The sequence below is a fragment of the Algoriphagus aquimarinus genome, assembly GCF_900112005.1.
In the GTDB taxonomy this organism is placed as follows: domain Bacteria; phylum Bacteroidota; class Bacteroidia; order Cytophagales; family Cyclobacteriaceae; genus Algoriphagus; species Algoriphagus aquimarinus.
On sequence record NZ_FOKK01000010.1, the window covers coordinates 1 to 57,671 of the forward strand.

Here is a 57,671-nt window from a genome sequence, read left to right on the forward strand (position 1 = left end):
GCGTCAGTTGAACTTCAACCATTTTCGCAAAGTGTTTACAGGCAATTACTAGATTATAGACGACTATTTACTGAACTCAATCACACCTTGACTAAACCAGATATATTTTGAATACGGATCAACTCTCTTATGTAAAGGTGATAAGTTGTTCACTCGGAAAGGTAAAAATCCCCCTTGCCCCCTTTGAAAAGGGGGAGTCGCGTCAGTTGAACTTCAACCATTTTCGCAAAGTGTTTACAAGCAATTTCTATATTATAGACGACTATTTACTGAACTCCGTCACACCATGACTGATACCAATACCTTTTGAAAACGGCTCAACTCTCTTTTGTAAAGGTGAAGAGTCGTTCACTCGGAAAGGTAAAAATCCCCCTTGCCCCCTTTGAAAAGGGGGAGTCGCGTCAGTTGAACTTCAACCATTTTCGCAAAGTGTTTACAGGCAATTTCTAGATTATAGACGACTACTTACTGAACTCAATCACACCATGACTGATTCAGATATATTTTGAATACGGATCAACTCTCTTTTGTAAAGGTGATGAGTTGTTCACTCGGAAAGGTAGAAAATCCCCCTTGCCCCCTTTGAAAAGGGGGAGTTGCGTCAGTTGAACTGCGACCAATCCCAATCACTATCGGGACTGAAACCTAATTCGCTTCTTCGATTTTTACTTTCACTTTTTTCACCCGCTCGTTCTTCAATTTTGGCATCAGCTTTTGAACCAGATTACTTTTCACAGCTACATAAGAGGCAAAATCCATGATGGTGATCAATCCGATTTCTGCGCTTGTTAATCCGCCTTTTTTGGTAAGCATCCCTACGATATCTCCCTTGCTGACTTTATCTTTCTTGCCCGCACTCACATAGAGGCAAGTCCATTCCTGAGGAACTGGCGGCACTAGCTTTTCGCCTACCTTAATTTCTTCGATGAATTCTTCCACGTAATCTGGTCTTGACTCATCGTTTGCCAAGATCATATAGGACTGCCCTTCGGCATGCATCCTAGCTGTCCTACCATTTCTATGAATAAAAGCATCTTCCTTTGGAGGCAATTGGTAATGAACAATATGCTTGATCTCTGGAATATCCAAACCGCGTGAAGCTAGATCTGTAGCGATCAACAAATTGGTGACCTTGCTTCGGAATCTGATCAGGTTTTTCTCCCGATCTATTTGCTCCAAACCTCCATGAAGGACAGAGTGGAAATAATTATAGTCATTGAGCAAAATGCTCAGTCGATCGACAGCATCGCGGTGATTACAGAAAACGATACAGGATTCGTCCTGAAACCCTGCCACCAAACGCATCAGCATTTCTCCTTTTTCCTTACTAGAGCTATGGACCACTTTGAGTTCCAACTTGGACTCGACCACATCCTTCAGGAAATTAACCGTGCGATGATCTATAAATGGTAGAAAATCAGGCAATCTTTTCAATACAGTTGCCGAAGTAAGCAAGTGTCTTTGCTCACCGTTAAGCGCGCCAAAAATAACCTTCAACTGCTCATGAAAGCCCATTTGAAGAGACTTGTCAAATTCATCCAAAACCACCGTGTGGATAGTTTTCGGATCAAAAGAACCTCTTTCTATATGATCAGCCAATCTTCCTGGCGTACCGATGATCACGGCTGGTGCTTCACCCAAACTGTTTGATTCCAATTTGGAAGAGTGACCTCCGTAAACTGTACTCACTCTGAAGGGAGTTTTCATGCCTTTGAAAACCTGCTCGATCTGTATAGCCAATTCTCTGGAAGGCACAATAATCAGCGCCTGCACTTCCCTCACATTTTCCTTGAGGGAATTTAAAAGTGGAATCAGAAAGGCTACAGTTTTACCTGAGCCTGTAGGTGATAAAAGTACGAGATGGGGATTTTTGGCAGCTCTGGAGATAAATTCGGTCTGCATTTCGTTGAGGCTATCAATCGAAAGGCTTTTGAGATACTGGGCGGTGAATTCTGTTTGTTTTTCTGACACGCGCAAAAGTACCAATTTACTGCGACCTAAGTAGCCAAAATCATTGCTTAGCCCTAAACTTCCTTGCCTTTCACCACTAAAAACCAATCTCCTTCCAACGCCAAATAGCCATAGTCGTAGCAATAATGATAGATATTACCCTTTTTGGTTTCGTAGAGATGCGTGAAATACTTCAGCTGAAATCCATCACGAAGCAAACGCTCTCTGGTTGTTTTCGCCATTTCCTCACCTGGGGGAATGATTTCTTCCAAGATATTCCTGTTCTTTTTCAGGCTGTGATTGACCCGACGGATGTAATTCGTCGATAGTGCATTTTGCTGATTGTTGAAACTATTGCGGCATTGATCATCGCAGAACTTCTTGTCGATTCTGCCTTGAATCGCATTCCCACAATTCAAACAGTGTTTTTTCTCTAGTGCCATATGCTAAAAAGTTTGATCTAATTTAACCGATTAGTTTGAAAAATAATCAATCAAACTAACCGGTTACAATTTCTCTATCTTCTTATCTCTCAAATTTCAATGAATTCAGATTGAAGGTACCCCAGATCGAAATAGACCCATCCGTCACATACACGAAATATAAGTCCCCAAAGTAATCAGTGGGTGGAATAGTAAAGGAAGCATTAAACCATCCTTCTTGTGGACCTGATTTAGGTCTGGAATCCTTCCTTAGGGAGCCTGTTTCTGCCAGCAACTCACCATCTGGAGATCCAGCTCTTACCTGAAGTTTCCCTACCGTATTTCCGGGCATGATAGAAAGCGTGATATTCTTGATCTGATTGAGGTCAATATCTCTAAACAAAAGCCAGGATCCTGATGCAGTGAATTGCACGTAATGCTCATCTTCCGGATTTGCTCGCGCTACATTCTCAATACCATCTGCACTGTATGCAGAAACTGTGGTATTTCTCAATTTCAGCTGACTCGTAGTCTTAATCGCAGGAATGCCATTGGCTCCCTTGTCTTCATAAGCAGCTTGAACCATGTAAAAACCTTCTGGGTCTTCCGTGTTTTCAAACTGGTATTTCCCAGAAGCTGCTAATCCGGAGACTGCATTTGGATTGGCGATGCTCAGCACAAAATCAACCATCTGCCCTACTCTTTTCTCATCCAAATGCGTGTGTCCAGGCATGATTTGCTCACCCCAAACGCCCGAGCCACCATTCCTGACTTTATCGATCAGGTAGGATTTCGCATTCTTGTCATTCTTGTATTTTTCAGAAACCGAAGTATAATCTGGCCCCACAGATTCATTGCTGATTCCATGACAAGCCTTGCAACCCGCCTCATTGATGTAAGTCTCCCCTATGCTCAGCACCTCTTCCTGATGCCCCATCTCTATCAGATCGTACCCGCCTTCTAGGTAGTCTATTGTCAAATTGACCTGAGCTGGATCGATTTCCCCATCCTCTTTATCAGCTGCGGTCACACTGTAGTTGATCGCTTCTTTCCCGAAATAGAAACTTCGATTTCCTTCCCATGCTATAGAAACAGACGGCGCTTCATTACCCACTTTTACTTCCAAAAATGACGTTGCTGCCTCGCCTTGCAAGTCAGTAGCTGTCAATTTTACTTTATAAATCCCCGGTTTGTCAAAGGCATGCGATGGATTTTCTTCGGTAGAAGTCGCTCCATTTTCTCCAAATTCCCATAGAAAACTAACCTGATCATCTGTATCTAGATCTTGTGTTCCTGCTGAAGAGAAATTCACCGTCAAGGGTGCAGCACCCAGAGTTTTGTCAGCTGAGAGTTTCACTTCGGGCTTTCTATTTCCTTCGGAAAAAACGATTCTATACAAACCAGAATCATCGTTATTCGCACGCCAAAACGTACCATATTCCAATACATACAGGGAACCATCTTTCCCAAACTGCATATCCATCGGCTTCTCAAAATGAGTTTCTGGCATAAAGCGCTCCATGGTATCGTACTCGAAATTCTCCGTCAGACTAACCGTGAAAATCCAGTTTCGCATCCAGTCGTAGATAAACAACTTCTCATTGTAATAGCCTGGAAATCTAACTTCGGAAGCATCGTAATCCTCTCTATAATAAACCTGCCCAGCCATGGCATTTCTCCCTCCCTGACCGAGCATAGGAAACTCTTCCGACTCAGCATAAGGGTAATAAATCAAAGCAGGTTTGGCTGCTGGCAAAATCTCCATCCCCGTATTATTGGGAGAAGTATTCTGAGGTGCTTTAGGATCAAACTGAAACAAACTTTCTTTGGTAGCAAAATCGTATTTCCAATAGGCATTATTATTTCCTACAAAATATGGCCAGCCATAGTATCCCGGTCCTGTCGCCACGTTGATTTCATCATAGCCTCTTGGACCACGACCTTCTTTATCTTCCGAACCATCTGGCCCCACTTCACCCCAATACAAATTACCGTTATGACTATCTATAGAATACCTAAATGGGTTTCGATTGCCTTTTACATAGATTTCAGGACGGGTTTTCGGAGTGCCTACTGGAAATAAATTCCCTTCAGGAATAGAATATCCACCTTCTGGATTTGGTTTGATACGAAGAATCGATCCCCGCAAATCATTGGTATTACCCGAACTTCTCTGCGCATCCACATTTTTAGGTTGATCCTGACGCTCATCGATAGGATTAAAATTGCTCGATTCAAAAGGCGTAGAATCATCCCCTATGCCCAAGTACAAATTTCCCTGAGCATCAAATTCCAATGCACCAGCAGAATGACAACATCCACGAAAAAGATCCACATCCAGGATTTTCACCTCAGAAGCTAGATCTAGCTTATTGTCAACAAAATCAAATCTTGAAATCCTATTTTTGACAGGCTCAGAAGCTGGAGCGTAATAGAGATACAACCAGTTATTCTTCGAAAAATCCGGATCCTTAGCCATTCCCATTAAACCATCTTCCCGCTCAGGAAACACATCCACCTCTCCAACAACGATTGTCTGTCCTGATTCTTCCTGATAAAGTTTCAGCAAACCATGTCGCTCGATGATCAGAACATCTCCATTGTCCAAGACCTCGATCTCCATAGGCTCATTGAAATTCCCCGCAAGAGGGATTTTCGTGAATCTCGATTCATCAGGTTTTTCGGTAGCAAAGGGATCTTTCTGCTTGTTCTCACAACTCCAAAAACTCAAACTACAAACTGCAAATACTAGCAGGTACTTTCTCATAGGGCTCACTTAATTTCATTCAAGCCCTGAAGGTAAAGAAATCTGAAAAACACTAGCCAAGAATATGATCAAAGGTCATGATTGTAGTTGTAGGCTGGATAGCTGAGGCTTATGGAGTGGAAAATTATCAGATGTAGCTAGAAGTTTGATAACTAAATTCCATGAAGAATATACCAATTAAAGTAGGGGCGAAAGATTTTTCGCCCCTACGTAATGACGCAGATCCGAAATCAAACATCCGAAACCAAAAACCTTTTCACTCGCTCTTGAGCGTATCAGCAGGATTCACCAATGCCGCCTTAATTGCCTGAGTACTCACTGTCAGCAGCGCAATTACCAACGTCAATCCACCCGTCCATAAAAACACCGTCCAGTTAATACTTGTTCTATAGGCGAATGTCTCCAGCCAGTCGCTCATAAAATACCAAGTTGCGGGGATACCAATGATCACTGAGATGACAACCAACTTGGTGAATTCTGAAGAGATCAAACCTACCACGCTGACTACGGATGCTCCCATTACTTTTCGCACGGATATTTCCTTTTTCCTTCGCTCTGCGATGAAAGTCGCCAAGCCAAAAAGTCCCATACAAGATATCATCACGGCTAAACCTGTAAAGAGAGAAGTGAGCTTGGCTGTACGCTCCTGCGAACTGAATTTCCGCGCATGTTCCTCGTCCACAAATTTGTAATCAAAAGGAGAATCAGGATTGAACTTATTGAAAACAGTCTCCACACTAGCCAGAGAATTCGCATAATCTCCTCCTTCGGCAAGTCGTATATGGACAAAATTCAAATTGCGCTTTGGCCCCATGACCATGATGGGAATAACCTCATCAAATGGTGACTCCATTATAAAATCCTTGACCACGCCCACAATAGTAAACTCATAAGAATCGTCCTTTATCACCTGACCAATTGGATCGTCAAAACCCATAACTACCACAGCTTTCTCATTCACCAGTGCGGAAAGACTATCTCCAGCATAGGTATAAATATCAATATCTCTACCGGCGATCAATTCCATTCCGGCAGTTTTTACCAGATTCGCATCGCTTCCCATTCGGCTAATCATCGGTTTGTACTCGGGGTCTTTGCCCTGCCATTCCATACCATCTGTGTCACTGTAGATATCCGTCAAGGGAGAAAAAGTAAAACTCACTTGCTCTACTTCCGGAAGTGCTATCAGTTCATTGCGAAGCGCCGCTTTATTCTCTCGCATATTCTCCGTCACTGTGTGAAAAATCAGGTTATCCTTATCGATCCCCAGATCTCTATTCTGCACAAAAGACATCTGATCTTGCACAATCCAAACGCTTGAAATCAAAGTGACCACCACCGCAAATTGAAATACAACCAATACTTCACGGGGCTTCAAACCAAAGCTCTTTTTTGCATTCATCTTGGACTTGAAGACAACTGCTGGTTTATAGGAACTTAATAAAAACGCTGGATAACTCCCCGCCAATATCCCTGTCACAAATACATAAATCACAGAAATCCCCCAAAAGAATGGTTGTGAGAATGGATTTGCCAAATCCTGTCCGACCAAATCTTTGAACCATGAAAAGGACAGGGAAACAATAACAATGGCTAAAGTATATGCGGTAAGCGCAATCAATATAGACTAAGCCAAAAATTGACCAATGAGCATTCCTTTGCCAGCTCCGGAGATCTTTCTTATTCCCACCTCTTTTGATCGTTTATCACTTTGGGCAGTGCTCAGGTTCACAAAGTTGATAGCTGCTATCAGCAAAACAATGATAGAAACTATCCCAAACATCCGGATCATTTCTATTTTTCCACCTACAGATTTCCCGTTTTCAAACTTGGAATAGAGATGTAGATCTCCAATCGGAAAGAGAAAATCGGACACCTCTTTCATCTCTGAATTTTTGGCAGTGAAATCATTAAACTTCTGATTGAATGCAGCGAGGTCAGTCCCCTCATTTAGCATTGTAAAAGTGCGATAAGAATTGTTTCCCCAGTAATCATCCACCCAGTCCATTGCTTCCAGCTTCTTGAATGGCAAAAATGCAGTAAAAGGGAAATCTGTGTTTTTCGCCAAATCCTTAATGACAGCTTTCACCTCAAAATCCATTTGCTTGTCTACTGTGACTGATTTCCCCATCGCTGAAGATTCACCAAATAGTTTTTTTGCCACGGATTCTGTCAAAATAATATTATTCGGTTCTGTTAAAGCTGCAACAGGATCACCTTCCAGCGCTTCGAAACTAAACATCTCAAAAAAACCAGGATCAGTAAAAGTGGCTTCTTCATAAAAACTATTCTCGCCTACCGTCAAAAGTTGCTGATCCCACTCAGTAATTCTGGCTACCTCTGCCACTTCAGGAAACTGCTCCTTCATGGCAGGCGCATACGGCGCTGGAGTATAGTCCCAGGTAAAAATCTCCCCTTGCATTTCGGTATTTCTCCAATTGGCATAGACACGGTCTGAATTCTCGTGAAAGCGATCTACAGATAGCTCGAATTGCACCCAGATCAGAATCAATATCGAGGCAGCCATCCCGATTCCCAAACCAGCTATGTTGATAAATGCATACCCCTTACTTCTAGTGATATTTCTCCAGGCGATTTTAAGGTAGTTTTTCCACATTTTTTTTCTAGACTTATATGATTCTTACTAATTTCTCAACTTCTACATTCATCATTCGACGTTCTACATTCATTATTATTTGTAGTTCGCCACCTTCCTATTTTAAGGTTTGCGTTATTGCGAGTAAGGAACGAACGAAGCAATCTCATCGTGATATTAAGAAACAGATTACCGCACTCTCCCGAAAGCTTCCGGGACAAGTTCGCATTCTATAGCTATAGCATGACCCCATATACAATTCCACTTTTATGCCATCCAAAAACCCTCGGAACGGGTGTACCAGGTAGGATAAGCACTTTTAATAGAAAATCTATCGAACAATTTTGTTCGCTTGCGGTCGATAATGATTGAGGCTTAGAAAAATACGAAGATTGATTTTCTGGTTTTTGGTAACTTGTTTTGGTTTGGTTTGTGTCTCACAGACTAAGTGAAAAACAAAAAATTAACCACCCAACCTGCGCATCACCACTGCATCAATTATTTCAAAAAGCTGCTTGGGATGACGAGTTCGCCAGCTCATATCATCAAGCTTACCTCCCATGACCAAGTATCGGTCTATACCAAACCTGCTCATTTCAGACAAGACATGATCACGCAAGTTTAGCATGACAATCCAGCCGTCTTCTAATTCATCTTGCCATTCGTCGTAGTAATCATCAGCTTCCAGATCACCGTGGAAGTTGAGCACATTCTCACAAATCAGAATGTATTTGTTGATGCCCTCTCCGATCATCAATTCAATGATATTCCGCTTCAAAGTCATAATATCATTGTTCAGCAGGTCATTCCACTCACCCATCAATTCGATTACAGCAAAACCATGCTGATAGTCTGCATAGATTACTTTCAGAAAAAGCGTCTCCGATTCCATGCTATCCCACTGCGGGTGAATAAGAAAATTGTAGATGGAATCCGTAAAATGAACTTCGCTGTTTTGATATTCAAAAAACGGAGATAGAGGATCTTCTGCAGCGATGTAAAGATTTCTCCAGTTAAAGTATGGCTCAAGCGTATGCATGGTAGGTAAACAGATCTGGCTAAGGTAAAGTTGCGGCGGATATATACCATTTGAAACTTCCTTTATGGCTCAATCCATGCTAAACGAGATTATGTAGCTACGTCATTGCGAGGAGGCCCTTAGGCCGACGCGGCAATCTATTTAAGGTTAGCACTTCCAATATAGAGATTGCCACGCCTCGTTCCTCGTCTCGCAATGACGTTTCCAGGCGAGTAAAATTCCACTCAATTTTTCTAACTTTAGAAGACACCAAAATTTTTAAACTATGAACCTCCTTATTCTCCCATGGCTTGCACTTTTATTTTCCCTAGACAGCCCAAACTTCGAATCCCAACTCATAGACTCCAATGTCTCCATAGGCTATGGCCTGGTCGTTGGTGATGTGGATGGAGACGGAAAGCCAGATTTGATTATGGCAGATAAAAAACAATTTGTATGGTACCGAAACGGGGATTGGAAGCGCTTTGTATTGGCAGAAAACTTGACCGAACGGGATAATGTCTGCATAGCAGCGCGGGATATCGATGGAGATGAAAAAGTGGAGATAGCCGTAGGTGCGCAGTGGAACCCAGGAGAAACCAGCGATGAAACTCAATCCGGTTCGGTGCATTACCTCATTCGACCAGCCGATCCTACTCAACTTTGGACAGCAGTGCAACTTCCGCATGAGCCAACGGTGCATCGCATGTACTGGGTGAAAACAGGGAGCGATACCTATCAACTCATCGTGCTTCCACTTCACGGTCGGGGAAATAAAGCAGGCGAGGGAGCCGGAGTGAAGGTGATTGGCTATGAGAAACCTGCAGACCCAAACAATCCTTGGAAAACGAACCTCATCGATGAATCCATGCATCTGACGCATAATATGATTTCCAAAGACCTAGGCGTGGGTGAAGGCGAGACGATTTTTATAGGAGGAAAAGAAGGAGTAAAAAGCTTTTCAGTTCGGGATGGTAACTGGTTTGCCGGACCTACACAGGAGTCACCTCCTGGCCATCAATCCTTTGGAGAATTGGCACTGGCAATGATCCCCGGCCGAGGAATACTTCTGGCTGGAGTGGAGCCCATGCATGGCAATCAAGTGACAGCATTCGCAGCAACCCAGGAATCTTCCCAGCCACAGCGGATCGTCTTGGATAAAAGCCTTAATGAAGGTCATGGAATTGTGACGGGGGATTTCTTGGGAAACGGCACTGTTCAAATCGTGGCTGGATGGCGCACGCCAAATGAAGCCGGAGATATAGGAATCAAACTATACGAGCCCGTAAACGAGAACTACACCGAATTCAAAGCCCACTGGATCGATCAAAACGGCATGGCAACCGAAAGCCTAACTGCCGCCGATCTCAACGGCGATGGAAAACTCGATCTAATCGCCGCCGGCCGATCCACCAACAATCTGAAGATTTATTGGAATCGAAGGGAGTAAGGTGGTGTTAACCTTCCTTATTTAAACATAAATCTTTTAATGCTCTCAGAGAGCCTAAAAGCATTAGGAATTAAAAAAACTGCTTTTCGTTTTCGGGGTAAATGATATCTTTAGGGAGTTCTTTTTTACTAACTCTTTTTCATGACTGTTTCCGAATACCTACACAGCATCAACACCCGATACAAATTAGGCCACGCCACTGAGCATACCTTTCGCGGTGATTTGCAAAACCTGATTGAATCCCTCGTTCCCAACATATCCGCCACCAACGAACCCAAGCGTCAAGCCTGCGGAGCTCCGGATTACATTCTGACGAATAAAAAAGAGATTCCCGTAGGTTTCATTGAGGCAAAAGACATAGGAGATTCAGATCTGAAAGGCGTCAAAAAGAACGGAAACAAAGAGCAATTCGACCGATACAAAGGCTCGCTGGACAATTTGATCTTTACCGATTACCTGGATTTCTACTATTACAAAAACGGGGAACTCGTTACTTCCATTTGCATCGGTGTGGTGGATGGTGGAAAAATCCTTCCGCTACCCCATAATTTCCCTGCTTTCGAACTCCTCATCAAGGAGTTTACCACGCATATCAGCCAAAGTATCAAAAGCCCAAAGAAACTTGCTGAGATGATGGCGGGCAAGGCAAGAATGCTGGCCAATGTGATCGAAAACTCTCTCAATTCAGATGTGGAAAATCAGGAGAATTCCACCTTGAAAGAACAGATGAATGCCTTCAAGGAAATCCTGATCCATGACATTACACCAAAGGAATTTTCGGATGTCTATGCCCAGACGATCTCCTACGGGATGTTTGCCGCGCGGCTTTATGACGAGACCTTGGATTCCTTTTCCAGACAGGAAGCTGCCGAACTGATCCCTAAGTCTAATCCTTTCCTTCGAAAGCTCTTCCAATACATCGCAGGTTATGACCTCGACGATAGAATCACCTGGATCGTGGATGCCCTGGCAGATATCTTCCGGGCGGCAGATGTGAACGCTATCCTGAGCAACTTCGGCAAAGCCACCCAGACCGAGGATCCCATCATCCACTTTTACGAGACCTTCCTGAGTACCTATGATCCTAAGCTGCGCAAAGCCCGAGGGGTTTGGTACACGCCGCATCCTGTGGTGAACTTTATCATCCGTGCCGTGGATGATATTCTGATCGAGGAGTTCGACTTGCCGATGGGACTGGCGGATACCTCCAAAACGACCATCAAAGTACCTATCCCTACGCACGACAAACGATTCTCAGGTGGAATGCGGGAAATGGAGCAGGAAGTGCATCGGGTGCAATTTCTTGATCCGGCTACGGGCACAGGCACCTTCGTGGCAGAGGCGATCAATCATATCTATTCCAAATTCAAAGGACAGCAAGGTGTATGGAATTCCTATGTGGAAAATCACCTGCTGCCCCGCATCAATGGCTTCGAACTCCTGATGGCATCCTATGCAATGGCGCATCTGAAGCTAGATCTTGTGCTCAAGCAAACCGGCTACACGGGCACCAAAGGCCAACGCTTTCGCATCTATCTGACCAATTCCCTAGAGGAATACCACAAGGATACAGGAACCCTCTTCGCCAACTGGCTGAGTGCCGAGGCAAACGAAGCCAATCAGATCAAGCGTGATGCACCTGTCATGATCGTGGCAGGAAATCCACCTTACAGTGTAAGTAGCACGAATAAAGGAGAGTGGATCGAGAGTTTAGTAGCCGATTATAAAAAGAATCTGAACGAAAGAAATATTCAGCCACTATCGGATGATTACATCAAATTCATTCGCTACGGGCAGCATTTTATTGAGAAAAATGGATCAGGAATCTTAGCTTATGTGTCCAACAATAGCTTTTTGGATGGACTGATTCATCGCCAAATGAGAAAGGAATTACTAGAAACCTTCGATAAAATCTATATTATTGATCTGCATGGAAGTGTAAAAAGAAATGAAAAAGCAAAAGATGGATCAAAAGATGAAAATGTATTTGATATTCAACAGGGTGTAAGCATAAATATTTTTGTAAAGAAAGAAAGTGTAAAGAAAGATTTTTTAGCGCAGGTGTTTCATTTTGATTTGTTTGGAAAGAGAGAGTTTAAATATGAGCAATTATCTAAAAATAAATTAAATTCATTTAATTGGAATATATTGAAACCAGAAAAAAGTAATTATTTTTTTACTGAAAAAGACTTGTCGCAATCATCATCATATATAAGGGGGCTTTCTGTTATTGAGTTGTTTAAAGTTTATAATACTGGAACAGAGACAGGTAGGGATTCTCTTTTTATTGATTTTGAGAAAGAAAAATTAACTGAAAATATTCAAGGCGTTTTCCCTCAAGAAAGGAAACAGAATTTATTGCAAGAATTTAATATTGTTAATACAACAAGTTTTAAATTTCTTGATAGAGTTAATCAATCCAGTTTTAATTCAAATAATATTTCAAAAATATTTTATCGTCCATTTGATGAAAGAAATGTTTATTATGATCAAAATCTATTAAGGCGTCCAAGTTTTGATGCTATGAGTAATTTGACTAATAAAAACTTGTGTTTAATCACTTGCAGACAACAAAGTTCTTTTGATTTTCAACATGTATTTATTTCTAATACAATTGTTGATAGGAACTCTATATCACTTCAGACTAAGGAATCTGCATACGGTTTCCCTCTCTATCTCTACCCAGATTCCGATTCCCAGCTTTCCTTAGAATCCAACACCAGCCGAACTCCCAATCTAGATCCAAAGATCGTAGCAGAAATCGCGAAGGGTTTGGGCTTGACCTTTGAATCAGAAAAGACCGATACGGAAGGGAGTTTTGCTCCAATAGATTTGCTGGATTACATCTATGCGGTCTTGCACTCACCGAGCTATCGGGAGACCTACAAGGAGTTTTTGAAGATAGATTTCCCTCGGGTTCCTTATCCTACCGATGTGGAAGAGTTCTGGAGACTAGTCGCCCTAGGCGGAGAACTCCGATCCCTGCACCTGATGGAAAGCCCAAGTCTAAGCGAATACATCACCGAGTACCCCATCGGCGGTGAAAATGAAGTGGAGAAGCCACATTTCGTCATTGCGAGGGAGGAACGACCGAAGCAATCTGTTTCAGACGAAGAGACTGCTTCGACCGCTGAAGCGGATCTCGCAGTGACGGGAAGAGTCTACATCAACTCCGAGCAATACTTTGATAACGTACCCGAACTCGCCTGGAACTTCTACATCGGCGGCTACCAACCCGCCCAAAAATGGCTCAAAGACCGTAAAGGCCGCACCCTAGATTTTCAAGACATCCTGCACTACCAGAAAATCATCAAAGCGCTTGCGGAGACTGAGAGGGTTATGAGGGAGATAGATGAAATTGGAATTGTTTAAATAAAGATTTATGGAATCAATTAAGAAAAGGGTAGTGCACTTACAGGAAAATGCAAAGGCTCAATTTGAAAAGCTAAAAAAGAATGATAGTAGTTTTAATATAGGTGCCTTTTCAGATCTAAATTTTCATGATGAATCTATGGAGATTTATTATGGTACTATTTCTGTATTAGAGAATATTTACGGAAAAAATTCTTCACATATTAAGGAATTACTTTTAATTAATAATAAAATACTATCCATTAAATATAAATCTATTGAGGCTAGAGATGCCCAATTGTTAACATCTATAATTGGGATATTATCAAATTTAAAGTATGAGATTGAAAATGATCTTTTAGTAAGTATTGAAAAATCAATTTCTAAGGAGATTTTTACTGATTTTATTTCATTTTCTAAAGAGCAATATTCGAGTGGGGATTTAAAGATATGTTCAGTCCTAATTTGCGCTGCTCTTGAAGATTCCTTAAAAAAGATAGCAGATATTAATGGGTTAAACGTTACAAAAAAGTCAATGGCTGAAATAATCAATGCCTTGAAAAGTAAAGGTATAATTCAAAAAAATATTGCTTCATTACTTGAACCTTATACTAGATTAAGAAATAAAGTTTTTCATGCTGATTGGGAAAGTTTTGATAAATCAGAAATTGGTAGCTTGATAGCATTTACTGAAGAATTTGTAAAAGATCATTTTAAATAAAAAAATATGAAAGAGTTTAAAAACAAAAAAACGCAGCAATTATTTGATTTTTGGATAAGCCAACATCCAGAGTCTTATCATCCATTTGATATGGAAAGGATGTATAATTTTATTTTTTCAATGTTTATGGACGATGAATACTTAGGCGAAGATGAATTATATATAGCACTCAAAGAGAATAAAAATTGGCATGACGAATATGCTCAAAAAATCTCTACAAAACTCAGTTATAAAATTGATGATATAATGGGTTTTTTAAGGTTTCTGCGGGAAAATAAAAAATTAAATTAGATAGATTTTTTTACTCTTTAGGTTCAACCCCCTTCGGGGTTGCCATACAATCTCTTAATGTCGCATGTCCACGGGTTGCACCCGCGGTTATTGAAAGGTTGGACCACTCCGTGGTCGGGCGTGTAAATTTAGAACTAAAAGCATGACCCCGAACGGGGTCAAACCATTAATAGCCATGGGTGCAACCCATGGAAAAAAGAATAATCAACCCCCCAGCTAAGATTAAGGATGCATGACTAAGCGTAGATTGTATCTACGCTTTATTATATTTTTTGGAATTCCTCGGATATGAGTTCAACCCCTGCAGGGTAGCCATTACCCATCATCATTTCACGATTCCACGGGTTGCACCCGCGGTTATTGAAAAGTTGGACCACTCCGTGGTCGGGCGTGTAAATTTAGAACTAAAGGCATGACCCCGAACGGGGTCAAACCATTAATAGCCATGGGTGCAACCCATGGTAAACGAATACTACCTTTGAATCCCACGACCCCGAAGGTGGTCGAACATCTATTAGCTAATTCCAACTTATCTGCTCAGATCACCGATTTATCTCCTCAGCTCATCGATTTATCAGTTCAGTAGACATAATTATCAGTTCAGAACACATATTTATCACCTCAGAGCACATAATTATCTGTTCAGATCACATAATTTTCACCTCAGAACACATACTTATCAGCTTAAAGCCGCTCTGGATCTGCTAGGAACATATAATGATCACCTCGGAATGTTTAGCGAGCGGCTAATAGGCGATATTGAGCAGCTCTGATCAGATTTTGTGCTGCTTCTGGAGAAGCAGCACAACTAGGCTGCATGGAAACTATACTCTTTGCGCTTCCTTTTTTACCTTTTTGCAGTTCACCCATAAAAAAAACCGGGAATTTCTTCCCGGCTTTAGGTGAGTGGAGCAACTTTTTAAACTCCTGCTGGATCTCCGCCACTGCGTTTGCTGCGCTTTTCATAGCGCACTCTTAAGTCTGCATACACCGGCTTGGAACTTGGCACGTTGGCTTTTACGGCACCTTGCACGGATCGATAATACATGTTGGCCTGCTCCATCACTTCTGAGCCTGCTTCCATCAGGGTATCGTCCAAGTTGCTTGTAAGCTGGTTTATGGCGTTATACACCGATCCCAATTCGTTAATTGCTTTCCAATCTTTTTGCATTTCTGCCACATCGGAATAAGGAGGTAAAAACTCTGGGTTGGTGACCACATACTCCATTACCTTTTCTGCAAAGGGCCTTGAGGCTTCACCCATCTTAGTGAGTGCTCTTCGTTCATCTACAGTCAGGGAAATTAAAAGTGGCCCTAACTTTTCTTGCAACACCTTCACTGCGTCGTTGATTGCTTTGAGGTCTGCTGGAGGGATGGTAATTGATACTCGATTTTCCATAATAAAAATTGTTTAGGTATGTAAAAATTTAACTTAGTTCAAGATAACTAAGTTAGCTCACATACACCAAAATAAAACCGAAGAATTTTCTTCTTGATCACTTAGGGTCAGGTAGATAGCGCCTGTAAGATGTTGACTACACTTATCCTATGACCCTCCTATTCTACTCCGTGGCCTGTATCCCCACAGGCCACTTAATTCCCAAATCATTGCGGTCTGTGCGAACCTGCCTACCGGCAAAATAGGCACAGACCGAGGCCATTGAAATGATACAAATTCGCCTCTTTTAGCACAAAGGTCTGCCTTACCCTTCATCCCAAACAATCAATTTTTTATACCTTTTGAATTATCTTACCCCTTATAACAGCAACAATTCACCCATGAAAGTCAATACCCTTCTTTTCTTCCTCAGCTTCACTTTTGTACTCATATTCAGCGCTTCGGCTCAGGATCAAGCTTTTGAGCAATACACCGTCCGTAATTTCTCTTTTGAAGGTCATGCAGCCAAAGTGGTCTTCCCAAACCAAGCCAGCGAAAATGGCTATTGGGTATGGAGAGCGAGATTCTGGGGGCACGAACCGCAATTGGACAAGGCATTGCTGGAAAAAGGCTTTCATGTAGTCTATGTAGATGTGGCGGATCTCTATGGAAATGAAGGAGCAGTGAAGATTTGGGATGCGTTCTATGCCTATTGCAGAAAGGAATTTAAGCTCCACGAGAGAGTGGTTTTGGAAGGAATGAGCCGAGGCGGTTTGATTATTTACAATTGGGCAGCCAAGAATACTGACAAGGTTTTCACCATCTATGCCGATGCACCTGTTTGTGATATTAAGAGTTGGCCGGGAGGATTATATACGGGCAAAGGCAGTCCCGCTGACTGGGAAAAGTGCCTGAAAGCCTATGGACTAGACGCTACTACTGTGCTCGATTTCAAAGGAATTCCGATTTACAATAGCATTGCGATAGCCAAGGCTGGCATCCCCGTGATCCATGTGTATGGAGAAGCGGACGATGTGGTTCCTGCGTCAGAAAACACGGATTTATTGGCCGCTGAGTTTAGAAAAGCCGGTGGAACCATCAAGCTTATTGGCAAGCCTGGAGTCGGTCATCATCCTCATAGTTTGGAAGACCCTACTCCTATTTTGGACTTCATCATGGAGAGCATCGCCAACTCGAAATAAGCTACTTGCTTATCATCCTTGATATAACACCTTCGGGAAAATAAGGACACGAGGGATAAGATTATTTGGTACATTAACTATATAATTATCGACAAGTATACCAGTAACCCGACTTCCCACCTCCTACTTCTAACTTCCCAACCATGAAACCCACCTACCTTCTAACCCTCCTCGCCCTTGCATTTTGTTTTTCGACTACTGCCCAAACCTGCCTGACTGAAGCTAGTATCAAAGCACTGGATGCGCAATGGGAAGAGAAAAATCTAAATCCTGAGCCTGAGTTTTTTAAAAACATACTTAGCGACAATTTTACTTGGATTCACAATCATGTATCATCTGTGGACAATAAAGAATCCGTGGTCAAACGAGCAGAGAGACAAGTGGCAAATGATGGAAGCAACACCCGGTCAAGAATTCAAAGCGAGGTAAAAGTGGCGATCACGGGGAAAACAGCCATAGTCACAGGTTACACCATTGTAGATCGAGGTCCTACCCCAATTAAATACCATTTCATGCGTACCTATGTGGAAGTAGATGGCAAATGCCTTTTGGTAGGAAATCACACCATGGCTATCCCTGAGGAGGAATAGCCGATATTGAGAAGGAATGAATCTTATTTCTTTGAGTCGAATTCCTCCACTCGCTTTTTATGATACTCACTTCCACTAATCGCATAGGCCTTTTTCACATAAGTTAAAGCAGATTCGAAATCAGTCTGAGTGACAAAATAATCCGCCATAGAATCATACACATTGGCAGACTTGGGGAAATACCGGATTCCCTGCTCGAAGAACATTTTCGCCTTTTCCATCTGCCCCATATCCATACTCATGTAGCCTGACATGGTTACCAGATCCTCCGGATAGGGAGCTACTTCATAGCCAAAGCGAGCCTCCAGCTTCTTCGCTCTATACTCCGTCAATTCCATCAGCTCTTTGGCGGGAGTTTCTGGTATGTTAAACAATTCTACTCTTTCCATCTGAAACCATTCGAAAAGCGAAATCAATCCACTTCGAAGAGAAGGAAGCGGAATCGTGCCGTGAAGATCCTTTGGAAAAAGCTCCCAGTCAAAATCCAACCCACTTGCTGAACTAGTTCTGCAAAGCTCCGCAAACGCCCTATTGCTCCGGGCAAACAAAGTGAAATCAGATTCGTCCTGCTTAACTTCCTCGATGGTCATTTCAGGTTTTTGCATATGCATTTGACCATTAAGAGAAATATAGAGGGATTTACCCTTATGGCTTTCGCTGCCAAAAACTTCCCTCGCTTGCTTCAGCATCAGCTGATCATCCCAGTCCAAACTAGGATCTATCGCCAAATAGTTGGCAAATAACTCCGGGTGATTGAGAAGCGTGTTGATAGCAAACAATCCCCCGTAAGAATGTCCAATTAAGGTACGATAGGTAGTAACTGGATACTTTCCTTCTATGTAGGGGATCAATTCTTTGGACAGAAACTCCGTAAAAGCTGCTGCTCCCCCATTTGGCGCATAACTTGGCTCTACGACGCTAGGAGTTAAATCTCTGTTTCTGTTCTGATGATTGGAAATGCCAATAAGGATCATTTCGGGTAGAAATCCACCTGAGTAAAACGATTGAGTCACGCTAAGTGCAGGCAGCAGAATTTCCCCATCCAAAATGTAGGCCGTGGGATATTTCTTTTCCGAGTCAAAGCCTTCTGGCAGTTGTACATAAAAGACTCTGGACTCGTCCAGCACCTCAGAATACATGCTATCCTTCAGCCCAGCCTGAGTTAGAAATTGCGCTTGCGCGTTACCAAAGACGCACAACAACAGCAAGACGCAAAGAAAGATTTTATGATGGAAGTAGGTCATTAAGGGTTGGGGTCTACTGATGGAATAGCATAAACTATTCATATTCAAATATTTTTAGCTGTGGGTAATTTATCAAAATACCTCTTTAGATTCCTAATAAGCTAGGATCCCAATACGCCTAGGGAGAATCTTTAGTAGTGTAGCTTCGAGATTGAATAAGCAATTCCTTAAATTGGAGCCAAGCTTATATTTTCAACAGGATTCATTGCTTTCCCCTATTCTCATCCATGGATATTTTTAGTGTCATCACCATTCTGATTATACTTTCTGCAGCTTTTGCCTTTATCAATACCAAATTTCTGAAGCTCCCTTTTACCATCGGGCTGATGATTATTGCTATCGCATTTACGCTGGGAATTACGATTCTAGGCAAATTCAATCATTATTTTCTCGACGAAGCGGAACTCCTTATCAAGTCCATTGATTTTGAAACAGCCCTGCTAGATGTAATGCTGAGCTTCCTGCTTTTTGCCGGAGCACTTCACACCAAACTGGATTCCCTAAGGAGACTCAAAGCTCCTATCGCTGTCTTCGCTACTATTGGAGTGGTGCTATCCACCTTTTTCGTGGGCACACTGATGTTTTACGCTTTCATACTGTTTGGTCACGAAATCGACTATATCTATTGCCTGCTATTTGGCGCATTGATCTCTCCTACTGACCCTATCGCGGTATTAGGGATTTTGAAAAGTGCCAATGCACCCAAGAAACTGGAGGTCAAAATAGTAGGCGAATCACTCTTCAATGACGGTGTAGGCGTGGTGGTATTCCTGGTTATTTTCAAAATTGCCCAGCAGGGAATCGGCGCTATAGATGCGGGAGATATTGGGTTGTTGTTCTTAGAAGAAGTGGTAGGTGGCATAATCCTCGGCTTGGTAACAGGATGGATGACATTTCAGATCATGAAAGCAATAGACCATTATGAAACTGAGGTGATAATTACTCTTGCCTTGGTGATGGGACTTTCTATGCTAGCTCATAAACTTCACGTTTCCGGCCCGCTGGCAGTGGTAGTTGCAGGGATTTTCATAGGAAATAAATCACCGAAAATAGCCTGGTCAGAGACTACTCATAATTATGTAGACAAATTCTGGGAACTGATAGACGTGCTACTAAATGCTGTTCTATTCGTATTGATTGGTCTTGAGCTGTTAATCATTTCCACCAGTGGAGAGTACTTGAAATTTGGATTGATCGCAATTCCGGTAGCCCTTATCGCTAGGTATTTAGCACTTTCTGGACCTGTTGCTATTTTTGATAAAAAGCTAGATTTCATCCCAAAAACCAATCTGATGATGACTTGGGGAGGAATCCGAGGAGGAATCTCCATCGCTTTAGCTTTATCCTTAGAACCTCAAATGGAGCGGGAATTATTCCTCACCGTCACCTATGTGGTCGTAGTCTTCTCCATTATTGTTCAGGGATTGACCATCGGACCCTTGGTGAAGAAGGTTTTAAAAAACTACACCTAAAGTGCCGGCAGCCACATGCCCATAGTTGCAGTAGCGATTCCTACCATAATCCCCAAAGTCAGCACTCCCAATAGGACTGACATAGCTATTTTGGGTTTCGCAAAGGAAGATGCCTTGGCTATAAAATAGAATTCAGCAATTACCTGCGGTAAAATATACACGAACACGTAAAGGAAATTTAGAAATGGCCCTTGAAAGGTCTCCATATCAAACCCCACTGGAGCCTGGTGAATCGCGAACCAAAGCATCAAAAATACCCGAAAGAACCATACTCCACTCATCGCCAAAAACAGGCGAATAGCCCATTTGTTATGTCGGTCTATTTGACGTTTCATAGCAAATCTCAGTGTGTACACCACGCAAACCAAAATGATCAACCCATTGATAGTAATGAATACAGAGCCAATCATACCTCCTGCAGTTCCCCGTACCCAAGCCAAATAGAAGCCAGCCAAACTGATCAAAAATGCTGATCCTAGGTACACTCTCCCTGAGAATCTATGAAAAGCGGGAAACAATTTTCGAACTTTTGAAATCAATTGTAAGGGCCCCAAAATGCTAATCACCGCTGCAAAAAACACATGTAGTCCGAAGAATGCATTTCCCATCAAATCTCGGGCAACATAGCCATGTGTCGTCTGAGCATTCCATCGCTCAAAATTACCCTGCACTCCCGCGGTGCCGTAAAGCATGATGATATAATAAGCAAAAATCAATTGGCCAATAACCACCACCACAAACCAGGCGCGGGTTGAAAGTTGCAAAAGCTGATTTGAACGGGAATGGGTTGAGGACACGATGGAGGTCAATAGCGTTATTTTAAGTGATTAGATTTCTCTTTCTCCCTAAACCTACGCGTAGGTCAGCCCATTCCCACCTAACAATTGTTAAGTAATTTCCCTACGGATGCGACTTAAGCTTTCCGGTTTGATACCCAGATAGGAAGCGATGTATTTCAGAGGAACATGTTGTATGATCAGGGGCTCATTCCTTAAAAGTTTGAGATATCGCTGCTCAGCAGTCAGATTCCCCATATCATTGATCCGCTCTTTGTCTTGTTCCATCTTTTGCTGCAGCACTTTGATCGTATAATCTTTCTGCGTTTCTCCCATTGCCGCTGATAGATCTACATCGTCCCTAGATATTCGAAGTATTTCACAATCAGTGAGGCATTACAAATTTTCATTAGAAATAGAACGGTTCATAAAATGGAAATACGAGGTAAAAAACCGTGGTCCATTATTTAGATCTACGGTCACTTCATTGCCTTTTTCATCCAAATGAAAGTTTCGCATTACGCCCGACACGATGAAATTATGATACATAGGGATCTTGCCTGCCGGCTCCAGAATCGTATCTTTCTTCACTTGTATGGATTTAAAGAATTGTCGACAGACAGCTTTATCACCTTCTGGGATATCCCAGATTTGATTGATGTATGCAAACATTGTATCAAAGTATCGCTCCATTTTCTGATAGAAAAAATATATGAATTAAGTATAAGACAACAAGTCAACAAGTTTAAACTTTCCAGCTATTCCTTGCTCAAGTTTGTATTTACCTACAACCCCTGTTCTCTACCTTTCCGCCTTAATTTAGCTTTAATTTTAATATGATTTGGGTATCTTGAACGCATCAAAAACGAAAACCTATGAAACAAAATTTCAATTTATCCTTCTCATTGCTTTTAGCCCTAACCTTAGGCTTTACTGCATGTAGTTCAGAGAAAAAAACAGACGATGGCAGCGAAACTGCCGAAGTTGTTCAAACAGAATCAAAGAGTTTTGGTGGCCTAGCCCTTTACACAGTTAGAGATTCCATGGCTAGCAACCCTAAAGCTACCCTTCAGGCGGTAGCAGATGCTGGATATGCTTATGTGGAAGCTGCTAATTATGCAGATGGTAAATTCTACGGAATGGCGCCAACTGAATTCAAAGCCTACCTAGAATCTATTGGTTTGACTGCCAAAAGTGCTCACATGGGCATGGTAAATATGGAGAACGCTGATCAGCTAATCACTGATGTAAAAGCTGCTGGTATTGAATTCTTCGTAATTCCAGTACCTCCTATGGGAATGTTTACAGCTGGTCCTGAAGGAATGGGCATGAAAGGCACTGCAGATGAGTTGGTGACGATCATGAATACGCTAGGTGAAAAATGCACCAAAGCTGGCATCAAACTTCTTTACCATAACCACGACTTCGAATTCAAAGCGATGGCAGATGGTACTATCATCGAGGACTTACTTCTTGAGAAGTGTAACCCTGAGTTTGTCAACTTCCAAATGGACCTATTCTGGGTAACCAAAGCAGAAGTAGATCCTCTTACTTACTTCGAAAAGTACCCAGGTAGATTCATCGCTTGGCACGTAAAAGACATGAATGCTGAAGGTAAATTCGCTCCTGTTGGAACTGGTACAATTGATTTCAAGAGAATTTTGGCTAAAAAAGATAAGTCAGGCATGGAATTCTATTTGGTAGAGCAAGATCAGACTTTCGGTTTGGATCCTTTGGAAGCAATCAAAATCAGCCACGCTGGTTTGGAAGAAATTGGTTTCAAATAAAGTCTAGTTTCTTTATTAAAATAAAAGCCATTCCGAAGAGATCGGAATGGCTTTTATCGTTTTAAGTATTCATTTGTTTAAACTCATGAGCTTCGCCCCTCTAATTTCGGTGGTTATTGGTATATTAAACAGTCAGCCCTAAACTGTTTTCTGATTATGATTAATCCAATTATTTCTTTCCTCTTGTTGCTCTCCCTTTCATATTCGCAGCAAATACCAGAAGAAAAACCCAACATAGTCTTGATTCTGGCTGATGACCTCGGCTGGTCAGATATAGGCAGCTATGGAAGTGAGGTAGAAACCCCGAATTTGGACTGGCTAGCAGAGAATGGCGTCCGGTTCACCCAAATGTATAATACATCAAAGTGCAATCCTTCGAGAGCAGCATTGCTTACCGGCTTGTACGCTCAGCAGGTTGGTTATGGTGCTACTTACCTTCAGCCTTTGGAAAATGGGATCACTGTCGGAGAACTCCTTCAATCAGCTGGGTATAGAACGCTATGGGCAGGCAAACATCATGGTTACGATCATCCGATGGACCGGGGTTTTGATAGGTATTATGGGCTTAAAGAAGGCGCTTCAAATCATTTCAATCCCGGACCTCGTCGTGAGAATGAACCGGAACCTGCTCAAAAAAGACCTGATCGACCATTTTACGAAGACCGGAAATTGATGCAGCCTTACTCGGTTCAGCAAGACTATTACTCCACCGATTACTTCACCAAGTATGCTTTGCGGTGGCTGGATGAATACAAAGAAGATGAGAAACCATTTTTTCTTTACTTGGCTTACACCGCTCCTCATGACCCATTAATGGCTTGGCCTGAAGATATTGATAAGTACAAAGGTAAATATGCCCAAGGCTATGAGGCTGTTAGGAAAAAACGCTTTGAAAAGCAGAAAAAGCTGGGAATCATTGATGAAAGCTATGCTCTGACCGAGCCAACCTATATACCATGGGAATCTCTTTCTGATTCTGCCCGACAAGTAGAGGAGCTAAAAATGGAAGTATATGCAGCGATGATCGATCGTATGGATCAAAAAATCGGAGAAATCATCCAGAAGCTACGAACGCAGGGAAAGCTTGATAATACTGTTTTTCTATTCCTTTCTGACAATGGTGCTTCAGCGGAAGTAGTAACTCTCCCTGGAAACGGGGAAATCGGATCTGTTGGACAGTGGACTTCTCTAGGACCAGATTGGGCCAATGTAGGAAACACCCCGCATCGCTTTTACAAAAACTACTCTTTCGAAGGCGGGATCAAAACCCCATTGATTATCTCTTGGCCTAAAGGACTGGGGCATGAGAATGTAGTAAGTACTTTCCCCGCCCACCTCATCGATATCCTTCCTACTTTGGCTGAGTTAGCTGGTGCCAGTTACCCTAATGAATTTGCAGGAAAACCAGTACTGCCAACGGAAGGACAAAGTCTTCTGCCCGCAGTTCGCGGTGAAAAATCCCAACGCGAAGAAGCTATTTTCTGGGAATGGTCTGTAGGAAAAGCCGTGAGAAAAGGTGACTGGAAACTTGTCAGCCATGGGAAAAATGCTGCTTGGGAGTTATATAACCTTAAACTAGACCCAACAGAAATTAAAAATTTAATTTCTCTACAACCCGAAATTGCACGTGAACTCGAAGTTGAATTCCAAAATTGGAAAGCGAGGGTCAGTCTGTGATAAATCTTGACCCAAGTTGGAAAGTGACACCCCTCCTAACCTAGCTTAATCAATGAGCGGAAATGCCACAATAATCCTGATTTTCGGAATCCTGATCCTACATTTTGTTGTTGGCATCGGCTATTTGCTGTATAAACTTTCCCGCAAAAACCAAAACAACAAAAAGTGAATCCTGTATAAGTTTAGTGGTAATTACTTCAGGTTCTGCTCAGATTAGTTCTATCTAAAATACTGTCCTTATACTTTCATGAAAACAAAAAAACCACTCCTTACAAAGAAGTGGCTTTCGCGCATAGACCATTTAATCTTTACCCTACTAACAGCGTTAAGTTGCGGTGCGTATTGTTTTGACCCACCCAGGAATACCCGTTGGTTGTCCTCGCGCTGACCGAAAGCACGAAGCTATAAGCACAGGATTGCGGTGGTCTCCAATTCCCTGATTCAGGGATTAGTTTATTGACAAATCCCTCCCAATTTCCCTTGGAAGGCGTGTAGTTTTCTGCATAGATAGGAGTAGAAAGTCCCGCGCCATAGGTTGCATAGAAACTAACTCCCCTCAGATTTCCTTCAGGATCGTTTGCAGTGATTCTGAAATTCAATCCATCCGGAGCTGCCCCTATAGTTTCAATTGCACAGGCTGAAACTTCATTGCTGCCATGCTTCACGCTTTCTATGATAGTGGAAGGCACATGGTTATCGATAAACAATCTCAATTCCTGAATAGCGGCTATATCGGTCGTGCTACTTCCTACAAAAAATGTCACTTGGATTCTATACAGTCCCGGTAAAAGTGCCGTAGTGGGAAACTGGATTAGCAGATCATCGATCGAGTAATCCGTCCCAGGATTTGCCATTTGATAGTAGCCATTAGCCGAAGCTGCAAATGATTCCAAGGCATAGGTTGATCCAGTCCAGCGGTAGTTTGACCAGTTGGAAATCAACTTGGCGAATGAACCACCCGGAGCTGCTATTTCCACCTTGTATTTGGTATTCCCTGCCGCCCAGAGTTGCTGTAGCTTGGTACGATTACCTATCAAATTCAGCGTACCGCCAAATGCCGCATTCTCTACAAAGTGATAGTACCCTGAGTCAGTTGTCGCACGTCCAGTCGCTGAGATTTTGGTCGTAGGTATCAAGCCCACACTTCCTACCACAGGCCCCAAATCCTTGGAAGGAATAGTAGGTTTTCTGCTTAAAATTAGCTGACGAAGTTTGGTAAAATCCTTGTAGAAATCGCCTGGAAAGTCAGTGGTAAACCCAGGATTACTGGACCTAACTCTAAATCCAAAATAGGTGTAGGGCGTACTCAATGGCCAAGAAAGGGCAACATTGATCTCGCTAAGTTCCAGTCTAAATTTCCAGATTCGGTGAGACACATCAGAATTTGGACTGGCACCAAACTCTTGAACTACACCGGAATTAGATGGATCTGCCAGGAGTCCTGTCCAGCTGCCTGGCCCAAGGTATTTTTGCCTCCCCAATTTATTTGGTTGACCTGGGTAAAGTCCATAATTCACATCGACTCCAGAGGTGATGTTACGATCCCGGTTATTGTCAAAAGTCAACCAAAAGTAATCGTTAGTACCTGCATCATTTCCAGTGTCTGACACTACATCGAGTGTGAGATAGAGGAAATTAGCGTCATTCTTAGCCATCACGTAGCCTCTGGAGAATTTGAGACTTCCGGCGTCATCCCAGTCACCAGCCATCATTGGCTTATTGATGTCTACCGGATTTACGGCCCACTCGCTCCGAAGAGGTAAGGCAAAAAGAATAGGGGTTGTAATAGATAAATTTCTAAGCTTAGCCATTGTTTTTAAGAAGTAAGAAAGTTTGAAAAGGAACAGATGTCTCTGAAAAAATGAGACTTGTATGGAAATCATTCTCCCGCTTCATTTCTGAAAAAAGACGAAAAACTATCGGGAACCAACGAATACCAGGAAATGAAAAAACAGATCAAACACCTGATATTCAACGCTTAACAAATTTAAGCATTATGGATAAAAATGAATGTGAAAAGGGCACAAAAAAACCCTGACTTGTACTAAGTCAGGGTTTTATATTAGTATTTTTTGCAAATTATTTAGCGGGTAACACCTTGGCCTTTACCTCGCCAAAGCCTACTCTCACACCATTTTTCTCTGCAAATCCTTTCATAATCACTGTATCTCCGTCTTCGATAAACGTTCTCTCAGTTCCTGATTCGAGCTTGACAATTTCCTTTCCATTCCAAGAAAGCTCCAGCATAGATCCATAAGAATCTGACTCCTGACCAGAAATAGTCCCAGAAGCCATCATATCTCCTACATTGATATTGCAGCCATTTACGGTGTGATGTGCCAATTGCTGGGCTACATTCCAGTACATGTTCTTGAAATTAGTCGTACTTACCTTACTGCCTTTTTCTCCATCAGGCTGAATGTATGCTTCCAATTGTATATCAAAGCTATGTGACTTATCACATTTCAAGTAGTCCAAAACCTCTGGCTCTTGCACCTGACTTTCTACTTTGAATTGCTCCAAAGCTTCCAGCGTCACTACCCAAGGTGATATAGAAGAAGCAAAGCTTTTTCCTAAAAAGGGACCTAAAGGCACATATTCCCAAGCCTGAATATCTCTGGCGGACCAATCGTTGAAAAGCACAAAACCGAAGATATAATCCTCTGCATCAGCAGTAGAAACAGAATCACCAAGTTTGGTGGATTTGCCTGTAATAAATGCTAGCTCCAATTCAAAATCTAGCTTTTTGCTAGGGCCAAATACTGGCGAACCTGACTCTGGATCTTTGGTTTGACCTTTTGGTCTAGTAATAGGAACTCCAGAAGGAATGATGGAAGACGCTCGTCCATGATAGCCTACAGGAAGATGTTTCCAGTTTGGCAACAGCGCATTCTCAGGATCACGGAACATTTTACCTACGTTAGTAGCATGCTCCACACTGCTGTAGAAATCAGTGTAATCACCGATCTTCACTGGCATCAGCATAGTCGCTTCCTTACGGTGCAACATTACTTTTCCTCTTGCAGAATGATCTCTTAGCTTTTCATTATCAGCAATAAGCAGATCCTGAACACGCTCCCTGATTTTTTTTGTAATCACTTTACCTAAGCCAATCATCTCATTTAGAGAATCTTTTAGGAACACACCTTCAGGCAAAAACATATCAGAAAAAAATCCTTCCTGATCCAAAATACTCAAATCGACAATCTTGTCTCCGATTGCAATTCCTATACGCGGACTAAGTTTTTTATTTTGAAAAATTCCGAAAGGGAGATTATAAATCGTGAAATCAGAATTTTTTGATACTTCCACCCAGGAAATCAGTGTGTTGGTCGGGCTATCGCTCATGTGCAAAAATCATTGTGACTGCAAATTTAGCCTTTATGTATGAAATGAAAAGGGTAAAAGTCCATGGCTTGGTAATTCATTTTCAAACCACCCACATAAGTCTTTGGCTACTTGCGCTTTGAGGTAGCACATCTAAATTTCAATTAATTCTTAAACAATAAATCCACCAATCATCATTTTCCTCTCCTTCTTTTCTTTCACTTTACTAACTTAGATTGAAACTAAAATCCTATCAAATGAAATCAAGCCTGCGTTAGGCAGACGCGCGTGTAGTTCTTGGCACAACTGGGATGTCCCTACGCCTATCGTATTACCATGCGAGATTACCTGTCCAATCACTGGCGGGCCTTTGACCACTAAAATCAAATAAACACATGAAAAATCTTTACAACATCTTCCTGACTCTGCTGCTAGTCATGGTCGTTTCTGTTACTTTTTCTCAGGAAAAAAGCATTATCGATCAGCTGGATGAAGTCGCTATCGTCGATCAAAAAGTCATGATGCCTATGCGGGATGGCGTGAGACTGGCGACGGATATTTACCGCCCTAAAAGCGAAGGAAAATATCCAATCGTATTTTCCCGAACTCCCTATAATTTCAATACCTGGGGAAATGGTGAAATGAATACTCGTACCATGCAATCTGCTTTGGAATGGGTGAAGAAAGGCTATGCTTATGTAGTACAAAATGAGCGTGGCAGGTATTTCTCAGAAGGAGATTGGGATATACTTGGACTTCCTTTGACCGATGGTTCAGATGCTTTTGAATGGATGTCCAAACAAGCATGGAGTAATGGCAAAGTGGGAACACTGGGCTGCTCCTCTACTGCTGAGTGGCAAATGGCCGTTGCATCGCTAGATCATCCAGCTCTGGGAGCACTAGTTCCTCAGGGATTTGGAGCAGGAGTGGGCAAAGTGGGTGAGTTCTGGGAGCAAGGTAACTGGTACCGAGGTGGTGCTGGACAGATGCTTTTCACGAACTGGCTTTATAGCGTACAGCACGATCCTATGGCACCAAAATTACCAGCAGGAATCAACCAAAAAGATTTGCTGAGACTTCAAAGATTCTACGACATGTCGCCGGAGTATCCAAGAATTGATTCTAAAGAGGCGCTTTCACATCTTCCTATTCAGGATATTATCAAAAATCAGAATGGTCCAATGGGTATCTACGAAGAAATGATCACTCGTAAGCCTAATGACCCAAAGTGGTTTAAAAGCGGATTGTATAACGATGAAATGCCTTTCGACAAGCCAAGTTTCTGGTTTGTGTCTTGGTTTGACGTATCAGCTGGACCAAACATCGCGATGTTCAATCACGCTAGAAAGAATGCAGTATCTCAACTCGCAAGAGACAACCAATTCCTTGTAATTGCCCCAGTGATGCATTGCTCTTATACACGAGCATCAGAAAATACCATGGTAGGCGATCTAAATGTAGGCGATGCGCGCTTGAACTACGATGAGATGATCACTGCTTGGTTTGATGTGTGGCTGAAAGGTGAAAAATCTGAAGTAATGGAGGAAATGCCAAGAGTTCAGTACTACACCATGGGATCTAACAAGTGGCAAACCTCAGATGTATGGCCTCCTGCTGAAGCAGTGATGACTACCATGTATCTTGAGTCTGCAGGAAAAGCAAATACTTTAAAAGGAGACGGTAAGTTAACGACTAAGAAACCTAGAAAAGACAATCCTGACACCTTTAAGTATGACCCAATGAACCCAGTGACTTCACACGGTGGTAATGTCTGCTGTACTGGAAATGCTGTAGTTGGAGGCTCTTTTGATCAATCTGAAATGGAGATGAGAGACGATATTTTGGTTTACACTACTGATGTACTAGAAGAAGGAATCGAGGTTTCAGGTTTTATAGAGTCTTACCTATACCTATCTTCTGATGCTAAGGACACTGATGTTACGATCAAGCTCATCGATGTACATCCTGATGGAAAAGCATATAACCTAGATGAAACAATTCAGCGTGTTCGCTATAGAGAAGGATATGATAAAGAAGTATGGATGGAAGATGGCAACGTATATGAAGTCAAAATGACTCCAATGAGCACTTCCAATTACTTCGACAAGGGACACAGAATCCGCATCGAAGTAAGTAGCTCCAACTTCCCGAGATTCGATAGAAATATGAATACAGGAGGAAATACCTACGATGAAACTGAAGGTGTAATCGCTACAAACTCTATTCACCATGGCGGTAAAAGCCTAAGTAGAATTGTGCTGCCGATTATGAAGAAGTAATTCTGACAAATCACCACTATTCAAAACAAAAAAAGGAGAGACTAGAGTCTCTCCTTTTTTTGTTTTGTTTTTAATGATATAGTACCGAATAGTTCTAATTATACTGAAAATTATCCTTTTGTATAAAAAGCTGGAAGATTTATAGGTGAGTATTAATGTATGAGTGATTTTTTCTTGATTTTATACTAACCATACACTTTAACCAGAAAAACATGATTTACAAACCTTTACTAACCCTAGTATTCCTTATCCTATCGATAGGAATATCTCAGGCTCAATATACTGTAACAGGTAATGTGTCTGATGAGCGAACGGGTGAAACCTTGATCGGTGCTAGCCTACTGATCAAAGGGACTACATCCGGAACTATCACCGATCTAGACGGGAATTTCACTTTACCTATCCCAAATTCTAATGGGGTAGAATTGGTTATCTCTTCCATAGGTTATAACTCAATTACGTTGAAAGTTTCCCCAAGTCAAACCACTCTCAACATCACCCTAAAGCAAGACGCTACGAATCTTGACGAAGTCGTTGTAACTGGTTTAGCTAGCTCAGTCAAGCGAAGTAACCTTGCAAATGCAGTCTCTACAGTTTCAGCAAGAGATCTAACGGGAACTACCACTATTCAAACCGCAGACGGTGCATTATATGGAAAAGTAGCTGGTGCTACTATCCGCTCTAATGGTGGTGCTCCAGGTGGAGGAATGTCAATTCAACTTCGTGGAATATCAAGTTTGACAGGAGCCTCTCAGCCACTAATTATCGTGGATGGAGTCTATATCAACAACTCCTTCCAAAGCACTGGTCGTGCAGCTGTATCCGGAGCAGGGGGATCCAACCAAGATGACGGATCCAATAGACTAGCTGATCTAAATCCTGCGGACATAGAAAACATAGAAGTATTGAAAGGTCCATCTGCGGCTGCCATTTATGGTACTCGAGCAAATGCTGGTGTAATCATCATCACCACCAAACGTGGTGTAGAAGGTAGAACTACAGTTTCCCTTTCTCAGGATGTAGGATTTGCGAATCCACTAAACCTGCTAGGCGTAGACAATTGGAGTGAAGAAAAGATCAATTTCTTCTTTCCAGAGCAAACAAGAGCTCAGGAACTCGAAAGGTTTAGAGCAGCCCAAGCATCCAACACATTTATTGATTACGAAGACTACTTCTATAACAATCAAGCTACGCTACTCAACACCAGAATCAATATCTCAGGTGGAGATGATAAGACTAAGTTTTTTGTGTCTGGAAATATGACTTCTGAAGACGGTACAATCAAAAGAACAGGATTTGACAGATACTCCATTCGGGCTAACATAGATCACAAAATAGCACCTTGGATAAAATTAGGAGTTTCATCAAACTATATAAACTCCTCCACTGACAGGGGTTTTACTGGTAATCAGAATAATTCAGGGGCAAGTATAGGCTACAGCATCGCCTACACTCCTAACTACTATGATCTAAGAAGAAACGCAGATGGAACTTACCCTACGAATCCTTACTTCTCTGAAAACCCTGTGGCAGTTACCGATTTTGGAGAAAATAACTCTTCCGTAAATCGCTTCATTCAAGCTTTTACGCTTGATATAGATATTCTAAAAACAGATAAACATTTCCTAAAAGCCCAAATTGCTGGAGGTTTAGATTTCCTAAACAATGCTACAGAAGTATATCTACCAGAATTTCTCCAATTCCAGAGTTCTCAAGCAAATCCTGGAGATATTTTCGTAGGAAGACAAGAGAGCTTAAACACTAATTTTCAAGCTGCATTAGTATATAACTGGAATGTTGGAAGAGTCAATATGAACTCACAAGCAGGTATGGTTCGTCTTGATTTCCAAAACCACTCCTTATTCAATAGAGGTAGAGGACTGGTACCTGGACAAAAAAATCTAAAGCAAGCTGCAGTTCAGGAAATAAACAGCGAATTCGAAAGTGAAGTGCAGGAAGCGGGAATATTCCTTCAGCAGGAAATGAACTTTGAAGACAAAATCATAGGAACGCTAGGTATACGTTGGGACAAATCAAGCCTTAATGGAAATCCAAATGAGTTTTTTGCTTTCCCTAGAGCTTCAATGGCTGTCAACATAGCTAATTTCGATTTTTGGAATAGCTCAGCTATTACACTGCTTAAGCCTCGTATCGCTTATGGAGAAACGGCCGGACCAGTACCATTTGGGTCTACTTATACACCACTCGGAGGCACTAACATAGGTGGACTTCTCGGGTCTACTGTCGCTACCTCAATAGGGAATACCGCTATAATTCCTGAAACAGCTTCAGAATTAGAATTTGGAGTAGATGTAGGACTTTTCAACAATAGGTTCAGTTTAGAAGCTACGTACTACATCAAGAATACTCAAAACAACATTCAGAATCTTAACCTAGCTCCTTCTACGGGGGTAAATACTACGCCAAGTAATGAGGCAGAACTATCCAATAAAGGTGTAGAATTAGGACTTTCAGGTACTATCCTAGAAAAATCAAATATCAGATGGTTCTCTAGAGTGTTGTTCTGGAAAAACACTATCGAGATGACGAGATTAGGTATACCAACGTATCTTTCTGGAGGATTTGGTTCAGGACTAGGCACATTCCTTTATGCAGAGGGCTACTCTCCTACTACCATCGTGGGTACTCCAGCAGATCCTTCTGTCCCAGGAGGATTCACAGTATGGGGAGATGCTCAGCCTGATTTCAACCTTTCCTTCTCTAACTCAATCTCCCTCTATAAAGGGATCGAGCTATCCTTTCTTATAGATTGGAGAAAAGGCGGTAGTAACATTAACTTGACTTCATTCCTTAATGATGGCGGTGGAACTACTAACGGTTGGTTTGATGATGACAACGGTGATGGCATTCCAAATGGCAGGCAGCGTGAACCAGAGCCTTACAACAATGCAGGAAGATGGATTCAAGACGCAAGTTTCGTCAAAGTCAGAGAGATTGGCTTGTACTATACCATTCCGAGAGAGACCATCACTCAGTGGTTTGGAGGCACAGTGCAAGGAATTAAAGTTGGATCCTCTGCAAACAACGCATTCATGTTTACGAAGTATCCTGGTTATGATCCTGAGACCTCTACGTTTGGCGCACAGGCAGTGCAAAACAATGTGGACATCGCTCCATACCCAACCTCAAGGAGAATCTTCTTTCACCTTACTCTTGACTTTTAATCAGCTGAAATCATGAAAAAATTAACTATAAAATTATCGATTCTAGCTATTGCAACTGCATTCATTACGAGTTGCAATCCCTTTGAAATTGATGAAATTCAAGATCCTAACAACCCTTCAGTGGGTAGTGTTAGTAATAATGCTTCCAAGGAACAGATTCAATTTTTGATCACTGGACTTGAATCCCGACACAGAGGTTACGTAAGTAATGTGACTAGAGCTTGGGGCACTTTCGGACGTGAGATATGGAATCTAAATGCCTCGGATCCTAGAAACCAAACCGACTGGCTTGGACAAAACGGAAGAGTTCCAGACAGATCCTATTTCGGTTTTGGAAATACTGGTGGAGGATCATGGGCTACTCCCTACCAAGCAATAAAGCAGGCAGACGTGCTGATTGTGGCGGGCGAGAACACAGAAAACATCACTACTGCATCTAAAAGCGCAGCAGTGGGGTTTGCTAAAACCATCCAAGGCTATCAATTTATGATACCAGCAAACTGGGTATATTCTAACGGAATACGGGTAGATGTCAAAGATGCACTCAATCCAGGCCCTTTTGTATCTTACACTGCTGCTTTAGATGCTATAAAAGTCATCTTGGATGAAGGAGATCAGGCTTTACAGGCTGCTGGATCTGGCGACTTCCCATTTACACTTACCAGTGGATTCGACAACTTCAAAACACTTGGGAAATTGAGACAAATCAACCGAGCAATTTCGGCTAGACTAAATGCCTATCGAAAGGACTGGTCTGGGGTACTTACTGCATTGGATGGTTCTTTTATGGAGTTGAATGGTGACTTGAATGCTGGACCTACTCATCCGTATGGTGCTGCTCCTGACGTGTTTAACCCGATCTACTATCTGCCAAATGCACCTGTAAATTCTATCATAGTTGTTCATCCTTCTATGCTCGATGATGCTACACCAAATGATAAAAGGGTAGCTGAAAAATTCTTCAAAAGAGATGAGCCAGTTCTGGTAACAACTGATGCTGGATCTCTAGTAGGCCAATATCAAGATGGAAGATGGAAATCAAATACAGACCCTATTCCATACATCAGAAATGAAGAATTGATTCTGCTAAAAGCTGAAGCACATGCTCAGCTTGATCAGTCCACAGAGGCAATTCAAGCTATAAATATCATTCGAAATGCTGCAGGAATAGGAAGCTATACTGGCAGCTCTAGCAAAGAAGCGCTAATCGATGAAATCTTATATCAAAGAAGATATTCCTTATGGGCAGAGCCTTGGGGACATCGTTGGATAGATGCCAGAAGGTATGATCGATTGAATGAGATCGACACGTCTTATGACAAAGGAACCATCTTTACCGAATTCCCACATCCTCAAGCAGAGCTAAGCTGGGATGAGTATAAGGGAGACTAATTCCTGAGATTTAAGTAAAACAAGGAAGGGGAAGCTTAAACGCTTCCCTTTTTCATTTTTAGACTATTAAGTCATTGTCTAATCTAAAGATTAGCTATTTTCATCAATATAAATCAAGTAGACATCTAAGGGAATTGTTACCGATCGAAATCTTAACTAACTAGGAATATGACAACTACACCTGAACACGATGCCAAAATGGCGAAATTGACATTTGCCTCAGTCTATCCACACTATGTAGTTAAGGTCGAGAAAAAAGGCAGAACAACGCAAGAATTACATCAGGTGATCGAGTGGCTAACTGGTTTTGATGAGCAAAAACTGCAGGAACTGATTGCCGAAAAAGTGACTTTCGTTACCTTCTTTCAAGAAGCAAAATTGAATCAAAATACCCCACTAATTACAGGAATGATTTGTGGCTATAGAATAGAAGAAATTGAAACTCCACTGACTAAGAATGTTAGATACCTGGACAAATTGGTTGACGAGTTGGCAAAAGGAAGGAAGATGGAGAAAATCTTACGGAAACCTTAAGAAGAATGAATCTGGTAATCAAATGTTTTTCTTGACCTTAATAAAAGCTAACTAGAGATAGAATCCCCAAACCTCCTGCAGGATACAATTGAAATCTGAGCAGGTATTTTTCATTATATCAGCTGTAACCCATGATAATTTTTTTTAGAAAAATTCGCCAAAGCCTGCTTTCAGAAGGCAAAACTGGAAAGTATTTAAAATATGCTGTTGGTGAGATCATACTAGTGGTAATCGGAATATTAATAGCAGTCCAAATCAATAATTGGAACAACCGAAATCAACTGGAAGATTTAGAAATAAAGTATCTTATAGAAATTAGAAACAGTTTACAATTCGATTTAAAAGACATTCAATTCAACATTGACTTTAACGAAAGTAGGTTGAGGTCAAATGAAATCGTACTTCAATACCTAAACAAAGAAATTGAGTATTCGGATTCTCTCAAATTCCACTTCGCAAATATGATATTTACAACCAGAACACTCCCCAATCAGAGTGCCTATGAAAACCTAAAATCGCGTGGACTGGAAATCATCACCAGTGATAGTCTAAGACAAAATATCACCTCACTTTACTCTTTTTCATTTCACAATTTGATTGATTTTGAAAAGCAAGACGACAATTCATTTCAGTATGGAATATTTATACCAGAAGTAACTAAAGCCTTTAAAATTGAAGCTATATGGGAAAGTGCAGAACCAATTGATGGGCAAAATTTATTTGAAAATCATCAGCTCAAAAATGTGATTACCACCAATATATTCATAAGAAAATTTATGATAGAAAACTATTATGATTTAAAGGAGAACGTTGAACTAACGATTGATTTAATCAGTCAGGAATTGGACAAATAAACGCTGTAAAGGACCAGAAATTGACCAAATACTGGTTGAGGGTTAATAGATAGTACGAAGTGAAAAATCAATAAAACAAGAATATTATAGATATAATGAAGCATTTTTTAGTAATCATAACACTTTCTATGACTGTAGTTTTTGGATGCAAGCCTGAAGACGCCCAAATAAAAAAAGACGTACCAAAGGAAGAAATGGAGCGTATTTTCCAAGAGATCAAAACACCCTATAAATACGGGATTGTCCTTCAGCATCCTGATTCCACAAAAATGGTTGACAGTCCAACAGTCTTTCGCGAAAACGATCGCTGGTACATGACATACATTGTTTTTGATGGGCACGGCTATGAAACCTGGATAGCTGAAAGCGAGGATCTGCTCACTTGGGAGTCGAAAGGGAAAATATTATCCTTCACTGAAAATACTTGGGATGCTACCCAAAAGGCAGGCTACGTGTCACTTGTGAATATCAATTGGGGTGGTGACTATTCGGTAGAGAAATATCAGAACAGGTACTGGATGAGCTACCTAGGCGGAAATAAAGCTGGCTATGAGGCCGGAACATTGAAAATCGGTATGGCTACTTCCAGCACGCTAATAGAATCCAAGGAATGGACCACCAACAATTCCCCTCTCCTTTCTCCCGAAGATGACGATGTGCGTTGGTTCGAAAACGCAACTATCTACAAAAGTTTGGTGATTCGTGACAGTAGCGAGCATACAGGCTATCCCTTCGTTATGTATTACAATGCCAAAGGAGATACGGCTGATTATGAAAGTATCGCCATGGCAGTATCAGACGACATGCAGAACTGGAAACGCTATGGGGAAAATCCTGTCATCACGAAAGGTGCAGGCATTTCTGGAGATGCTCAGATCGCCAAAATCGGTGAGATATATGTCATGTTCTATTTTGGGGCATTCTGGAAACCCGGAGCTTTTGAGCGCTTTGCCTGCTCCTATGACTTGATCCACTGGAAGGATTGGGAAGGGGAAGATTTGGTTGCTTCTTCGGAACCTTATGATAAACAATACGCACACAAACCTTGGGTGATAAAATGGAATGGAGTTGTTTATCACTTTTACAATGCAGTGGGTGATTCTGGTAGAGTGATCGCATTGGCGACCTCGGAAGATCTAACAGATTGAATTGTAATCAAAAAATATAGATGTAAACATCCGTTAGAATAACTAAACCTGAAGTAAACAGTCGAATAAAACGATATGAAAGCCATTTTACTTGAGAAGTACGGTATACCAGAGGAAGTGCTAGCATTGAAAGAAGCACCAATCCCTACCCCAAAGGATAACGAGGTTTTGATTAAAATCTATGCTACTACAATCAATGATTATGACTGGAGTATAGTCCGTGGCAAGCCCTATTTGTATAGACTGATGTTTGGCCTATCCAAACCTAAAAACCCAATCGCCGGGATGGAGCTTTCAGGTATAGTTGAAAAAATTGGATCAAAGGTGAGCAAGCTGAAAGTTGGGAATGCGGTATATGGTGATATCTCACAATTCGGATTTGGGACTTTTGCGGAGTACATCAATATTCATGAGGATGCGGTACTGATCAAGCCTGAAGGTTTGAGTTTTGAAATAGCGGCTGCCATTCCTCATTCTTCTACCCTAGCCCTGCAAGCACTCCAAGGCATAGCAGAGATAAAGCAAGGACAGAAAGTGCTTATCAACGGTGGAGGTGGCGGTGTAGGTACCATAGGTCTTCAATTAGCAAAACTCAGCAACTGTGAAGTATCGGGAGTGGACTCAGGTGAGAAGTTGGCGATGATGAAATCACTCGGCTATGACCAGGTGATTGACTACAAAAAGGTAGACTTCACAAAAACTGGAGAACACTATGATATCATTCTGGACTGTAAATCAAACAAATCTCCATTTTCCTACCTGAGAGCCTTGAAGCCAACTGGGATCTATGTGACCATTGGCGGCAACCTTAGCAGTTTAATCTCAGTACTTTTTTGGAGTAAGATCTTCTCCCTATTCTCTTCGAAAAGACTTCAAATCCTCAGTTTAAAACCAAATGAAGGTTTGGATGAAATCGCCCAACTGATTATCCAAAATAAAATCTCCCCTGAAATAGACGGCCCCTATCCTCTTCAAGATACAGCTAGACTAATTCAGTATTTCGGCGAAGGAAAACATAAAGGGAAAATTGTGATTAGGGTGAGTGGGTGATCAGAGGAAGTGAATTGTTTGTTATGACCACCCTCCTATCAAACCAAGTTTCTAATTCAGAAAAGTCCAGCTTATGGAGAAGCAGGACAACCCTAAACCTTCGCACTCTAGTGTTCTTACCACAAGAGTCCAAGGAAAACACTTCTAATTGAGAAATATGGATTTGTGAAAAATGCGGATGAAGTGCGTATTCCTGAGGAGTCAGTCCACGGAATGTACAATGGACTATGGTCGCCACAAGACAGGTTTCCTAGACTCGTTTCTACATGAATTTGAAAAACTTTTTCTTGCTTCATACTATCCCACCTTTAGATGAAGAAGCAGTATACTTCATGCTTATTATCCACTAGTAAAGTGTAGGGAGAAATATTCAACATTATCGGGATTTTTAAACCCAAGATGACAAAGAAAAAATGGCACAAACTGGTGAAAATGCTGATTCTAGGCTGTTTTAGCTACTGGTAAAAGATTTGAATAGGGTTAGATACTAACCAAAAACTACAACTATGAAAAATCCTGATTATCATGAGGCTTCTCCAAAAAAAGAAGGAGCAGTAACCAAAGCTATCGAAGAACAAACCGCCAAAATCCCATCTGATGTTTTCCTTATGGCTTCCATAAGCGCTATGGTAGTATCTCTGGGACTAAAAATCGCAAAACAGAACCATACGGCATTATTTGTAGGCCAATGGGCCGCGCCATTTTTATTGTTTGGTATTTACAATAAAATAGTAAAAACCCAGGGTTCTGAAAGAAAGGATGATTAATAGATCTCCTTTTATAGTATCAAAACAGGGCTAGGAAAAATTTTCCTAGCCCTGTTTTTTTTAACCTCTTACTATCGAGAATAAACTCCAATTGAGGCTTCCATGATACTAACAAAGGCAGATATAAGAGTAGCAGGACAACCCTAAACCTTCGCCCCCTTGGTTTTACCCGACCTCCTTTAAATTAATAGTATCTTCATTGATTATTTTCCGCCAATGTATTTGAGGGGTTAGTTTGCCATTGCAGTGGGACCTCAAACTGCCCCGATAAAAGACCATTTATGTCCAAGTTACCAGAAGCGTATCAGTTCCTTGATTTATCAGATTACGGAAGACCAAGTGCTAGATGGATCGCCAATGCACTAAAAGACACCTCAGTTACCCCTGTGCAAGTCACCTCTTGGTTTATTGTTTCGGGAGCTTTAGCGATAGTCTGTATTTTGCTTCAGTTTTATGTAGCGGCTGCATTCTTTCTGATTCTGAAGTCTATTTTAGATGCGGCAGACGGGGAGCTTTCGCGGATAAAAAACACCCCATCCTACATCGGCAGGTATTATGATTCCATTGCTGATATCATCTTGAATTTCTTATTTTTTCTTGCGTTTTGGCATATTACCGATGGCAAAATCGGATACATGCTGCTAGCTTTTATTGGGTTACAGTTGCAAGGCACGCTTTATAATTATTACTATGTCATTCTTAGAAATACGGTAAATGGAGACCAGACCAGCAGAATCTTTGAAGACGTAGCACCAATTGCTATGGAAGGAGAAAAGCAAAGCACTGTCAACCTATTTTATAAAATCTATGACCTGCTCTACATTTCTTTTGACAAAACTATTTATCACCTCGATCGAAATGCCATGAATAGTAAGCCATTTCCCAGATGGTTTATGACTATGCTTTCAACCTTTGGACTGGGTTTTCAGCTTCTCATTATGTCAATTATGTTGTCGTTTAATTTGGAGGCATATATAATTCCATTTTTCATCGCATTTTCCTGTTTGATTTTAGTCTTCGTGGCAATCAGAAGAACCGTATTAAATTGATAATCAACAGAAAAAGTTGATTCAGGAGTGTTAATTCCATACAAATATCGGGACTGACTAAACCTACCTATAAATATGAGTTGTAACTCATGATGCATAATGTGAAGCAAGTCCAGCTTTCGGAGAAGCTGGACAATTGTACCCTTGCGTTTATTTGCAATAATGCAGCAATCAAAATTAGAACCCTAGCTTCAAGACAATCACTCACACTCCATATTTGACTATTTCAAGAAATTGATTTTTGGGAAATACTTCACTGAAAGCTCCTTATTGATTCTATAGGTATTCCATGCTATCATCACACTCACTATTACGTAAATAGTCAACACCATCCCCATTCGAAACCATACAACACCCTCAACACTGCTTGGACTTATATCTCCATTTCCTCCCAGCATGAAGTATTTGTAGGACCAACCATATATCGTAACTCCTACATAATAGAGCAGAGTCCAGGTCAGTTGGAAGTTCACTAGCTTTCGTCCTAATTCACTTACGCCAGCAATTTTATCCTTCCTACTAATCCATAGAACGAGAGGAAGCACTACTCCAAGAAGTGGGAAAACTAAAAAAATCAAACCAGATAGATTCATTCCCAGCAGAAATCCTTTGTCTTCGGTTTGAGACCAGTCAAGCACTTCATCAGGGCTCATTCCGAAAATCTGAAACAATCGTTTCACTGTGTCGCCTCGAGGGATAGTTTCTGCATTCTCAAATCTTTGTACAGTACGTAAACTGACCCCAGCTGATTCAGCTAATTCATCCTGAGAAAACCCCTTCTTTAGTCGAAGTGTTTTCAGCTTTTCTCCAAGTACTTTAACATCCATTTTAGTCTTCATTTTGTTGATTCCAAAAATAGATTTGCTCCACTAACTTCTTTACGACTTGGGTACGTCATTCTTACGTCATTTGTGCCAAACGGCATTATTCCTCTCAAAACACCTCTTATAATTTCTATTAACCCTCAGGAAAATTTCTATTGGGATTTAACTCCAAAAAAAGACAAGTTATCCCTTCCAACAAAATGGAGTCAAAAACGGAGGTCCACAAATAAAAGAAATTTGTTTAGCGCTAAGATTTAGTATGGTTTAATCTTTGCTCCGCTCCAACACTTGATCCTCTGCAAAATTTATAAAACCCAGTAGTCCTTCACCTATGAAAAAACCACATATCATACAACTTGCCGCCATTTTCTTACTTTTTTCGGCAGGTGCTCTCGCAACGCAAGTATATATGCCTGAACTGAAAAAGCAATTAAAAGACACCTATTCTTCTCTTGCCAATACCTTAGAACCAGCCTCATCAAAGAAGGAAAAAGCTGAGCCTATTACCTTAGAAGTACCAGTTCCCAGAGTAATCCCACCTATCCCTGATGAGCTGATTACCAAAGAATACGACAAGCATCTTTATGCCGCAGAGCATAATGGTTTTGGATTAATTGATGATGAAAGTCATTTCGAGAAGCTAATTGAAGAGAAAAAGTTGGTGCTAATCAATCAGGGAAAGGGGTATGAAGTAATGGAACTTACACATAGCCATCCTTATGTGACGCCTTACTCAAAAGTCATCCTTGAAGAACTGGGCCTAGCTTTCCAAACACTATCGAAAGACGAGAGTTTCTTTACAATCACATCCGTTACGCGTACGCCTGAACAGCAACAAAGCTTAAGAAAGCGGAATAGAAATGCGACTTCCGGCATCAGTTCTCACTCCTATGGAGTCTCCTTTGACATCTCTTATGTGAGATTTAACGGTAAGAAAGGTTCTAACTGGGCCGCAAAGAAAAAACTTGAAGAGATTTTAGATGAATATCAAAAAGCTGATAAAATCATCTTCATCAAAGAAAGAAATCAGAGTTGCTACCACGTGACGGTTAGGTAATATTTTTAGCGACGAGAAGTGTATAAAGTCTCAATGATCAATTCACAAACTCAATTTTCAAGGTTAAAATAACTCCGCTCTTAGTACCTCTATCGCGTCATTTCGGTTAATAAATCATAAAAAAGCCGGGAATCTAACTTAGAAACCCGGCTTTTCTGCATTGGACACCTAGCATCGGACATCCAACTAATAAAGTAAATACTGTCCTTGCGGACAATTCTGTTAATCGATAACCCCTAGTTCTTTTCCAACCTCAGTAAAAGCGGCAATCGCCTGATCCAGATGCGCGCGGTCATGACCAGCAGAGATCTGAACTCGGATTCTTGCTTGGCCTTTTGGTACTACAGGGAAATAGAACCCAATCACGTATATACCTTTCTCCAACACTTTCTCTGCCATTTGCTGTGAAAGCAAAGCATCATAAAGCATAATCGGCACAATGGCATGCTCGCCTGGCTTGATATCAAATCCTGCAGCAGTCATTTTCTCGCGGAAGTACTTCGTATTCTCTTCCAGTTTATCTCTCAATTCAGTAGTCTCAGAAAGCAGATCAAAAACTGCTATAGATGCGCCTGTGATAGATGGAGCAAGTGTATTTGAAAACAAGTAAGGTCTAGAACGCTGACGAAGCAATTCGACAATCTCTTTTCTCCCTGAAGTAAATCCTCCAGAAGCACCACCCAAAGCTTTTCCAAGCGTACCCGTGATGATATCTATCTTGCCCATTACACCACAATGCTCATGCACACCACGGCCAGTTTTACCCATGAAACCCGTAGAGTGACACTCATCCGTCATCACTAGCGCTTCATACTTTTCTGCCAGTTCCACGATCTTATCCAATTGCGCAATCGTACCGTCCATAGAGAAAACTCCGTCTGTCACTATGATTTTTTGCTTAGCTCCCTTGGCAACAGCATCCTTCAACTGAGTTTCCAGATCCGCCATATCGTTGTGCTGATATCTGAAACGCATCGCTTTGCAAAGACGAACACCATCGATGATCGAAGCGTGATTCAATGCATCTGAGATAATCGCATCTTCAGCTCCCAAAATCGGCTCGAATACACCACCATTTGCATCAAAAGCTGCTGCATAAAGAATCGTGTCTTCCGTACCTAGAAACTCAGAAATCTTCTTCTCAAGCTCCTTATGAATATCCTGCGTACCGCAAATGAAGCGAACGGAAGACATTCCAAAGCCATGAGAGTCGATCGCTGCCTTAGCTGCTTCGATTACTTTTGGATGCGAAGAAAGCCCCAGATAGTTGTTGGCACAGAAATTCAAGACTTTCTGACCACCTGCAATGGTGATTTCTGCCGACTGAGGAGAGGTGATGACACGCTCTTTTTTGAAAAGACCGGCTTCCTCTATTCCCTTAAGTTCTTCTTGTAATTTGGGTCTGAACTGATCGTACATGATAGCTAGTTGATTTTATATTATTCAAAAACGTCTGATTCCTTTGGTCAAAAATCCTGCTCAGGAAGCAGTTTTTTCTTACTTTTGCGACTGCAAACCCAAATATAAACAAAAACCTAGAGCTCATCTTTAGGTAGATTTTGAAAGAAATATCAATGGAAAAAATCCTGGTAATAGGCGCCGCAGGGCAATTGGGTTCGGAACTCACTCGTTCTCTGGCAGATCAGTTTGGTGCAGAGCAAGTAATCGCTACAGATCTCAACGAATCAGCAAAAGCAAAATTTGACTTTTGTCGTTTTCAAGTCCTCGATGTGATGGACAAAGATGGCCTGAGAAATTTGGTCAAAAACGAAAAAGTAACCCAGATTTATCATTTGGCTGCTGTTCTTTCGGCTGTAGGTGAGAAAAAACCACTTTTCGCTTGGGAACTCAACATGGAAAGTTTGCTTCATGTCCTTGAGCTTGCCAAAGAATTTAAACTTAATAAAGTTTATTGGCCATCGTCCATTGCGGTCTTTGGACCAAATACACCGAAAATCAACACACCTCAATACTGCGTCAAAGAGCCAAATACCGTTTATGGTATTTCTAAGCAGGCTGGCGAAAGATGGTGTGAATACTACTTTCAGAAATTCAATGTAGATGTTCGAAGTCTGCGTTATCCAGGTTTGATCGGTTATAAGTCACTTCCTGGTGGTGGAACGACCGATTACGCAGTGGATATTTATCATAAAGCTTTGGCAGGAGAAAAATTCGATTGCTTCCTTCGTGAAGACAGTTCTCTTCCTATGATGTACATGCCAGATGCTATTAAGGCTACTTTAGACTTAATGAACGCTCCGAGTGAATCTGTGAAAATCCGCTCAAGCTACAATCTTGCAGCAATGAATTTCACGCCTAAAGAAAGCTATGAAAGCATACTAAAATATATTCCTGACTTCAAAATCGAATACAATCCTGATTTCCGTCAGGCAATTGCAGACAGCTGGCCAGATAGCATTGATGATACTTGTGCTAGAAAAGATTGGGGCTGGAAACATGACTATGATCTAGACGCCATGACGAAGGATATTTTGGAGAATCTTCCAAACTTCAAATTCTAATATTCATACCCTGCTCCACAAAAGCAGGGTATTTTTTTTAAGAGTTTTTTTTTATCGCAGGGGGCATAGAGTCCCGATATTCGGGAACCGCAGAAGTCTCAGTTTTAGGGCTATCCATCTTCTCCAAAAGCAGGATTTACACGATCTCATTTATCTCTATTTACTACCGACTTTAATGTGGTCGTGTCAATTATTTAGTTTAAACCATTCGAGTCATTCGAAACATAATTCAGAGCTAGATCAACTCCCCCCTGACTTTTAGATAGAATTTGGAAACGAGATTTTGACAAAGGGGGCAAGTGGGATTTTTCACGATCAAATAATTTGTAGATCATCGCTCATCAGAAACCATCCCAAAATTGCACCCCCAATTAATCCAATCTACTTAAGCCAAAATTCCAGAATATTAGCGCATACTTATTCAGAATTACCTTAATGATATAAGCGGTTTTCGTAGTACCTCAGAATTCTTTACTTTTCAGATTCATTCCATTGCCCATGAATAACCTGAAAATAGCTGGCTTTCTCACCTTTGCCGTAATCATTGCCATTGCTGGCTTTATGATTTTTGGTCAGGAAAAAGAAGTAGATTTCAGCACGCAGATCAAACCCATTCTGAATAAAAACTGCATCTCCTGCCACGGAGGAGTGAAAAAGAGCGGGGGCTTCTCTGTGCTTTTCGAAGAAGAAGCTTTTGCAAATACTAAGTCAGGTCATCCTGCAATAATCCCTGGCGACCCAAATGGCAGTGAGATGATTCGACGCCTGACCGCTACTGATCCTGAAGTAAGAATGCCTTATGAGCGCTCTCCACTTTCTGAGGAGGAAATTGATCTCTTGAAAACATGGATTAAGCAAGGTGCTAAATGGGGAGAACATTGGGCTTACGACCCTGTACAAGCTCCTGAAACGATAGATCAAAAAACTAGCGCTGGATTCGCTGCTGACAACAATCCAACATCAACAAATACCATAGATTTTTATGTAGGCAAAAAGCTCGAAGAGCAGGAATTAGCTTTTTCAAAAGAAGAGCAACCTCTTAAACTCCTTCGAAGAGCTGCACTTGATATCACAGGCTTGCCTCCTACCAGCGAACTAGTAGGACAATTTTCATCAAAGAAAATCACCTATGAGCAGGCGGTAGATCAGATGTTAGCATCTTCCACTTTCGGAGAAAAATGGGCTACCTGGTGGCTTGATCTTGCGAGATACGCAGATACTAAAGGGTACGAACGTGATGTTTCCCGCACCATGTGGCCGTATCGGGATTACGTGATCCGAGCTTTCAATGACGACAAGCCATTTGATGAGTTTACTATCGAGCAATTGGCTGGCGACTTACTTCCTAATCCGACAGAGGAACAGCTAGCGGCGACAGCTTTCCATCGCAACACCATGAACAATGATGAAGGTGGTACAAACGATGAGGAATTCCGTGTAGCGGCTGTTCTCGATCGAGTGGGCACGACCTATGAAGTTTGGCAAAGTACAACCATGGCCTGTGTGCAGTGCCACAGTCATCCTTATGATCCGATCAGACATGAGGAATTCTATCAATCGGCTGCTTTTTTCAACAATTCCCGCGATGAAGACACACACGATGAGGAGCCTAGACTGAGGTTTTATTCCCCAGAGGAGAAAACTGAAATTGAGTCTGTCCTGACTTGGGTCAAAGAAAATGAAAGTGAAAAAGCTGCTGTAGAGCGCAAAAACTTCATGACTTTCCTTGAGCCAAAGTACCCTTCGCACAATGCTGTTGACTTCAATAATGCTGAGCTTATTGACACCAAGTGGCTGGGAATTCAGGCAAATGGCTCAGCTTATCTCAGAAAAGTAGATACTCGCGGCTCTGATCAGATGCTGATGTACTATGGCTCTGGACTTGATGGTAGTAAGATGACTATCCGAAAAGGAGGTCCTGAAGGAGAAGTTCTCGCTGAATTCCCTATTAATAAAACCAAAGGAGACATCATCCGAGCAATTCCTATTAAGCCCACATCAGGTCATGTAGATCTTTACTTAGAGGTCAAAAACTCAGGAGTAAAGTCCGATCAAAACGCAGCGAAATTTGTATGGTTTGCCTTTGTTCCTTCACTTGCTGGAAAGGACAAACCAGGCTTCAAAGATGTCCAGAGTTCATGGGAAACAGCTTTGAACTTCAGAGGAACTAAGCTTCCTATCCTAATCGAAAATCCAAGCTACATGGCCCGGGAGACTCGCGTATTTGAGCGAGGGAACTGGATGACTTTAGGAGAAAAAGTAAATCCAGAAATACCGAAAACATTGAACAACTGGAATTCAGAATGGCCTGCAAACCGCTTAGGTTTTGCCTATTGGCTCACTGATAAGCAGAACCCTCTAACTTCGAGAACCTTAGTAAACCGAGTTTGGGATCAGCTTTTTGGTCGAGGAATAGTAAGTTCGCTGGAAGATATGGGCACACAGTCTGATCCTCCCTCTCATCCTGAATTGCTCGATTACTTAGCTTGGAAAACCATGAATGACTACGATTGGAGCATGAAAAGCTTGATTCGGGAAATTGTCACTTCTGCCACCTACAAACAATCTTCAGCTATTTCGTCGGAGCTTTACCAGAAAGACCCACAAAATAAATGGTATGCTCGTGGTCCAAGATTTAGATTGAGCGCTGAGCAAGTTCGGGATCAGGCATTAGCTGTGGCAGGATTGCTCAGCGATAAAATGTATGGACCTGGAGTAAAACCACATCAACCAGAGGGTATTTGGGAAACAGTTTACAATGGTGATTCTTGGAACGAAAGTAAAGGCGAGGATGCGCACAGACGTGGCATTTACACGTTTTTGAAACGTACTAGCCCATATCCTTCCTTCATTTCTTTTGATGCAGCCAGTCGAGAAGTTTGCCTGAGCAGAAGAATAGTAACGAACACCCCACTTCAAGCTTTGGTCACGCTAAACGATCCAGTCTATCTGGAAGCGGCTTATTATTTGGCAGAGGATATGATCAAACAGGACGCTTCAAAACCGGAGAAAGGTATTGCTTACGGCTATCAAAAACTTGTGCTAAACCCTATTTCGGAGATGAAGCTAAAAACACTTTCCACACTCTATGATGGTGCATTAGCCGAATACAAAAGCAAACCTGAATCACTGCAGGCCTTCTTTACCATCAAAGATAAATCAACAAATCCTGAGCAAGCTGCGATGTCTGTCGTAGCCAATGCCCTGCTGAATATGGACGAATTTTTAACCAAACCCTGATATGCAAAGTCTCGATAGAATGCTCGCTGAGTTTGCGCAGCAAAAGTTGGAAAAGCAAACAAGAAGACATTTCCTGATGGATTGTGTGGCCAAAGTAGGTGGTCTCGCAATGGCTCCCCTTATGTTTGGTTGCAACCCAGGTTCTTCAGCAGGATCGGCAGGACTCAATCTAAGTCAGCGCGATTTGAATCCGCTTTCTCCTTTGCCACCGCCTTTTGGCGCCAAAGCAAAGTCAATCATATACCTCCACATGGCTGGCGCGCCATCTCAGTTAGAGCTTTTTGACTATAAACCTGAGTTGGCAAAGTATCACAATCAGCCATGTCCACAGTCATTATTGGAAGGAAAGAAATTTGCCTTCATTCGTGGAACGCCTAATCTCCTGGGTCCACAAGCCAACTTTTCTCAACATGGAAAGTCGGGTGCATGGATATCAGATTACATGCCCCATTTTCAAAAAATGGCAGATGATGTTTCCTTTTTGAAAGCAGTTCATACTGATCAATTCAATCATGGACCTGCGCAGCTTTTGATGCAAACAGGAAGTGCAAGGCTTGGTCGTCCTAGCTTAGGAAGCTGGGTGACATATGGGCTGGGCACAGAAAACCAAAATCTCCCGGGCTTCGTCGTGCTTACATCTGGAGGCAAAACACCTGATGCTGGCAAAAGCGTCTGGGGATCCGGATTTTTGCCATCCGTATATCAAGGCGTGCAGTGTAGATCGAAAGGAGATCCGGTTTTATACTTGGATGATCCAGAAGGAATGTCCAGAAACTTGAAGAAAAACGTCATTGACGCAATCAATACGGTAAACAAGGAGGAGTTTGACGCTTATGGTGATCCTGAGATTCTCGCCAGAATCAATCAATACGAAATGGCCTATCGAATGCAAATCGAAGTGCCGGAAGTCATGAACATCAACGATGAACCAAAAGCGGTTCATGAGTTATATGGTACAAATCCAGGCACAGAATCCTTTGCAAACAACTGCCTACTCGCTAGAAAATTGGTGGAAAAAGGAGTTCGATTTGTTCAATTGTATGATTGGGGCTGGGATACGCACGGAACTTCGCACGATGGATCGATTGATATGGGACTTCGAAATAAATGCCGTGAAATGGACAGACCAGTTTCCGCATTGCTACTCGATTTGAAACAAAGAGGAATGCTTGAAGACACGTTGGTAGTCTGGGGTGGCGAATTCGGAAGAACGCCTATGCAGGAAAATAGAGAAGGCAAAACCCAAAGTTTCCTTGGCAGAGATCATCATGGAGATGCCTTTACTATGTGGATGGCCGGTGGCGGCATCAAGCCTGGAGTCACCCATGGCAAAACGGATGATTTCGGATTCTCAGGAATAGAGGACAAAGTTTCTGTCCATGACATTCATGCTACTATCCTTCATTTGATGGGTTTTGATCATGAAAAGTTCACCTATGATTTCCAAGGACGTCCCTTCCGATTGACGGATGTGGAAGGTGAATTGATCAATAAAATATTAGCTTAAGACCTGCATGTTTACTCGAATCACCCTTCTTGCTTTTCTTTTTATTTTCTTTCTTTCTCCAGTTTTTGCACAGCAGCAACTCCTTTTCTTTCAAACTGATTGGGGGAATAACCTATCCATGGATGAGTTTTTAAAACGCACCAAAAACGATGGCTATAATGGAATTGAAACTTGGTTCCCATTCTCCCAGGATGTTCAAAATGAGCTGAAAGCGGGTTTAGAAAAATACGACTTGAAAGTTATTTTCCTTCATGGAACAAACAAAGGACTTCCCTATGCAGAAGCGCTTAAGGTCTATGAAGAAAACCTGCAAAAAATAATTACCTGGAATCCAGTTAAGATCAATTCCCATACAGGTTCGGATTATTGGACTTTGGAAGAAAACAAAGCTTTCATAGATATTACTACAATAGCCAGCAAAGAATCAGGGATCCCGATTGTACATGAGACACATCGAAGCAGATTTTCATTCAACGTCCCACTTACAGTAGAGATGATGAACCTGGCGCCCGAGTTACGATTAAACCTTGACATCAGTCATTGGATGGTAGTTCATGAGCGGTTGATAGACTTAAAGGATCCTTTACTGCAGCAAATCTTACCACGTGTAGATCACATTCACGCCAGAGTTGGTTTTGCCGAAGGCCCTCAAGTAAATAATCCTGCTGCTCCAGAATGGAAATCAGCATTGGACACACATTTGGACATCTGGGAGCATATCATCCGAAATTCCGGACAGGAAGTCTATACAATCACAACAGAATTTGGGCCTCCGCCATACTTGCCCACGGTGCCTTTTTCCAATGTCCCCATCGCTGATCAATGGGAAGCGAATGTTTTTATCATGAAAGCCATTAAAGCCCGATTCGCAAATGATTGATTTTATCTTGCCCCTGTTTGGGCGATTTCATCCGATCTTGGTTCACTTACCGATTGGTTTCTTAGTGTTTGGAGTAATCCTTATTTTCTGGTTTGGAAAGAAGTACAGCGCTTATGCACCCGTAATAGAATTAGCCTTCTTGTTCGGTGGGGTTTCGGCTTTGGCGGCAAGTATTAGCGGTTTTCTACACTATCAAAACGAAGGCTATGGCTGGGACACAGTCAAGTTTCACCTTATTTTAGGCATACTCACTACCCTCCTCGCTTTTGGTCTATGGTATCATTTGAAAAAGGCTGCAGCTACCCCAACACAGTTAAAGATCAAGGGAGCTAGTCTTTTGATGCTATTAACTATTACAGGACACTTGGGCGGGAATATCACACATGGAGATGATTACTTCACAGAAGTACTACCTCCAGCCTTACAATCACTTTTAGGCGGTGGAAATAGCATAGCCAAGCCACTTGAACTTCCTGCTGACAACTGGGAGGAAGTGGAATTCTACACTGGCGCGATACAGCCTATTTTGGATCAGAATTGCAAAAGTTGCCACAATCCTAACAAACTAAAAGGGGAATTGGATCTGAGTTCTTTCAAGGGCATACATAAAGGTGGTGAAGATGGAGCAATTCTGGAAGGAGAAAATGCAGAGAAAAGCGCTCTTTATTCCCGATTGATTTTACCAGAAGATCATGATGATCATATGCCTCCAAAGGATAAGCGTCAGCCTAGAAAAGAGGAAATAGAATTGATCAAAGCCTGGATTGAATCGGGATCTTCCGAAAAAACTAAGCTTGGCGATGCAGCCTTACATGTAAGTTTGGTGGAGCCATTTTTCAAGAAGAATGAGATCCCTTTTTATCCAATTGTGGATGTTCCTGCCCTTGGACAAGATTCTATTTCCAAGCTGAGAAAAGAGGGATTTTTTGCTGAAATAGTGAAGAAAGACTCCCCATTGCTGAAGGTCAGTTGCATCAACTTTCCAGCATTTTCGGATTCAGACTGGCATTTACTGCGCTCCGCACAAGATCAGATCGTTTACTTAGATTTGACTGGGACGGCAATTACTGATGCTCTTTTAGACCAAATAGCTCTGCTTCCTAACCTAACCGTTTTGAAGCTTAATCAGACAGCTATCGAAGGTTCTGGATTGGATAAATTGGCTGAAAACAAAAACTTAAAACTGCTCTATATCAATGACACCGAGGTCGGTTTTGATAAGCTAGGTGCACTTGATGGCCACCCAACATTAGAAAAAATATTCGCTTTTAACACAGCCGCAGCTAATTCGGGCAACTCTTCTCAGTTTAGCTTTCACATGGAAACAGGGAATCTGAGCTTGCCACCATTGGCGACGGATACCATAGTATATTGAAAAGCAACTCTCCCGCAAAGGCGCTACGGCGCAATTTATTTTATTGACACTTCAATATTAGAAGAATCTATAGCCGAATTTAAATTCTCCTAATTGAGGTTTTGAATAGCAAAACTCAAACAGCGATTATAAAAACCTTGCGCCTTTGCGCCGTAGAGGGAGACAAAAACTCGCTAACGCCTTAACTCAGATGCCCCTCAATCACTTCCTCATTAAAACCCAAGCTCAAACTCCCATCTTTGTAAACAATCACTGGACGCTTGATCATGCTTGAGTTCTCTTCCAGAATTGGGATAGCAGTTTCTTCGTTTTCAAGTGCTGATTTCTGCTCATCAGACATTTTTCGGTAAGTAGTTCCTTTCTTATTCACCAGAGAAGCAAGATCAGTTTTCTCCAAAAAACCTTCTAAAAGTGCAGCATCAGGCTTCTGCTTTTTATAGTCGATGAAGTCATACTTCACTTCTTTTTCCGCTAGGAAATCGAAGGTCTTCTTCATCGTATTGCAATTCTTAATTCCGTAAACTTTGATAGACATGAGATTTGTGATTTAAATGTTTGTGATTATCCGCAATGATGCCAGTTGCCTTAGATTCTTTGCTTATCTGGTCGGAAGACCGATGACCGAAGACCGAAGTGACCTCAATTATAAATTTGAACAAATTCTAGATTGCTTTTCCCTCTTTACTGGTAGAAAAGCGGATATACATATAAATGTTTTGGATTGGAAGCAGATTCTTGTGCTCAATTACTCAGGCTTAAAGGCTGGAAGACAGATGACGGACGACCGAAGCGACCTAACCAAACACCTTCTCTCGTTCTTTAAGAGCCGAATTTCTTCATTAACAAGAAAATTGTTATCCATTAATGATTTATTTTTTCATCAATTTATTTGCTAAATAGTTAAGGAATTCTCAAACCTTCAAAACAATGAGCAAATACGAAATCTTCGTTTACTGGAGTGAGCACGATGAGTGCTTTGTGTCAGAAGTCCCTGAACTGCCCTCAATCAAAGCACATGGTGACAACCAAACAGAGGCATTGGAAAATGCTCAGCAAGCAATTGAACTTTGGGTCAAAGTAACTAAAGAGGATGGGATAAAAATACCAAAACCCAAAGGCAAGCTAAAATATGCTCAGCTTGACTCTGGATTCTGGATTAATAAAAACCTATAGCCCCAATATCTCCACCATCGCCTCTTTATGAGCAACTAAGACCTGATCGATCACATCATCTTTCAGCGCTGTAGACAAGAACATACTTTCAAACTGGCTTGGTGCCAAGTAAACTCCACGCTTCAGCATGGCTTGGAAATATTTCCCAAATAAAGCCGTATCAGAATTCTTTGCAGTTTCAAAGTCAAACACTGGCTTATCAGTGAAAAACAAGGAATACATGCTTCCAATACGGTTGACAGTGTAATTCAACCCTAGCTCCTGATTGATGCTTTTAATGCCTTCAGTTAACTTCGTTCCGATGTGAGATAGCTCAGCATAGACATTTGGATCTGTATTCAAGTGATTCAGCATCGTCAAGCCCGCAGCCATGGCAATTGGATTACCCGAAAGTGTCCCTGCCTGGTAAACTGGGCCTGCGGGAGAAACAAACTCCATGATCTCTCTCTTTCCTCCATACGCTCCCACTGGCATACCTCCACCGATGATTTTACCCAAAGTTGTCATATCTGGAGTCACTCCAAATACTTCCTGAGCACCGCCTTTCGCCAAGCGGAAACCTGTCATCACTTCATCGAAAATCAGGAGAATCCCCTCTCTAGTACAGATATCGCGCAATCCTTGTAGGTAACCTTCCTTCGGAAGACATAATCCCATATTTCCCGGAACGGGCTCCAGTATCAGAGCCGCAATTTCACCTGAATTTGCAGCCACTAACTCTTCAATCGCTTCAAGATTATTATACGGAGCAATCAAGGTATCCTTGGCTGTTCCTTTGGTCACCCCTGGAGAATCAGGATCGCCCATCGTCATCGCACCAGAACCTGCAGCGATCAAAAATGAGTCACCATGTCCATGGTAATGCCCTTCCATTTTGATAAACTTATCTCGGCCTGTAAAGCCTCTGGCAACGCGTATCGCAGACATTGTCGCTTCGGTACCTGAATTCACCATACGGACTTTCTCGATAGAAGGAACCATGCTTACGATCAACTCAGCTATTTCCACTTCACGAGCAGTTGGAGCTCCGAAAGAAGTACCATCTTCCATCGCTTTGACTACTGCATCCTTTACCTTAGGATGGTTGTGACCAAGGAGCATCGGCCCCCAGCTATTGATTAGTTCGATGAATTGATTTCCATCCTCATCGTATAGATAGGCGCCATCTGCTTTTTTGATAAAAAGTGGCTCTCCGCCAACAGCTCTAAATGCACGAACAGGCGAATTCACTCCGCCAGGGATGAAATTTTGGGCTTTTGCAAAAAGCTCTTTACTCTTAGAAATATTCATTGGTTAATCTAAAGGTTTCAATTCCCCCGCTTCTAATGTAAACAGAGGTACATATTGATTATTGTGTGTGCCTTGAAAGTTGAATCCCCAAGTCAGTTGACCTGCTTGAAATGCTTTCTGATCAAGATTTCTTCTCAAATCAAAGCCTTTGCTATCCGACATATTGGATGCAACCCAGTTGATCATCTCCACGCCTAAGGCAGAGTTCATACTTGGGAAGGTCAGGTATTTACTATAGAATCTGTTCCGGAACTGCTGCATAGGCTCACCATAGAAATTCAAGGTATTATTGCCTATGAAATAGAAGTTCGGGAACTCAAGCATTTCGTAATTGGCGAAGTTGAAACCCAACCAAGAATCCATTACTAGAGTAGGAATGGAAGCGGTAATAGATTCCATCAGAGAAAAAGCTGGCTGAGCAATGGTAGGATCATCCGTAAGCAAGATTATCTGATCTACTCCCATACGAGACTGGCCTTGGCGAATTCCTACACCTTGTAAAAATGAACTGGCGTTGCTAGCAGTAATCTGCTCAAACTTTACCAATTGAAAACCTTCTCTTCCCAATTGATCTTGTAGCATTTTCGCCAGCATCTCATCACGGGAACTCGCGCTATATCCTATCGCAACTCTTTTACCCCAATTCTGCTTTTTTAAGCCTTCTACAACTCCATCCGCAATAGAACTTACCGTAGGTCTAAATAGGTAGCTATATTTCAATTCTTCAAATCTATCCCCCAAATTAGAGAGTGGATGCACAAACGGTATTTTGGACGTTTCGGCAAAACTGCTCACCAAGTCTGTTTCTTCCTGGTAAATAGGGCCAATAATAATATCTGCAGAACCAATAGCGGGATCTGCTAGTAAGTTTTTCAGATGTGCTACATCTCTTTTTGAGTCAAAAGTCAACATATTGACTTTCACTCCACTTTTCTTCAATTGCTCTACTCCGTATTGCAAACCTTGGTAAAGTTCGAACACAAAATCACTTTGTGGAATACTAGACAAATTCGTGCGGGAAGAGTTGGTAAAAGGTAAAATCACCACGATATCCAACACCTGATCCTTCACTACATTTCTGTTTTCGTTTGCTTTGCCTTGCAACTCATAATAAGCATCACGCTCCGTAGCCGAAAGAATGGTCTGAGACTCCAAAACGCGCTTCAATGCTTCTCCGAAACCTTTGTTTCCTTTGAATCCCTGAAGATTAGCAATCATAAAGCTGACGCTCACTTGCTTCAAATTATCGTAAGTAGCGTTTTCAGCCATCTCCATAATCTTATCATCTTTGATTCTTTTGATGATTTGAAGTGCTTCTACGTTTTGTTGGTTTTTGAAATAGGCTATTCCTAGTAGGTATTTAGCATCGTCAGATTTCGCCCAGCTGCCAGTAGCTACAGGTTCCAAAGCATCCACTGCTTGCGCCGGTTGATTAGCTCCAAGCAATGCCTCTCCCAGATGGAATGATGCGTAGTTAGCCAGATTACCGTACTCTTTCGGGTCAGTAAACTGCTTGAAAAGTGGGATCGCTTCCCAGTAATTTTTGGCAGCCAGTTCGGACTGAGCCTTGCGATAAGCATCCGGTGTGGGGATTTGAGCTATTGCTAAGCTCAAGATGAAAAATACCGGAATTATTAAAAGAAATTTTTTCATTATATCGAGGTGAATCAAACAACAAACAGGGAGTACAAATTTAACCCAATATTTTCAAACCCAAAGTTCAGGCCGAAAAGGGTTTGGAGCGAATAAGATTATCTTAATAGATGTCAATATCCTCATTTTCCTTGTTTTCTTAGACGGAAGACGGGAGACCGAAGTAGCATCAGTGCTTTATTTGCACTAATTATTAAGATGAATGCTGCTCTATAAAAAGCAAAACCCGAAGAATAATCTTCGGGTTTTTGAATATTTACCGGTGAAAGGTTTACAACACCTTCGAGGTTTTGAAAACCTCAAAGGAGGTTATTCCCACTCGATAGTAGCAGGTGGCTTAGAAGAGATATCATAGACAACTCTGTTTACACCTTTTACTTTATTGATAATTTCATTGGAAATCTTACCTAGGAACTCATAAGGAAGATGAATCCAGTCAGCAGTCATGCCATCTACAGAACCTACGGCTCTTAGTGCAACTACTTTCTCATACGTACGCTCATCTCCCATCACGCCTACAGACTGGATAGGAAGAAGCATCGCTCCTGCTTGCCAAACCTGATCGTAAAGCCCAGAATCTTTCAAGCCTTTGATAAAAATATAATCTACTTCCTGAAGTGTCTTCACCTTCTCGGCAGTGACATCTCCCAAAATACGTATTCCAAGCCCCGGACCTGGGAAAGGATGACGCCCGATGATTTTCTCTACAATCTCCAACGCTCTACCTACTTCTCTTACCTCATCTTTGAAGAGTGTATTCAATGGTTCTACCACAGAAAGCTTCATGAAGTCAGGTAAACCACCCACATTGTGGTGAGATTTGATCGTTGCAGAAGGGCCTTTTACAGAAATCGACTCAATCACATCTGGATAGATCGTTCCTTGTCCAAGCCATTTCACGCCTTCAAGTTTATTTGATTCTTCGTCGAAAACCTCAATGAATGCATTTCCGATCGCTTTTCTCTTCGCTTCTGGATCAGTCACGCCTGCAAGTGCGTCATAGAACTTCTGCTTAGCATCTACGCCAATCACATTCAAACCCATGTGCTTGTACGAATCCAACACTTCTTCGAATTCATTTTTGCGAAGCAATCCATTGTCTACAAACACGCAGATCAAATTCTCTCCAATTGCACGGTGAATTAGTGTAGCGGCCACAGAAGAATCAACTCCTCCAGATAAACCCATTACGACTTTATCAGAACCGATTTTAGCCTTCAGGTCAGCAATACTTGCATCGATGAAAACATCAGAAGTCCAATCCTGTGAACATCCACAGATTCCAACCACGAAATTTCTAAGAAGATTTTTCCCCTCCGAAGAGTGAGTTACCTCTGGGTGGAATTGAATCCCGTAAGTTTCTTCTTCCTTTATTTTGAATGCAGCCACACGAACTGAGTCCGTGCTAGCTATTACTTCAAAGTTATCCGGCAAATTCTTGATCGTATCCCCATGAGACATCCACACTTGCGAACCATGGCTCATTTCCTTGAGCAGGTCGTAATGCGTATCGATGTGGCTCAAGTTTGCTCGGCCATATTCTCTGATCTCAGATGGAAGTACTTCTCCGCCATATTTCTGAGCCAAAAGTTGAGAACCGTAACATACTCCCAAAAGTGGGAGTTTGCCTCTCAAACTATCTAAGTCCAAATCAGGAGAACCCGCATCTCTTACCGAGCATGGAGAGCCTGAAAGTATCACTCCTTTAATATCAGAGGTGATTTCTGGAACTTTGTTATAAGGGTGGATTTCGCAATAAACGTTCAGTTCTCTAACTCGTCGGGCGATGAGTTGTGTGTACTGAGAACCGAAATCGAGGATCAAGATTTGTTCTGCCATGCGCAAAGGTAATCAGGGCAGACAAACTGAGGAA

General features: G+C 41.8%; 45 protein-coding genes. 25 read left to right on the forward strand and 20 right to left on the reverse strand.

The features are described 5' to 3' along the window. Nucleotides 1-645 precede the first annotated feature (645 nt). The 6 genes from BM291_RS13505 to BM291_RS13530 form a co-directional block, all read right to left on the reverse strand. A complete protein-coding gene (locus tag BM291_RS13505) occupies nucleotides 646-1,971 on the reverse strand; it encodes a DEAD/DEAH box helicase (protein WP_245786872.1) in 1,326 nt (441 codons plus the stop codon). Between the two features lie 53 nt (nucleotides 1,972-2,024). Beyond that, on the reverse strand, nucleotides 2,025-2,393 hold the full coding sequence (locus tag BM291_RS13510; RefSeq protein WP_092898299.1) for a DUF2116 family Zn-ribbon domain-containing protein: 369 nt from the start codon (nucleotides 2,391-2,393) through the stop codon (nucleotides 2,025-2,027). Between the two features lie 82 nt (nucleotides 2,394-2,475). Next, on the reverse strand, nucleotides 2,476-5,139 hold the full coding sequence (locus tag BM291_RS13515) for a PQQ-dependent sugar dehydrogenase (protein WP_092898301.1): 2,664 nt from the start codon (nucleotides 5,137-5,139) through the stop codon (nucleotides 2,476-2,478). A 256-nt stretch (nucleotides 5,140-5,395) separates the two neighbouring features. Continuing rightward, the gene (locus BM291_RS13520) at nucleotides 5,396-6,760 is read right to left on the reverse strand and encodes an FtsX-like permease family protein (protein ID WP_092898303.1); all 1,365 of its coding nucleotides are present in this window, start codon (nucleotides 6,758-6,760) and stop codon (nucleotides 5,396-5,398) included. Between the two features lie 6 nt (nucleotides 6,761-6,766). Next, entirely contained in the window at nucleotides 6,767-7,756 is a 990-nt protein-coding gene (locus tag BM291_RS13525) for an ABC transporter permease (RefSeq protein ID WP_092898305.1), read from the reverse strand. Nucleotides 7,757-8,198: 442 nt separating this feature from the next. Next, complete coding sequence (locus BM291_RS13530; protein ID WP_092898307.1) at nucleotides 8,199-8,774, reverse strand: hypothetical protein; 576 nt, start codon at nucleotides 8,772-8,774, stop codon at nucleotides 8,199-8,201. A 265-nt stretch (nucleotides 8,775-9,039) separates the two neighbouring features. Between BM291_RS13530 and BM291_RS13535 the strand changes: the two genes are divergently transcribed. The 4 genes from BM291_RS13535 (at nucleotide 9,040) to BM291_RS13550 (ending at nucleotide 14,566) form a co-directional block, all read left to right on the forward strand. Beyond that, nucleotides 9,040-10,203, forward strand: coding sequence for an FG-GAP repeat domain-containing protein (locus tag BM291_RS13535; RefSeq protein ID WP_092898309.1), 1,164 nt, complete (start codon nucleotides 9,040-9,042; stop codon nucleotides 10,201-10,203). Between the two features lie 141 nt (nucleotides 10,204-10,344). Continuing rightward, nucleotides 10,345-13,575, forward strand: coding sequence for a type ISP restriction/modification enzyme (locus tag BM291_RS13540; RefSeq protein ID WP_092898311.1), 3,231 nt, complete (start codon nucleotides 10,345-10,347; stop codon nucleotides 13,573-13,575). A gap of 10 nt (nucleotides 13,576-13,585) precedes the next feature. Continuing rightward, nucleotides 13,586-14,275 carry a DUF4145 domain-containing protein gene (locus BM291_RS13545; RefSeq protein WP_092898313.1) on the forward strand — a complete coding sequence of 230 codons (690 nt, stop codon included), beginning with the start codon at nucleotides 13,586-13,588 and terminating at the stop codon, nucleotides 14,273-14,275. Nucleotides 14,276-14,281: 6 nt separating this feature from the next. Continuing rightward, nucleotides 14,282-14,566, forward strand: a complete 285-nt coding sequence (locus BM291_RS13550) for a hypothetical protein (RefSeq protein ID WP_092898315.1) — start codon at nucleotides 14,282-14,284, stop codon at nucleotides 14,564-14,566. Nucleotides 14,567-15,301: 735 nt separating this feature from the next. Here the strand turns inward: BM291_RS13550 and BM291_RS21935 are convergent. After that, nucleotides 15,302-15,532, reverse strand: coding sequence for a hypothetical protein (locus tag BM291_RS21935; RefSeq protein WP_139229099.1), 231 nt, complete (start codon nucleotides 15,530-15,532; stop codon nucleotides 15,302-15,304). Next, complete coding sequence (locus tag BM291_RS13555) at nucleotides 15,486-15,965, reverse strand: hypothetical protein (RefSeq protein WP_092898317.1); 480 nt, start codon at nucleotides 15,963-15,965, stop codon at nucleotides 15,486-15,488. Before BM291_RS13555 ends, BM291_RS21935 begins: the two co-directional genes overlap by 47 nt. Before the next feature lie 380 nt (nucleotides 15,966-16,345). On the opposite strand from BM291_RS13555, the gene BM291_RS13560 reads away from it, so the two are divergent. Together BM291_RS13560 and BM291_RS13565 are read left to right on the forward strand one after the other, a co-directional pair. Beyond that, nucleotides 16,346-17,146 (forward strand): alpha/beta hydrolase family protein, encoded by an 801-nt coding sequence (locus BM291_RS13560; protein WP_092898319.1) that lies wholly within the window; start codon nucleotides 16,346-16,348, stop codon nucleotides 17,144-17,146. Between the two features lie 143 nt (nucleotides 17,147-17,289). Next, complete coding sequence (locus BM291_RS13565) at nucleotides 17,290-17,736, forward strand: nuclear transport factor 2 family protein (RefSeq protein ID WP_092898321.1); 447 nt, start codon at nucleotides 17,290-17,292, stop codon at nucleotides 17,734-17,736. A gap of 23 nt (nucleotides 17,737-17,759) precedes the next feature. Here the strand turns inward: BM291_RS13565 and BM291_RS13570 are convergent, their stop codons facing one another. Further along, entirely contained in the window at nucleotides 17,760-18,980 is a 1,221-nt protein-coding gene (locus tag BM291_RS13570; protein ID WP_245786873.1) for an alpha/beta hydrolase-fold protein, read from the reverse strand. Nucleotides 18,981-19,207: 227 nt separating this feature from the next. Between BM291_RS13570 and BM291_RS13575 the strand changes: the two genes are divergently transcribed. Continuing rightward, the gene (locus BM291_RS13575; protein WP_092898325.1) at nucleotides 19,208-20,452 is read left to right on the forward strand and encodes a cation:proton antiporter; all 1,245 of its coding nucleotides are present in this window, start codon (nucleotides 19,208-19,210) and stop codon (nucleotides 20,450-20,452) included. Here BM291_RS13575 and BM291_RS13580 read toward each other — a convergent pair. The 3 genes from BM291_RS13580 to BM291_RS22305 all read right to left on the reverse strand — a co-directional run bounded on the left by BM291_RS13580 (nucleotide 20,449) and on the right by BM291_RS22305 (nucleotide 21,921). After that, nucleotides 20,449-21,216, reverse strand: a complete 768-nt coding sequence (locus tag BM291_RS13580; RefSeq protein ID WP_245786874.1) for a DUF2306 domain-containing protein — start codon at nucleotides 21,214-21,216, stop codon at nucleotides 20,449-20,451. The two genes, BM291_RS13575 and BM291_RS13580, sit on opposite strands and share 4 nt — an antisense overlap. Nucleotides 21,217-21,339: 123 nt before the next feature. Continuing rightward, complete coding sequence (locus BM291_RS22300) at nucleotides 21,340-21,564, reverse strand: cyclic nucleotide-binding domain-containing protein (RefSeq protein WP_245786875.1); 225 nt, start codon at nucleotides 21,562-21,564, stop codon at nucleotides 21,340-21,342. Nucleotides 21,565-21,624: 60 nt separating this feature from the next. After that, entirely contained in the window at nucleotides 21,625-21,921 is a 297-nt protein-coding gene (locus BM291_RS22305; RefSeq protein WP_245786876.1) for a cyclic nucleotide-binding domain-containing protein, read from the reverse strand. Nucleotides 21,922-22,103: 182 nt separating this feature from the next. Between BM291_RS22305 and BM291_RS13590 the strand changes: the two genes are divergently transcribed. Together BM291_RS13590 and BM291_RS13595 are read left to right on the forward strand one after the other, a co-directional pair. Then, nucleotides 22,104-23,015, forward strand: a complete 912-nt coding sequence (locus BM291_RS13590; protein WP_092898329.1) for a sugar phosphate isomerase/epimerase family protein — start codon at nucleotides 22,104-22,106, stop codon at nucleotides 23,013-23,015. 156 nt (nucleotides 23,016-23,171) lie between these two features. Further along, a complete protein-coding gene (locus BM291_RS13595) occupies nucleotides 23,172-24,692 on the forward strand; it encodes an arylsulfatase (protein ID WP_092898331.1) in 1,521 nt (506 codons plus the stop codon). Between the two features lie 308 nt (nucleotides 24,693-25,000). Here BM291_RS13595 and BM291_RS13600 read toward each other — a convergent pair whose 3' ends face one another. Then, nucleotides 25,001-26,503: a hypothetical protein gene (locus tag BM291_RS13600; RefSeq protein ID WP_092898606.1), complete on the reverse strand. Its 1,503-nt coding sequence runs from the start codon at nucleotides 26,501-26,503 to the stop codon at nucleotides 25,001-25,003. A gap of 268 nt (nucleotides 26,504-26,771) precedes the next feature. Continuing rightward, nucleotides 26,772-28,040, reverse strand: coding sequence for a fumarylacetoacetase (fahA, locus tag BM291_RS13605; protein ID WP_217647322.1), 1,269 nt, complete (start codon nucleotides 28,038-28,040; stop codon nucleotides 26,772-26,774). A 374-nt stretch (nucleotides 28,041-28,414) separates the two neighbouring features. On the opposite strand from fahA, the gene BM291_RS13610 reads away from it, so the two are divergent. From BM291_RS13610 to BM291_RS13650, 9 genes are all read left to right on the forward strand, one after another. Next, nucleotides 28,415-30,298 (forward strand): CocE/NonD family hydrolase, encoded by a 1,884-nt coding sequence (locus BM291_RS13610; protein WP_092898333.1) that lies wholly within the window; start codon nucleotides 28,415-28,417, stop codon nucleotides 30,296-30,298. Between the two features lie 212 nt (nucleotides 30,299-30,510). After that, nucleotides 30,511-33,483, forward strand: coding sequence for a SusC/RagA family TonB-linked outer membrane protein (locus BM291_RS13615; RefSeq protein ID WP_092898335.1), 2,973 nt, complete (start codon nucleotides 30,511-30,513; stop codon nucleotides 33,481-33,483). A 12-nt stretch (nucleotides 33,484-33,495) separates the two neighbouring features. After that, entirely contained in the window at nucleotides 33,496-34,875 is a 1,380-nt protein-coding gene (locus BM291_RS13620) for a RagB/SusD family nutrient uptake outer membrane protein (RefSeq protein ID WP_092898337.1), read from the forward strand. A gap of 168 nt (nucleotides 34,876-35,043) precedes the next feature. Further along, entirely contained in the window at nucleotides 35,044-35,409 is a 366-nt protein-coding gene (locus BM291_RS13625) for a DUF2200 domain-containing protein (protein WP_092898339.1), read from the forward strand. Between the two features lie 131 nt (nucleotides 35,410-35,540). Next, complete coding sequence (locus tag BM291_RS13630) at nucleotides 35,541-36,263, forward strand: DUF6090 family protein (RefSeq protein ID WP_092898341.1); 723 nt, start codon at nucleotides 35,541-35,543, stop codon at nucleotides 36,261-36,263. Between the two features lie 95 nt (nucleotides 36,264-36,358). Then, complete coding sequence (locus BM291_RS13635; RefSeq protein ID WP_245786877.1) at nucleotides 36,359-37,411, forward strand: glycoside hydrolase family protein; 1,053 nt, start codon at nucleotides 36,359-36,361, stop codon at nucleotides 37,409-37,411. A gap of 75 nt (nucleotides 37,412-37,486) precedes the next feature. Further along, nucleotides 37,487-38,461, forward strand: a complete 975-nt coding sequence (locus BM291_RS13640) for an NAD(P)-dependent alcohol dehydrogenase (protein WP_092898346.1) — start codon at nucleotides 37,487-37,489, stop codon at nucleotides 38,459-38,461. Nucleotides 38,462-38,967: 506 nt separating this feature from the next. Beyond that, on the forward strand, nucleotides 38,968-39,228 hold the full coding sequence (locus BM291_RS13645; RefSeq protein WP_092898348.1) for a hypothetical protein: 261 nt from the start codon (nucleotides 38,968-38,970) through the stop codon (nucleotides 39,226-39,228). Nucleotides 39,229-39,509: 281 nt separating this feature from the next. Then, nucleotides 39,510-40,277, forward strand: a complete 768-nt coding sequence (locus tag BM291_RS13650) for a CDP-alcohol phosphatidyltransferase family protein (protein WP_092898350.1) — start codon at nucleotides 39,510-39,512, stop codon at nucleotides 40,275-40,277. 221 nt (nucleotides 40,278-40,498) lie between these two features. Here the strand turns inward: BM291_RS13650 and BM291_RS13655 are convergent, their stop codons facing one another. Next, entirely contained in the window at nucleotides 40,499-41,104 is a 606-nt protein-coding gene (locus BM291_RS13655) for a magnetosome magnetite crystal formation protein family (protein WP_175499705.1), read from the reverse strand. 328 nt (nucleotides 41,105-41,432) lie between these two features. Here BM291_RS13655 and BM291_RS13660 point away from each other — a divergent pair, with 328 nt between their 5' ends. Further along, the gene (locus tag BM291_RS13660; RefSeq protein ID WP_092898354.1) at nucleotides 41,433-42,158 is read left to right on the forward strand and encodes a DUF5715 family protein; all 726 of its coding nucleotides are present in this window, start codon (nucleotides 41,433-41,435) and stop codon (nucleotides 42,156-42,158) included. Between the two features lie 222 nt (nucleotides 42,159-42,380). On the opposite strand, the gene kbl is transcribed toward BM291_RS13660, so the two are convergent. Beyond that, nucleotides 42,381-43,577, reverse strand: coding sequence for a glycine C-acetyltransferase (kbl, locus tag BM291_RS13665; RefSeq protein WP_092898356.1), 1,197 nt, complete (start codon nucleotides 43,575-43,577; stop codon nucleotides 42,381-42,383). 155 nt (nucleotides 43,578-43,732) lie between these two features. On the opposite strand from kbl, the gene BM291_RS13670 reads away from it, so the two are divergent. From BM291_RS13670 to BM291_RS13690, 5 genes are all read left to right on the forward strand, one after another. After that, nucleotides 43,733-44,680 (forward strand): NAD-dependent epimerase/dehydratase family protein, encoded by a 948-nt coding sequence (locus tag BM291_RS13670; RefSeq protein WP_092898358.1) that lies wholly within the window; start codon nucleotides 43,733-43,735, stop codon nucleotides 44,678-44,680. A 498-nt stretch (nucleotides 44,681-45,178) separates the two neighbouring features. After that, complete coding sequence (locus BM291_RS13675; protein WP_092898360.1) at nucleotides 45,179-47,920, forward strand: DUF1553 domain-containing protein; 2,742 nt, start codon at nucleotides 45,179-45,181, stop codon at nucleotides 47,918-47,920. Nucleotide 47,921: 1 nt separating this feature from the next. Continuing rightward, nucleotides 47,922-49,427 (forward strand): DUF1501 domain-containing protein, encoded by a 1,506-nt coding sequence (locus BM291_RS13680; protein WP_092898362.1) that lies wholly within the window; start codon nucleotides 47,922-47,924, stop codon nucleotides 49,425-49,427. Between the two features lie 7 nt (nucleotides 49,428-49,434). Next, nucleotides 49,435-50,307 (forward strand): sugar phosphate isomerase/epimerase family protein, encoded by an 873-nt coding sequence (locus tag BM291_RS13685; protein WP_092898364.1) that lies wholly within the window; start codon nucleotides 49,435-49,437, stop codon nucleotides 50,305-50,307. Then, complete coding sequence (locus tag BM291_RS13690) at nucleotides 50,300-51,682, forward strand: c-type cytochrome domain-containing protein (protein ID WP_092898366.1); 1,383 nt, start codon at nucleotides 50,300-50,302, stop codon at nucleotides 51,680-51,682. Before BM291_RS13685 ends, BM291_RS13690 begins: the two co-directional genes overlap by 8 nt. 181 nt (nucleotides 51,683-51,863) lie before the next feature. On the opposite strand, the gene BM291_RS13695 is transcribed toward BM291_RS13690, so the two are convergent. After that, nucleotides 51,864-52,217, reverse strand: coding sequence for a Spx/MgsR family RNA polymerase-binding regulatory protein (locus BM291_RS13695; RefSeq protein WP_092898368.1), 354 nt, complete (start codon nucleotides 52,215-52,217; stop codon nucleotides 51,864-51,866). Nucleotides 52,218-52,609: 392 nt separating this feature from the next. On the opposite strand from BM291_RS13695, the gene BM291_RS13705 reads away from it, so the two are divergent. After that, nucleotides 52,610-52,855: a type II toxin-antitoxin system HicB family antitoxin gene (locus BM291_RS13705; protein ID WP_092898372.1), complete on the forward strand. Its 246-nt coding sequence runs from the start codon at nucleotides 52,610-52,612 to the stop codon at nucleotides 52,853-52,855. Here BM291_RS13705 and hemL read toward each other — a convergent pair. The 3 genes from hemL to guaA all read right to left on the reverse strand — a co-directional run bounded on the left by hemL (nucleotide 52,850) and on the right by guaA (nucleotide 57,637). After that, a complete protein-coding gene (gene hemL, locus BM291_RS13710) occupies nucleotides 52,850-54,145 on the reverse strand; it encodes a glutamate-1-semialdehyde 2,1-aminomutase (protein ID WP_092898374.1) in 1,296 nt (431 codons plus the stop codon). The genes BM291_RS13705 and hemL overlap by 6 nt on opposite strands. 3 nt (nucleotides 54,146-54,148) lie before the next feature. Continuing rightward, a complete protein-coding gene (locus BM291_RS13715) occupies nucleotides 54,149-55,798 on the reverse strand; it encodes an ABC transporter substrate-binding protein (RefSeq protein ID WP_092898376.1) in 1,650 nt (549 codons plus the stop codon). Between the two features lie 309 nt (nucleotides 55,799-56,107). Further along, nucleotides 56,108-57,637, reverse strand: coding sequence for a glutamine-hydrolyzing GMP synthase (gene guaA / locus BM291_RS13720; protein WP_092898378.1), 1,530 nt, complete (start codon nucleotides 57,635-57,637; stop codon nucleotides 56,108-56,110). Nucleotides 57,638-57,671 lie beyond the last annotated feature (34 nt).

Bases quoted from the DNA above. Each gene is read 5' to 3' on its own strand.
- guaA (WP_092898378.1), bottom strand. From the start codon at position 57,637: ATGGCAGAACAAATCTTGATCCTCGATTTCGGTTCTCAGTACACACAA.
- BM291_RS13540 (WP_092898311.1), top strand. From the start codon at position 10,345: ATGACTGTTTCCGAATACCTACACAGCATCAACACCCGATACAAATTA.
- fahA (WP_217647322.1), bottom strand. From the start codon at position 28,040: ATGAGCGATAGCCCGACCAACACACTGATTTCCTGGGTGGAAGTATCA.
- BM291_RS13650 (WP_092898350.1), top strand. From the start codon at position 39,510: ATGTCCAAGTTACCAGAAGCGTATCAGTTCCTTGATTTATCAGATTAC.
- BM291_RS13670 (WP_092898358.1), top strand. From the start codon at position 43,733: ATGGAAAAAATCCTGGTAATAGGCGCCGCAGGGCAATTGGGTTCGGAA.
- BM291_RS13690 (WP_092898366.1), top strand. From the start codon at position 50,300: ATGATTGATTTTATCTTGCCCCTGTTTGGGCGATTTCATCCGATCTTG.
- BM291_RS13555 (WP_092898317.1), bottom strand. From the start codon at position 15,965: ATGGAAAATCGAGTATCAATTACCATCCCTCCAGCAGACCTCAAAGCA.
- BM291_RS13675 (WP_092898360.1), top strand. From the start codon at position 45,179: ATGAATAACCTGAAAATAGCTGGCTTTCTCACCTTTGCCGTAATCATT.
- BM291_RS13615 (WP_092898335.1), top strand. From the start codon at position 30,511: ATGATTTACAAACCTTTACTAACCCTAGTATTCCTTATCCTATCGATA.
- BM291_RS13620 (WP_092898337.1), top strand. From the start codon at position 33,496: ATGAAAAAATTAACTATAAAATTATCGATTCTAGCTATTGCAACTGCA.
- BM291_RS13550 (WP_092898315.1), top strand. From the start codon at position 14,282: ATGAAAGAGTTTAAAAACAAAAAAACGCAGCAATTATTTGATTTTTGG.
- BM291_RS13525 (WP_092898305.1), bottom strand. From the start codon at position 7,756: ATGTGGAAAAACTACCTTAAAATCGCCTGGAGAAATATCACTAGAAGT.
- BM291_RS13715 (WP_092898376.1), bottom strand. From the start codon at position 55,798: ATGAAAAAATTTCTTTTAATAATTCCGGTATTTTTCATCTTGAGCTTA.
- BM291_RS13600 (WP_092898606.1), bottom strand. From the start codon at position 26,503: ATGGCTAAGCTTAGAAATTTATCTATTACAACCCCTATTCTTTTTGCC.
- BM291_RS13590 (WP_092898329.1), top strand. From the start codon at position 22,104: ATGAAACAAAATTTCAATTTATCCTTCTCATTGCTTTTAGCCCTAACC.
- BM291_RS13515 (WP_092898301.1), bottom strand. From the start codon at position 5,139: ATGAGAAAGTACCTGCTAGTATTTGCAGTTTGTAGTTTGAGTTTTTGG.
- BM291_RS13645 (WP_092898348.1), top strand. From the start codon at position 38,968: ATGAAAAATCCTGATTATCATGAGGCTTCTCCAAAAAAAGAAGGAGCA.
- BM291_RS13560 (WP_092898319.1), top strand. From the start codon at position 16,346: ATGAAAGTCAATACCCTTCTTTTCTTCCTCAGCTTCACTTTTGTACTC.
- BM291_RS13575 (WP_092898325.1), top strand. From the start codon at position 19,208: ATGGATATTTTTAGTGTCATCACCATTCTGATTATACTTTCTGCAGCT.
- BM291_RS13510 (WP_092898299.1), bottom strand. From the start codon at position 2,393: ATGGCACTAGAGAAAAAACACTGTTTGAATTGTGGGAATGCGATTCAA.
- BM291_RS13660 (WP_092898354.1), top strand. From the start codon at position 41,433: ATGAAAAAACCACATATCATACAACTTGCCGCCATTTTCTTACTTTTT.
- BM291_RS22305 (WP_245786876.1), bottom strand. From the start codon at position 21,921: ATGGAGCGATACTTTGATACAATGTTTGCATACATCAATCAAATCTGG.
- BM291_RS13565 (WP_092898321.1), top strand. From the start codon at position 17,290: ATGAAACCCACCTACCTTCTAACCCTCCTCGCCCTTGCATTTTGTTTT.
- BM291_RS21935 (WP_139229099.1), bottom strand. From the start codon at position 15,532: ATGAAAAGCGCAGCAAACGCAGTGGCGGAGATCCAGCAGGAGTTTAAA.
- BM291_RS13640 (WP_092898346.1), top strand. From the start codon at position 37,487: ATGAAAGCCATTTTACTTGAGAAGTACGGTATACCAGAGGAAGTGCTA.
- BM291_RS13570 (WP_245786873.1), bottom strand. From the start codon at position 18,980: ATGACCTACTTCCATCATAAAATCTTTCTTTGCGTCTTGCTGTTGTTG.
- BM291_RS13680 (WP_092898362.1), top strand. From the start codon at position 47,922: ATGCAAAGTCTCGATAGAATGCTCGCTGAGTTTGCGCAGCAAAAGTTG.
- BM291_RS13530 (WP_092898307.1), bottom strand. From the start codon at position 8,774: ATGCATACGCTTGAGCCATACTTTAACTGGAGAAATCTTTACATCGCT.
- BM291_RS13635 (WP_245786877.1), top strand. From the start codon at position 36,359: ATGAAGCATTTTTTAGTAATCATAACACTTTCTATGACTGTAGTTTTT.
- BM291_RS13625 (WP_092898339.1), top strand. From the start codon at position 35,044: ATGACAACTACACCTGAACACGATGCCAAAATGGCGAAATTGACATTT.
- BM291_RS22300 (WP_245786875.1), bottom strand. From the start codon at position 21,564: ATGGGAGAAACGCAGAAAGATTATACGATCAAAGTGCTGCAGCAAAAG.
- BM291_RS13610 (WP_092898333.1), top strand. From the start codon at position 28,415: ATGAAAAATCTTTACAACATCTTCCTGACTCTGCTGCTAGTCATGGTC.
- kbl (WP_092898356.1), bottom strand. From the start codon at position 43,577: ATGTACGATCAGTTCAGACCCAAATTACAAGAAGAACTTAAGGGAATA.
- BM291_RS13695 (WP_092898368.1), bottom strand. From the start codon at position 52,217: ATGTCTATCAAAGTTTACGGAATTAAGAATTGCAATACGATGAAGAAG.
- BM291_RS13630 (WP_092898341.1), top strand. From the start codon at position 35,541: ATGATAATTTTTTTTAGAAAAATTCGCCAAAGCCTGCTTTCAGAAGGC.
- hemL (WP_092898374.1), bottom strand. From the start codon at position 54,145: ATGAATATTTCTAAGAGTAAAGAGCTTTTTGCAAAAGCCCAAAATTTC.
- BM291_RS13595 (WP_092898331.1), top strand. From the start codon at position 23,172: ATGATTAATCCAATTATTTCTTTCCTCTTGTTGCTCTCCCTTTCATAT.
- BM291_RS13705 (WP_092898372.1), top strand. From the start codon at position 52,610: ATGAGCAAATACGAAATCTTCGTTTACTGGAGTGAGCACGATGAGTGC.
- BM291_RS13655 (WP_175499705.1), bottom strand. From the start codon at position 41,104: ATGGATGTTAAAGTACTTGGAGAAAAGCTGAAAACACTTCGACTAAAG.
- BM291_RS13545 (WP_092898313.1), top strand. From the start codon at position 13,586: ATGGAATCAATTAAGAAAAGGGTAGTGCACTTACAGGAAAATGCAAAG.
- BM291_RS13535 (WP_092898309.1), top strand. From the start codon at position 9,040: ATGAACCTCCTTATTCTCCCATGGCTTGCACTTTTATTTTCCCTAGAC.
- BM291_RS13685 (WP_092898364.1), top strand. From the start codon at position 49,435: ATGTTTACTCGAATCACCCTTCTTGCTTTTCTTTTTATTTTCTTTCTT.